The organism is Microbulbifer sp. ABF4_143, assembly GCF_056160225.1.
On record NZ_JBSWWT010000004.1, the window covers coordinates 1 to 56,960 of the forward strand.

Annotated in this window: 53 protein-coding genes (1 of these 53 running past the window's edge); 23 read left to right on the forward strand and 30 right to left on the reverse strand. The window is 62.5% G+C overall.

Annotation, left to right across the window (positions count from 1 at the left end):
- Positions 1-831: 831 nt before the first annotated feature.
- Positions 832-2,370 (reverse strand): RNA-directed DNA polymerase, encoded by a 1,539-nt coding sequence (locus ACXAF3_RS04075; protein ID WP_475111011.1) that lies wholly within the window; start codon positions 2,368-2,370, stop codon positions 832-834.
- 352 nt (positions 2,371-2,722) lie between these two features.
- Between ACXAF3_RS04075 and ACXAF3_RS04080 the strand changes: the two genes are divergently transcribed.
- Positions 2,723-3,766 carry an integron integrase gene (locus ACXAF3_RS04080; RefSeq protein ID WP_475111012.1) on the forward strand — a complete coding sequence of 348 codons (1,044 nt, stop codon included), beginning with the start codon at positions 2,723-2,725 and terminating at the stop codon, positions 3,764-3,766.
- Between the two features lie 116 nt (positions 3,767-3,882).
- Here ACXAF3_RS04080 and groL read toward each other — a convergent pair whose 3' ends face one another.
- The 3 genes from groL to ACXAF3_RS04095 form a co-directional block, all read right to left on the reverse strand.
- Positions 3,883-5,523 (reverse strand): chaperonin GroEL, encoded by a 1,641-nt coding sequence (groL, locus tag ACXAF3_RS04085; protein ID WP_475111013.1) that lies wholly within the window; start codon positions 5,521-5,523, stop codon positions 3,883-3,885.
- Between the two features lie 48 nt (positions 5,524-5,571).
- The gene (locus ACXAF3_RS04090) at positions 5,572-5,865 is read right to left on the reverse strand and encodes a co-chaperone GroES (RefSeq protein ID WP_475111014.1); all 294 of its coding nucleotides are present in this window, start codon (positions 5,863-5,865) and stop codon (positions 5,572-5,574) included.
- 211 nt (positions 5,866-6,076) lie between these two features.
- Positions 6,077-6,553 (reverse strand): FxsA family protein, encoded by a 477-nt coding sequence (locus ACXAF3_RS04095; protein ID WP_475111015.1) that lies wholly within the window; start codon positions 6,551-6,553, stop codon positions 6,077-6,079.
- A 155-nt stretch (positions 6,554-6,708) separates the two neighbouring features.
- Between ACXAF3_RS04095 and cfa the strand changes: the two genes are divergently transcribed.
- On the forward strand, positions 6,709-7,857 hold the full coding sequence (cfa, locus tag ACXAF3_RS04100; protein ID WP_475111016.1) for a cyclopropane fatty acyl phospholipid synthase: 1,149 nt from the start codon (positions 6,709-6,711) through the stop codon (positions 7,855-7,857).
- 57 nt (positions 7,858-7,914) lie between these two features.
- On the opposite strand, the gene ACXAF3_RS04105 is transcribed toward cfa, so the two are convergent.
- Together ACXAF3_RS04105 and ACXAF3_RS04110 are read right to left on the reverse strand one after the other, a co-directional pair.
- Complete coding sequence (locus tag ACXAF3_RS04105) at positions 7,915-8,676, reverse strand: SDR family oxidoreductase (RefSeq protein ID WP_475111017.1); 762 nt, start codon at positions 8,674-8,676, stop codon at positions 7,915-7,917.
- A gap of 78 nt (positions 8,677-8,754) precedes the next feature.
- Entirely contained in the window at positions 8,755-9,753 is a 999-nt protein-coding gene (locus ACXAF3_RS04110; protein ID WP_475111018.1) for a DUF481 domain-containing protein, read from the reverse strand.
- Positions 9,754-9,833: 80 nt separating this feature from the next.
- Here ACXAF3_RS04110 and ACXAF3_RS04115 point away from each other — a divergent pair, with 80 nt between their 5' ends.
- On the forward strand, positions 9,834-10,157 hold the full coding sequence (locus ACXAF3_RS04115; RefSeq protein ID WP_475111019.1) for an MGMT family protein: 324 nt from the start codon (positions 9,834-9,836) through the stop codon (positions 10,155-10,157).
- Here ACXAF3_RS04115 and ACXAF3_RS04120 read toward each other — a convergent pair.
- The 8 genes from ACXAF3_RS04120 to ACXAF3_RS04155 form a co-directional block, all read right to left on the reverse strand.
- Positions 10,154-11,506 carry an AmpG family muropeptide MFS transporter gene (locus ACXAF3_RS04120; RefSeq protein WP_475111020.1) on the reverse strand — a complete coding sequence of 451 codons (1,353 nt, stop codon included), beginning with the start codon at positions 11,504-11,506 and terminating at the stop codon, positions 10,154-10,156. The two genes, ACXAF3_RS04115 and ACXAF3_RS04120, sit on opposite strands and share 4 nt — an antisense overlap.
- A gap of 42 nt (positions 11,507-11,548) precedes the next feature.
- Positions 11,549-11,980 carry a YbhB/YbcL family Raf kinase inhibitor-like protein gene (locus ACXAF3_RS04125; protein WP_475111021.1) on the reverse strand — a complete coding sequence of 144 codons (432 nt, stop codon included), beginning with the start codon at positions 11,978-11,980 and terminating at the stop codon, positions 11,549-11,551.
- Between the two features lie 167 nt (positions 11,981-12,147).
- Positions 12,148-13,143, reverse strand: a complete 996-nt coding sequence (locus ACXAF3_RS04130) for a threonine ammonia-lyase (RefSeq protein ID WP_475111022.1) — start codon at positions 13,141-13,143, stop codon at positions 12,148-12,150.
- 108 nt (positions 13,144-13,251) lie between these two features.
- Positions 13,252-14,649 (reverse strand): aldehyde dehydrogenase family protein, encoded by a 1,398-nt coding sequence (locus tag ACXAF3_RS04135; protein WP_475111023.1) that lies wholly within the window; start codon positions 14,647-14,649, stop codon positions 13,252-13,254.
- Between the two features lie 215 nt (positions 14,650-14,864).
- Positions 14,865-15,743: a regulatory signaling modulator protein AmpE gene (ampE, locus tag ACXAF3_RS04140; protein WP_475111024.1), complete on the reverse strand. Its 879-nt coding sequence runs from the start codon at positions 15,741-15,743 to the stop codon at positions 14,865-14,867.
- 87 nt (positions 15,744-15,830) lie between these two features.
- Positions 15,831-16,394 carry a 1,6-anhydro-N-acetylmuramyl-L-alanine amidase AmpD gene (gene ampD / locus ACXAF3_RS04145; RefSeq protein ID WP_475111025.1) on the reverse strand — a complete coding sequence of 188 codons (564 nt, stop codon included), beginning with the start codon at positions 16,392-16,394 and terminating at the stop codon, positions 15,831-15,833.
- Between the two features lie 153 nt (positions 16,395-16,547).
- Positions 16,548-19,034: a DUF1631 domain-containing protein gene (locus tag ACXAF3_RS04150; RefSeq protein WP_475111026.1), complete on the reverse strand. Its 2,487-nt coding sequence runs from the start codon at positions 19,032-19,034 to the stop codon at positions 16,548-16,550.
- A 346-nt stretch (positions 19,035-19,380) separates the two neighbouring features.
- The gene (locus tag ACXAF3_RS04155) at positions 19,381-21,672 is read right to left on the reverse strand and encodes a DUF1631 domain-containing protein (protein WP_475111027.1); all 2,292 of its coding nucleotides are present in this window, start codon (positions 21,670-21,672) and stop codon (positions 19,381-19,383) included.
- Positions 21,673-22,019: 347 nt separating this feature from the next.
- Here ACXAF3_RS04155 and nadC point away from each other — a divergent pair, with 347 nt between their 5' ends.
- Positions 22,020-22,874 carry a carboxylating nicotinate-nucleotide diphosphorylase gene (gene nadC / locus ACXAF3_RS04160; RefSeq protein ID WP_475111028.1) on the forward strand — a complete coding sequence of 285 codons (855 nt, stop codon included), beginning with the start codon at positions 22,020-22,022 and terminating at the stop codon, positions 22,872-22,874.
- A gap of 151 nt (positions 22,875-23,025) precedes the next feature.
- Complete coding sequence (locus tag ACXAF3_RS04165) at positions 23,026-23,259, forward strand: hypothetical protein (RefSeq protein ID WP_475111029.1); 234 nt, start codon at positions 23,026-23,028, stop codon at positions 23,257-23,259.
- 108 nt (positions 23,260-23,367) lie between these two features.
- Here the strand turns inward: ACXAF3_RS04165 and ACXAF3_RS04170 are convergent, their stop codons facing one another.
- From ACXAF3_RS04170 to ACXAF3_RS04225, 12 genes are all read right to left on the reverse strand, one after another.
- Positions 23,368-24,738 (reverse strand): isoprenylcysteine carboxylmethyltransferase family protein, encoded by a 1,371-nt coding sequence (locus tag ACXAF3_RS04170; protein WP_475111030.1) that lies wholly within the window; start codon positions 24,736-24,738, stop codon positions 23,368-23,370.
- Between the two features lie 151 nt (positions 24,739-24,889).
- Positions 24,890-26,611 carry a glycosyl hydrolase family 18 protein gene (locus tag ACXAF3_RS04175; RefSeq protein ID WP_475111031.1) on the reverse strand — a complete coding sequence of 574 codons (1,722 nt, stop codon included), beginning with the start codon at positions 26,609-26,611 and terminating at the stop codon, positions 24,890-24,892.
- A 420-nt stretch (positions 26,612-27,031) separates the two neighbouring features.
- Positions 27,032-27,769 carry a sulfite exporter TauE/SafE family protein gene (locus ACXAF3_RS04180; RefSeq protein ID WP_475111032.1) on the reverse strand — a complete coding sequence of 246 codons (738 nt, stop codon included), beginning with the start codon at positions 27,767-27,769 and terminating at the stop codon, positions 27,032-27,034.
- The gene (gene ccoS / locus ACXAF3_RS04185) at positions 27,769-27,948 is read right to left on the reverse strand and encodes a cbb3-type cytochrome oxidase assembly protein CcoS (RefSeq protein WP_475111033.1); all 180 of its coding nucleotides are present in this window, start codon (positions 27,946-27,948) and stop codon (positions 27,769-27,771) included. Before ccoS ends, ACXAF3_RS04180 begins: the two co-directional genes overlap by 1 nt.
- Positions 27,949-27,950: 2 nt before the next feature.
- The gene (locus ACXAF3_RS04190; RefSeq protein ID WP_475111034.1) at positions 27,951-30,410 is read right to left on the reverse strand and encodes a heavy metal translocating P-type ATPase; all 2,460 of its coding nucleotides are present in this window, start codon (positions 30,408-30,410) and stop codon (positions 27,951-27,953) included.
- Positions 30,407-30,970 carry a FixH family protein gene (locus ACXAF3_RS04195; protein WP_475111035.1) on the reverse strand — a complete coding sequence of 188 codons (564 nt, stop codon included), beginning with the start codon at positions 30,968-30,970 and terminating at the stop codon, positions 30,407-30,409. The genes ACXAF3_RS04190 and ACXAF3_RS04195 overlap by 4 nt, the downstream gene beginning before the upstream one ends.
- A 43-nt stretch (positions 30,971-31,013) precedes the next feature.
- A complete protein-coding gene (ccoG, locus tag ACXAF3_RS04200; RefSeq protein ID WP_475111036.1) occupies positions 31,014-32,432 on the reverse strand; it encodes a cytochrome c oxidase accessory protein CcoG in 1,419 nt (472 codons plus the stop codon).
- Positions 32,433-32,606: 174 nt separating this feature from the next.
- Complete coding sequence (ccoP, locus tag ACXAF3_RS04205) at positions 32,607-33,515, reverse strand: cytochrome-c oxidase, cbb3-type subunit III (RefSeq protein WP_475111037.1); 909 nt, start codon at positions 33,513-33,515, stop codon at positions 32,607-32,609.
- On the reverse strand, positions 33,512-33,730 hold the full coding sequence (locus tag ACXAF3_RS04210) for a cbb3-type cytochrome oxidase subunit 3 (RefSeq protein ID WP_475111038.1): 219 nt from the start codon (positions 33,728-33,730) through the stop codon (positions 33,512-33,514). The genes ccoP and ACXAF3_RS04210 overlap by 4 nt, the downstream gene beginning before the upstream one ends.
- Positions 33,731-33,744: 14 nt before the next feature.
- Positions 33,745-34,362 carry a cytochrome-c oxidase, cbb3-type subunit II gene (gene ccoO, locus ACXAF3_RS04215; RefSeq protein WP_475111039.1) on the reverse strand — a complete coding sequence of 206 codons (618 nt, stop codon included), beginning with the start codon at positions 34,360-34,362 and terminating at the stop codon, positions 33,745-33,747.
- A gap of 11 nt (positions 34,363-34,373) precedes the next feature.
- Positions 34,374-35,828: a cytochrome-c oxidase, cbb3-type subunit I gene (gene ccoN / locus ACXAF3_RS04220; RefSeq protein ID WP_475111040.1), complete on the reverse strand. Its 1,455-nt coding sequence runs from the start codon at positions 35,826-35,828 to the stop codon at positions 34,374-34,376.
- Positions 35,829-35,973: 145 nt separating this feature from the next.
- Positions 35,974-37,194 carry an argininosuccinate synthase gene (locus tag ACXAF3_RS04225; protein WP_475111041.1) on the reverse strand — a complete coding sequence of 407 codons (1,221 nt, stop codon included), beginning with the start codon at positions 37,192-37,194 and terminating at the stop codon, positions 35,974-35,976.
- Positions 37,195-37,500: 306 nt separating this feature from the next.
- On the opposite strand from ACXAF3_RS04225, the gene pyrC reads away from it, so the two are divergent.
- The 4 genes from pyrC (at position 37,501) to ACXAF3_RS04245 (ending at position 40,779) form a co-directional block, all read left to right on the forward strand.
- The gene (pyrC, locus tag ACXAF3_RS04230; protein ID WP_475111042.1) at positions 37,501-38,532 is read left to right on the forward strand and encodes a dihydroorotase; all 1,032 of its coding nucleotides are present in this window, start codon (positions 37,501-37,503) and stop codon (positions 38,530-38,532) included.
- Positions 38,533-38,716: 184 nt separating this feature from the next.
- Positions 38,717-39,388 carry a ribonuclease T gene (gene rnt, locus ACXAF3_RS04235; protein ID WP_475111043.1) on the forward strand — a complete coding sequence of 224 codons (672 nt, stop codon included), beginning with the start codon at positions 38,717-38,719 and terminating at the stop codon, positions 39,386-39,388.
- A gap of 111 nt (positions 39,389-39,499) precedes the next feature.
- A complete protein-coding gene (locus ACXAF3_RS04240; protein ID WP_475111044.1) occupies positions 39,500-40,474 on the forward strand; it encodes an extracellular catalytic domain type 1 short-chain-length polyhydroxyalkanoate depolymerase in 975 nt (324 codons plus the stop codon).
- Between the two features lie 110 nt (positions 40,475-40,584).
- Complete coding sequence (locus ACXAF3_RS04245; RefSeq protein ID WP_475111045.1) at positions 40,585-40,779, forward strand: hypothetical protein; 195 nt, start codon at positions 40,585-40,587, stop codon at positions 40,777-40,779.
- A 172-nt stretch (positions 40,780-40,951) separates the two neighbouring features.
- On the opposite strand, the gene secF is transcribed toward ACXAF3_RS04245, so the two are convergent.
- The 4 genes from secF to queA all read right to left on the reverse strand — a co-directional run bounded on the left by secF (position 40,952) and on the right by queA (position 46,303).
- Positions 40,952-41,953, reverse strand: coding sequence for a protein translocase subunit SecF (secF, locus tag ACXAF3_RS04250; RefSeq protein WP_475111046.1), 1,002 nt, complete (start codon positions 41,951-41,953; stop codon positions 40,952-40,954).
- Positions 41,954-41,963: 10 nt separating this feature from the next.
- Positions 41,964-43,832: a protein translocase subunit SecD gene (gene secD, locus ACXAF3_RS04255; protein ID WP_475111047.1), complete on the reverse strand. Its 1,869-nt coding sequence runs from the start codon at positions 43,830-43,832 to the stop codon at positions 41,964-41,966.
- 227 nt (positions 43,833-44,059) lie between these two features.
- Positions 44,060-45,178 carry a tRNA guanosine(34) transglycosylase Tgt gene (gene tgt / locus ACXAF3_RS04260; protein WP_475111199.1) on the reverse strand — a complete coding sequence of 373 codons (1,119 nt, stop codon included), beginning with the start codon at positions 45,176-45,178 and terminating at the stop codon, positions 44,060-44,062.
- Between the two features lie 84 nt (positions 45,179-45,262).
- Positions 45,263-46,303 (reverse strand): tRNA preQ1(34) S-adenosylmethionine ribosyltransferase-isomerase QueA, encoded by a 1,041-nt coding sequence (gene queA / locus ACXAF3_RS04265; protein ID WP_475111048.1) that lies wholly within the window; start codon positions 46,301-46,303, stop codon positions 45,263-45,265.
- Between the two features lie 413 nt (positions 46,304-46,716).
- Here queA and ACXAF3_RS04270 point away from each other — a divergent pair, with 413 nt between their 5' ends.
- From ACXAF3_RS04270 to ACXAF3_RS04335, 14 genes are all read left to right on the forward strand, one after another.
- Complete coding sequence (locus ACXAF3_RS04270) at positions 46,717-49,158, forward strand: DNA-directed RNA polymerase (protein ID WP_475111049.1); 2,442 nt, start codon at positions 46,717-46,719, stop codon at positions 49,156-49,158.
- A 65-nt stretch (positions 49,159-49,223) separates the two neighbouring features.
- On the forward strand, positions 49,224-49,388 hold the full coding sequence (locus ACXAF3_RS04275; RefSeq protein WP_475111050.1) for a hypothetical protein: 165 nt from the start codon (positions 49,224-49,226) through the stop codon (positions 49,386-49,388).
- Positions 49,385-49,669 carry a hypothetical protein gene (locus tag ACXAF3_RS04280; RefSeq protein ID WP_475111051.1) on the forward strand — a complete coding sequence of 95 codons (285 nt, stop codon included), beginning with the start codon at positions 49,385-49,387 and terminating at the stop codon, positions 49,667-49,669. The genes ACXAF3_RS04275 and ACXAF3_RS04280 overlap by 4 nt, the downstream gene beginning before the upstream one ends.
- The gene (locus ACXAF3_RS04285; RefSeq protein WP_475111052.1) at positions 49,666-49,812 is read left to right on the forward strand and encodes a hypothetical protein; all 147 of its coding nucleotides are present in this window, start codon (positions 49,666-49,668) and stop codon (positions 49,810-49,812) included. Before ACXAF3_RS04280 ends, ACXAF3_RS04285 begins: the two co-directional genes overlap by 4 nt.
- Entirely contained in the window at positions 49,805-50,455 is a 651-nt protein-coding gene (locus ACXAF3_RS04290; protein WP_475111053.1) for a hypothetical protein, read from the forward strand. Before ACXAF3_RS04285 ends, ACXAF3_RS04290 begins: the two co-directional genes overlap by 8 nt.
- Positions 50,430-50,873 carry a RusA family crossover junction endodeoxyribonuclease gene (locus tag ACXAF3_RS04295; protein ID WP_475111054.1) on the forward strand — a complete coding sequence of 148 codons (444 nt, stop codon included), beginning with the start codon at positions 50,430-50,432 and terminating at the stop codon, positions 50,871-50,873. Before ACXAF3_RS04290 ends, ACXAF3_RS04295 begins: the two co-directional genes overlap by 26 nt.
- Positions 50,870-51,310 (forward strand): N-acetylmuramoyl-L-alanine amidase, encoded by a 441-nt coding sequence (locus ACXAF3_RS04300; protein WP_475111055.1) that lies wholly within the window; start codon positions 50,870-50,872, stop codon positions 51,308-51,310. The genes ACXAF3_RS04295 and ACXAF3_RS04300 overlap by 4 nt, the downstream gene beginning before the upstream one ends.
- A gap of 264 nt (positions 51,311-51,574) precedes the next feature.
- Entirely contained in the window at positions 51,575-51,781 is a 207-nt protein-coding gene (locus ACXAF3_RS04305) for a helix-turn-helix domain-containing protein (protein WP_475111056.1), read from the forward strand.
- A gap of 398 nt (positions 51,782-52,179) precedes the next feature.
- Positions 52,180-53,628 (forward strand): toprim domain-containing protein, encoded by a 1,449-nt coding sequence (locus tag ACXAF3_RS04310; protein ID WP_475111057.1) that lies wholly within the window; start codon positions 52,180-52,182, stop codon positions 53,626-53,628.
- 199 nt (positions 53,629-53,827) lie between these two features.
- Complete coding sequence (locus ACXAF3_RS04315) at positions 53,828-53,962, forward strand: hypothetical protein (protein ID WP_475111058.1); 135 nt, start codon at positions 53,828-53,830, stop codon at positions 53,960-53,962.
- Positions 53,946-54,422, forward strand: a complete 477-nt coding sequence (locus ACXAF3_RS04320; RefSeq protein ID WP_475111059.1) for a dATP/dGTP diphosphohydrolase domain-containing protein — start codon at positions 53,946-53,948, stop codon at positions 54,420-54,422. Before ACXAF3_RS04315 ends, ACXAF3_RS04320 begins: the two co-directional genes overlap by 17 nt.
- A 16-nt stretch (positions 54,423-54,438) precedes the next feature.
- Positions 54,439-54,663: a hypothetical protein gene (locus tag ACXAF3_RS04325; protein WP_475111060.1), complete on the forward strand. Its 225-nt coding sequence runs from the start codon at positions 54,439-54,441 to the stop codon at positions 54,661-54,663.
- 102 nt (positions 54,664-54,765) lie between these two features.
- Positions 54,766-56,748 (forward strand): DNA polymerase, encoded by a 1,983-nt coding sequence (locus ACXAF3_RS04330; protein ID WP_475111061.1) that lies wholly within the window; start codon positions 54,766-54,768, stop codon positions 56,746-56,748.
- A 127-nt stretch (positions 56,749-56,875) separates the two neighbouring features.
- Positions 56,876-56,960, forward strand: the start of a protein-coding gene (locus ACXAF3_RS04335) for a GIY-YIG nuclease family protein (RefSeq protein ID WP_475111062.1). The gene runs 257 nt beyond the window's last position; 85 of the gene's 342 nt are visible here — the first part of the coding sequence; its start codon is at positions 56,876-56,878; its stop codon lies off the right edge, out of view.

Below are 56,960 nucleotides of genomic sequence, written 5' to 3' on the forward strand. Positions count from 1 at the left end.
GAGCGGCATCTGCGTGGCGGGACGTTATAAGCCCGCAAACTTGTCCACACACCTTTTGGTTAAAGCCTGTCAGCACCTTTGGCTTGTCTGGCTGTCACGAGAGTTACGACAATTCACCTGAGTTGACCATACTATCCATTCCTAGCCCCTTACCGCCTTGGTGCTGGCAGAGTTGAGAGTTCCTCGCGGTTTTCTCTTCCGGGCAGTGCCCGCAGGTTACATTGTCCCGGCAGCTTCACACCCGGAGATTACTCTCCACGCATGTGCCGGTAGGAAACCGATGGCAGAACATCGGGTTACATCGTTCTGAGAAATGACCTCCTGTGATTTTTTTCAGAGTGTGTAACAGAAATTTATACGACTTCACGTCGCAAATAACGCCGCCAGCAGCGGCGGCCGTAGCGTTTTTTGCGCGAAGCGCATTGCGTAGGCCGTCCGGCGGAGGCGCGCAGCGCCGGAGCGTACTGCCTGGCCTGGTTATGATTTGGGCTTAGCTCCATCTTTCTTCCTACTCTCAACTCTGCCCTTAATAGATAAATATACTGTCTTGATCACGGCAAACAAACACGCAATAGAACCAATGAGGCACGGAAAGAACAACAGTGGAACCTTTGCGACATAGCCCATATAAGCAAATACGCCCAACAAGAAACCGACAAAAATCTCTGTAAGTAGTGACTCCCAATCGACCGACTCATTTAGCTCTACGGTTTTTGCCCCATAGTGCCTTAGACCAAGCTTCCCTATTTTTCTAGGCATAAAAAATCATAACGCCGCGCTCTGCGGCAAGTTTGGAGCGCAGCGGAAAACTTGTCCGACAGCAGCGCCTTGTTAGGTGATTTTGGGTGGATTAAATACATCGAGGTGCTCAATCATTGTTACCTTCTTGGCTATTGTTTTACAGCCTACGAAAATTTTGTGCTCTTTACAGTCTTTAAATACGTTGCCGCGATTGTTTAGAATTGATCGGGTAATTGGATCTTTGTATTTAGGCCTGGTAGACAGTAATTTGTCTAGCCCATTACTTACAAGAAAGTAACTAATCCACGATATAAGGTATTTATTCCTCTCCTCTTCTTCGGAAAGCGTGATTAGGTAATCTTCGAGATATTCTACGATAGTGTCTTGATGTATAAACCCGAAATCGCTTTTTAGCACTCCCTCTAGAATTGCTATTATTTTTGGAAACGCCTTAATTCGCAGACTTCCTAGCATGATCAACATGCTAATAACCTTCTGCAAGTTAAAGTCACCGACCTTTATTTTTAGTTTTCCGTCCTTGTCGACGATATCAGCTAGAAAGCGCTCAATAACACCAGTTCCTGTGCATTCTTTATCGATTCGGATTGTCGCTAAATACAGTTCCCGAAACTCTTTCCATGAGTATGACTTTTTCTTAATTGGGTGAACGGCATGATATTTAGACACCCACTCTCTAAACAACCCATCAGGAAGGGGGGAAATCGTCGTTTTTTCATCACTTAGCTCTAAGCTATATTCCTTTAGCGAAGCCTGAAGAAACTTGATAATTCTCTTTGAGTCAGATTCAGACTTGGTTAGTATCCGATAATCATCTTTGAACCTAACAGCTTCGCAATCCACCCCAGAGTCCCGAACCAATTTGGTAAAATTAACATCGACAGCTGAGGCAACAATCTCTGCGATCACATCTGAGACTACTGGCCCAATTGGAACTCCATTAGTACAACCATCATTGGCATTTTGAAATAAGCGATCTAAGCGGTTCCCGAGGAGCTTGTAGCTGTGCATGTTCGCGGGTTTGCGGATGAATTTCTTTCCGTGTATTGCCCAAGCAATACTGTGAGTATAGATAGATGGGTAAAAGCTTTTTATGTCGGCCTTAACTATGTATCTATATTTATAAGCTTCAGAGGCAATATCGTCATCAATCATCCCAATAAATTCATAAATGAGCCTGCCGCTTCTAAGATACCCGACTCTTCCCGGATTTCGTGAGTCTATTGGTATTGGAAATGTGTAAGAAGTAACCTGACTGTTTTTGGGAACCATCTTTTCTACAATCGTTAGCCAATTCGTAGAAATGTGGTAAGCAATATCATTGTGAATTTCAGGATGAATTAATCCAAAGTTGCGATCAGTATATTCAGTTTTTGGAAAATGAACATTCAAGCACTCAGTCCTTGGAACTTTGTACTTTTTACCTCCACCTGTAACTTTGGTGTAAACCTTTGGCTTGGCTGGTCTCTTATCAACGACAAAGCAAGGAGGAAGAACGTAACTCTCGGGGAAATAGCCTCTCTCACATAACCAGTGGTACACATCTGTTTTTTTGAGTGAACGAGCAAGCTGCTTAGTCGCTTTTCTGTGTTCTTTTATTGGATTGCTCAATTACAACTCCATTGCTTATTCTTGGCTTTCACCTAACAGTTTTATTCAAAAGCCAGTGGCTCTATATCACCCAGGCTCTTGTACACAGGCGCACAATCGCACATAGCTAAAAATCTACATTAAAATCAACAAGATAGCCGATATGACGTTTTGATCCCATGGCCAAAGCGAGCCTGTGGCTCAGTTATCTTATTGTTCATCCGGCTCCAAGTCTTAACACTATTCCCTTTGAAGTCAATTACTTAGTGTTCGATCAACTGTGAATAAAAGCCACTGGCTTCTGAACACGGCCTTGACATGGCTATCGTGGAAAAAATACTGTATATAAGTACAGTCTATGGGAGCTCCAATTATGGTTATGGATGACGTTCGCCCCAGAATACCCACCCGTCCAGTACGTTTTTTAGACAGGCTGAGGCTGCATATTCGCGAGAACGGGTTGGCATTCAGCACTGAGCGCACTTATGTTCACTGGGTACGGCGCTTTATCTTTTTCCACCAGAAACGGCACCCCCAGGAAATGGGAGCCGCAGAGGTGGAGCTCTTTCTCACGCATCTTGCCCAGCAGCGGGACTGCTCAGTAAACACACAGCGAGTTGCGCTTAACGCCCTCGTGTATCTGTATAAGCGCTTCCTCGGAATGGAGCTGGATGACATGGCTTTCTCACAGGCGAGGAAGCCCCGGCGCCTGCCTGTGGTTTATAGCGGCAGTGAAGTTTCGGCCATACTGTCCCATCTGCAGGGGGTGAGCCGGTTGCAGGTCCAACTGATGTACGGCGCCGGCTTGCGAGTTGCGGAATTACTTTCACTGCGGATCAAGGATATCGATTTCGATAGCAGCAATATCTTTGTGCGGGGAGGAAAAGGCAACAAGGATCGCACTACCATGCTGCCCCAGTCCCTGGTGCCGGACCTCAAGCGGCAGATTCAGCGGGTGCAGATTCTGCATAGTCAGGATCTGGCTGAGGGCCTGGGTGAAGTCTATCTGCCCGACGCGCTGGCAAGAAAGTATCCCAATGCGGCACGAGAAACGGCCTGGCAGTATTTGTTTCCCGCCAGCAAGGCCAGCCGCGATCCGCGTACCGGAGTCCAACGTCGCCACCATCTGCACCCGTCCGCATTGGCAAAGCAGATTCGTCGCGCCGTCCGCGCAACAGGCATTCACAAGCCCGCGCGCGCCCATGCCTTCCGCCACAGCTTTGCCACCCATCTGCTGGAGGCCGGTTATGATCTGCGCACGATTCAGGAATTATTGGGCCACACGGATATATCCATCACGGAGGTCTATACCCATGTGGTTAACCGGGGTGGCAGGGGCGTGTTGAGCCCGATGGATCGGATGCAATCACCAAAAGGTATCGCCGAGCCCGGAGTGGTTTATAGAGTGGCGCTCTAAAGAGGCATGGCCCTTAACCCGCTGCTGCGCCCCCTCTTCCGCGCCTCGGAACAAGACATACAAAAAAGCCCCGCAGTTGCGGGGCTTTTTCGTTGGTTTGGCCGGATGGGGCGGGCTTACATCATGCCGCCCATGCCACCCATACCACCCATGCCGCCCATGTCCGGTGCGGCCGGCTTGTCTTCCGGGATCTCGGAAACCATGGCTTCGGTGGTGATCATCAGGCCGGCGATGGAGGCAGCCGCCTGCAGTGCAGTGCGGGTTACCTTGGCCGGGTCGAGGATACCCATTTCCAGCATATCGCCGTACTCGCCGGTAGCGGCGTTGTAGCCGAAGTTGCCTTCGCCCTGCTTGACCTTGTCGACCACAACGGAGGCTTCTTCACCGGCGTTGTCGACGATCTGGCGCAGCGGCATTTCCATCGCGCGCAGCGCGGCGGCGATGCCGTGGTTCTGGTCTTCGTTGTCGCCGGTGACCTTGATGGCCTGGGTGGCGCGAACCAGCGCGGTGCCACCGCCGGGTACCACGCCCTCTTCCACTGCGGCGCGGGTAGCGTGCAGAGCGTCTTCAACGCGGGCCTTCTTCTCTTTCATTTCCACTTCAGTGGCGGCGCCAACCTTGATTACCGCAACACCGCCGGCCAGCTTGGCCACGCGCTCTTGCAGCTTCTCTTTGTCGTAGTCGGAAGAGGACTCCTCGATCTGGGCGCGGATCTGGTTGACGCGGGCTTCGATGTCTTTCACATCGCCGGCGCCGTCCACGATCACGGTGTTCTCCTTGGACAGGGTTACGCGCTTGGCGTTACCCAGGTGCTCCAGGGTGGTGCTTTCCAGCTCCAGGCCAACTTCTTCGGAGATCACGGTACCGCCGGTCAGGATGGCGATATCCTGCAGCATGGCCTTGCGGCGGTCGCCGAAGCCCGGTGCCTTGACGGCGGCAACCTTGACGATGCCGCGCATGCTGTTCACAACCAGGGTGGCCAGCGCTTCGCCTTCCACGTCTTCGGCGATGATCAGCAGCGGCTTGGAGGCCTTGGCCACCTGCTCCAGCAGCGGCAGCAGGTCGCGGATATTGGAGATCTTCTTGTCCACCAGCAGGATGAACGGATCTTCCAGCTCGGCGGTCATGTTCTCCTGGTTGGTGATGAAGTAGGGGGACAGGTAGCCGCGATCGAACTGCATACCTTCCACCACGTCCAGCTCGTTTTCGAGGCCGGAACCTTCCTCAACGGTGATCACGCCCTCTTTGCCCACTTTTTCCATGGCTTCAGCGATGATGGTACCGACGCTCTCGTCGCTGTTGGCGGAGATGGTGCCTACCTGGGCGATAGACTTGCTGTCGGCACAGGGAGTGGCGAGGCTGGCGATATGCTCAACGGCGGCGGCCACGGCCTTGTCGATACCGCGCTTCAGGTCCATCGGGTTGAAGCCGGCGGCAACGGACTTCAGGCCTTCGGTCACGATGGCCTGCGCCAGTACGGTGGCGGTGGTGGTACCGTCACCGGCGGTGTCGGAAGCCTTGGAGGCCACTTCCTTCACCATCTGCGCACCCATGTTCTCGAACTTGTCTTTCAGCTCGATTTCCTTGGCGACGGATACGCCGTCTTTGGTGACGGTCGGCGCACCGAAGGATTTGTCCAGCACTACGTTGCGGCCTTTCGGGCCCAGGGTGGTCTTGACGGCGTCGGCCAGAATGTTTACGCCTTTCAGCATTTTCTGGCGGGCGTCGTCACCGAATTTTACGTCTTTAGCTGCCATGGTTCTTGTTCCTCAAATTCTGTGTGCGAGTGAAGTTAGCGGCGGCGCTTAGCTTTCCAGCACGCCGTAGATGTCGCTTTCGCTCATGATGATCAGCTCTTCGCCGTCCACCTTGAGGGTGTTGCTGTCGGCGTAGCGGCCGAAAACGACAGTGTCGCCCACCTTTACAGACAGGGCGCGCAGGTCGCCGTTGTCCAGCAGCTTGCCCTCGCCCACGGCTACCACTTCGCCCTGGTTCGGCTTTTCTTTAGCAGCGCCCGGCAGCACGATGCCACCGGCTGACATGGCTTCTTCTTCCTTACGGCGCACTACGACGCGGTCGTGTAAAGGACGAATTTTCATGGATAAGCTCTCCATTGAGTCTTTTTAAGGTTTTCCAACGTGGAGGGCCCCTGCCGCACAGGCCTGGGACCACCTGCCCCGCTCTGACCGGCAGAGCCGGGGCAAAATCCTGGGACGCACCCTATCTATGGGCGCTCAGAGGGATTTCAACAGCGGCAGGTAAAAAAACTGTGAAGATAGGGGCGCGGCGGCAGCAGCGAGCGAAAATTGATCACTTTTTGTGCTTTTCGCGGTCCAGGGGCTGACCATCTTCGCGAGAGTAGTCCCCTTCGATAACGTCATTTGAGCCGTGCCGGCGGCGATGGGCGGGGCCGCCGGGCGTGAACCTGGCATTCACCACGGTCACATGGCGCAGTAGGCGGCCCAACAGCAGCTGGCGCAGCCCCGGGATCAGGCAGGCGAAGCCCAGCGCGTCGGTAAAGAAGCCCGGGGTCAGCAGCAGCGCGCCGCCCACAGCCAGAAAGATCCCCTCGACCATCTCCCGTGCCGGCAGCTCTCCGGCCTGCATCTTCTGCTGGGCGCGCATCACCGTGGAAAGCCCCTGGCGGCGCAACAGGGCCAGGCCCACCACTGCGGTGAGCAGCACCAGCCCGATGGTGGGCAGGGCGCCTATCTCCCGGCCCACGGTAATCAGCAACCACATCTCCAGGATGGGCACGACGATAAAGATCAACAGCAGCGGGCGCATGGAGTGGCTTTCCTTTCGCTTCTTCGCTTGTTGGGGCAAGCGAATCTGGGTATTTTCGATATGCTGTAGTAAATGGAGTGAGCTGGCAAATTCTTCAAGGGCGCCGCATTCAACAGGACGCGCCCGAGACACTATCCGGGCCAAGGAGGCTAACTATGGCAAGCGAGCAGCAGGACACCATGGGCGTTCCCACGGTCGGCCGCAGCCGCCATCTGCTGGACGAGATTCTCGGTGAGGCGGATATCCGTATCAACGGCGACAGACCCTGGGATATGCGCCTGCACCGGGCAGAGGCACTGGACGAGATAGTCGCCCGCAATAGCCTGGGGCTGGGCGAGACCTATATGCGCGGTGACTGGGATGTCCCGGCGCTGGACCAGTTTTTCTTCCGTATCCTGAATGCCGACCTGCCCCGCCACATCAAGCCCTGGCGCAATGCCTGGCGCATCCTGCGCAGTTACCTGATCAATCTGCAGAGCCGCCGCCGCGCCTTCGAGGTGGGCGAGCGCCACTACGATCTGGGCAACGACTTCTACCAGGCCATGCTCGACAGCCGCATGACCTACAGCTGCGGCTACTGGCGCGAGGCGCAGACACTGGACGAGGCCCAGACCGCCAAGCTGGACCTGATCTGCCGCAAGCTGGGCCTGCAACCGGGCATGCGCCTGCTGGATATCGGCTGCGGCTGGGGCAGCCTGGTGAGCTACGCGGCGGAGCACTACGGGGTAGAGTGTGTGGGCGTCACCGTATCCCGCGAGCAGAGCAACTATATCGCCGAAAAGTACCCCGATCTGCCAATCGAGGTGCATCTGCAGGACTACCGCTGCCTGGACCAGCCCTTCGACCGCATCGCCAGCGTGGGCATGTTTGAGCATGTGGGGCGCAAAAACCACCGCACTTTTATGCAGGTGGCCAAACGCTGCCTGAAGAAAGACGGCCTGCTGTTGCTGCACACCATCGGCAAGAACCAGCGCCGCTCCACCACCGACCCCTGGATCGACAAGTACATATTCCCCAACGGCGACCTGCCCTCCGCCGGCCAGATCGGCGACGCGGCGGACAACCTGCTGGTGTGCGAAGACCTGCACAACTTCGGCAGCGACTACGACAAGACGCTGCTGGCCTGGCACCAGAACTTCGAGCAGCACTGGGCCCGCTTTGCCGACCGCTACGGCAAACGCTTCTACCGCATGTGGCGCTACTACCTGCTGTCGTGCGCCGGCGCCTTCCGCGCGCGGCATATCCAGCTGTGGCAGTGGATGTTTTCGGACAGGTTGCAGGGGGGGATTCAGCGGGTGTCTTAAACTCGTATGTAGGAGCGGCCGCCGGCCGCTCCTACAGATGGATTATGTGCAGCGCGATCAGATACGCGCGCCGCCGTCGATATCCAGTACGCGGCCGGATACGAAATCGTTCTCGAGAATAAACGCCACGGTGGACGCAATCTCCTGCTGTTCGCCCAGGCGGCGCAGCGGCACCTGCTTGACCAGGCTCTCGAGGATTTCCGGGCGCATCTGCGCGACCATGTCGGTATTGATAAAGCCCGGCGCTATGGCCGCCACACGGATGCCATAGCGGGCCAGCTCCCGCGCCCAGGTCACGGTCATGGCGGCGACGCCGGCCTTGCTCGCGGAGTAGTTGGTCTGGCCCATGTTGCCGGCGCGGGACAGGCTGGAGATGTTCACGATCACCCCACCCTTGCCGCCCTCGGCCATGTGGGCCGCCGCGGCGCGGCCGCACAGGAAGACGCCGGTCAGGTTGACGTCGATCACCGACTGCCACTGGTCCAGCGACATGCGGTCGGTCACCTTGCCGTCTTTGAATTTCAGCAGCATACCGTCGCGCATAATACCGGCGTTGTTGACCAGCACCTGCAGGCCGCCGAAATCCTCGGCGATCCTGGCGAAACCGCTGTCCACCTCGTCTTCTTTGGCCACGTTGATCAGATAGCTGCGCGCCTCGGCACCGTGTTTCTCACAGGCCGCGACGCTCTGCGCCAGGTCTTCTTCGTTCAGGTCAATCAGCGCCAGGCGCGCGCCGCGCTCGGCCAGGTATTCGGCCATGGCGCGCCCCAGGCCCCGGCCGGCACCGGTGATGGCTACTATGCTGTCGGCAATTTGCATGTTGAATTCCTCGTCTGAATATTCTTTATATTTTTCTCTCCCCCGCAGGAGGGGAACATCGGGAAATGAGCGTCCAATTTACCACTGGTAACCGACCCCGACCGTCACCTTGGTGTCTTCCTTTTCCAGGTCCAGTGACGGCGTATTGTCGTACAGCCAGTGATAGGCGACCTCCATCAGCACTCCCTCCACCAGCGGCGTGCGCACACCGAACTTGGCGTTGGCCTGATAGTCGTCGCTGCGATCCAGGGACTGCAGCGTCTCCTGGTCGAAGTAGATCTCGGGCCCGAGCGAAAACTTGTAGCGGTAGTTCAGCGCCAGGCGCCCCGCCGCGTAGCGGTCGTCCTGGTCCTCACTCAGGGCGGAGTCGATAAAGTCCTCGTGCAGACTGCTGATACCGCCCTGCAGCGAGAAGGCCGTCTTCTCGGTGTCGAAGAACAGGTAACCGAGGCCGAGACCCAGGGTGGTACCCAGATCCAGGTTGCGGGCCTCTTCGCGCTCCAGCGCGCTGTTGGCGGCGGCGAACCACTTCTCGGCGAAGATCCAGCGCAGGTTGTAGCCCAGCTGGTATTTCTCCAGTCCCTCGACTTCCGCATTGCTCTGGCTCTGGTAGAGGGCGTTGATCAGGTGGTGGAAATCACCGTTGCGAATGTCCAGGTTGACGTTGGCATCCAGGTCTTCGCGTTCGCGGTTGCCGTTCTCGAAGACGCCGCCGGCGCTGACATTGCCGTGGAACACCACCGGATTGCCGACGAAGTTGACATAGGGCTCGGCGCGGTCGATGGCGGGGAAGTCCATCACCCAGCCGGAGCCCTCATCGCAGTAGAGTTCCCACTGCTCGCGGCGGTGTCCGGCCAGGGCACAGGGGCCCTCGCGCCCGGCGATCTTCAGGTCCACGTCCACATCCAGGGACACCACCTTCGACTTCTCGATCTTGATCTCGCCGAAATTCTCGGACTTCCACACCACGTGCTCCCGCTCCACGACCACCAGTTCCCCGTGCACCCTGTCGCCGTTTTCCAGGGTCAGCACGCCGGCGGCGGCATCGAGGGAGACAAGCGGGAGGAAAAACAGCAAGATAAACGTCAGTTGTCGAACAGCAGGAAACACGAATAAAGCCTTGGAGTTATCTGGAGAAATTTGTAGAGGAATTCGCTGTGGGGGAAAACGCACAACCAGAGGGCAATGATGCCATATCCAGGATTTGCCGTGTACTGGCGGCGGTGCCCCGCGGGCGGGTCATCACCTACGGCGACCTGGCGGAGATGGCCGGCTACCCCCGCGCCGCGCGGCTCGCGGGGCAGACGCTGCGCAAGCTGCCGCGGGATACCAGGCTGCCCTGGCACCGGGTCATCAACGCCCAGGGGCGCATCTCGCTGCCCGAGCCCGGCGCCCGGCGGCAGCGGGAGCGGCTGGAACGGGAGGGCATCACGCTGCTGAACGGGCGCGTGGATATGGCCAGGTACCGCTGGCGTCCCTAGCCGGTGGCCGCCTCGGATTCGCTCGTGCGGCTGTCGCGCCACCAGAGGTAGATCGCCAGCAGCACCGCCGGCGTGCCGAGCATCGCGACATAGATAAAGAACTGCGCATAGCCCTCGGCATCCACCACTATGCCGGAGAAGCCGCTGATGAATTTGCCCGGCAATGTCATCAGCGAACTGAACAGCGCGTACTGGGTGGCCGTGTAGGCCTGGTTGGTCAGGCTCGACAGGTAGGCGATAAACACCGCGTTGGAGATGCCGCCGCTGATATTGTCGGCGCTGATCACCAGTGCCAGCCAGGCCTTCTCCGGCCCCACCTGGGCCAGGTGGGCGAACAGCAGGTTGGTGGCCGCGACCATGGCCGCGCCGAGAATCAGCGGGCGCATGATGCCGTAGCGCACCACCAGCAGGCCGCCGAGGAAGGAGCCGATGATGGTGCAGAAGAAGCCGAACACCTTGCCGATTTCGGCGATATCGCTCTTGCTGAAACCGAGGTCCAGGTAGAAGGGGTTAGCCATCACCCCCATGGCGATATCACTCAGGCGATAGATGCCGATAAACAGCAGCAGCACCAGCGCAAAGCGGCCGTTGCGCTGGAAGAACTCAATAAATGGGCAGCAGACCGCGCGCACAAACCACTCTTTGAACGGGCCGTGCTCGCCGCTGCCCAGCACCCTGTCCACCCAGTCGTGCTGGAAGGGCTCGGCCTGCGCCTTCACCTTGCTGTGGTCCGGTTCCGCCACCAGCAGGGTGGTGACGACGCCCACGCCCATCAGTACCGCCATGGTGGTGTAGGACGCCGACCAACTGGCGAGCTCGGCGATATACAGAGCGCCGGCGCCGGCCACCAGCAGCGCCACCCGGTAGCCGAACACATAGTTGGCCGCCATGGCCCCCTGCAGTTCCTTGTCCACCGCCTCGATGCGGTAGGCGTCGATCACCACGTCCTGGGACGCGGAGCAGAAAGCCACCCACACCGCCAGTATCGCCACCTGGGTCAGAGCCAGCTGCGGATTGAAGCTGGCCATACCCAGCAGGCCCAGGGCCACGCCCAACTGCGACACCAGCATCCAGCTGCGGCGTTTGCCGAGCCAGCGGGTCACCCCCGGCAGGCGCAGGTAGTCGATCACCGGCGCCCACAGGACTTTGATGGAAAAGGTGATACCCACCCAGGCGAAGAAACCGATCGCGGTGCGGCTCACGCCGTAGTCCCGCAGCCAGGCGGTGAGGGTGGAGAAGACCAGCAGCAGGGGCAGGCCGGCGGAGAAGCCGAGGAAGAACATCGCCAGCACGCGGGGCTTCAGGTAAACCCGCAGCGCCTGCCCCCAGGTAAGTTTTTGTTGCTGCATGCTGATCCGATACGTCCTTGTTCTTGTGCCCGGCGCGGGCCCTTAGCGGCCGTAGACCACTTCCAGTTCCGCCACCGCCAGCTTGTTGGCATTGACGTTAAAGCCCACCTTGGCCGGTGTCGCGCTGTCGTCCAGCGGCAGCGCCTCGACCTTCAGCGCAAACAGGCGGAACTGATAGCGGTGGTCACCGTGCCCCTCCGGCGGGCAGGCGCCGCCGTAGCCGGGGCTGCCGTAGTCATTGCGGACCTGGATGGCCTCGGGAATCAGGCCGTTTTTCGGGTCCCCGGCCCCCTCCGGCAGCTCGGAGACATCCGCGGGGATATTGAACACAACCCAGTGCCACCAGCCGCTGCCGGTGGGCGCATCCGGGTCGTACACCATCAGCGCGAAGCTCTTGGTGCCCTCGGGCGCGCCGCTCCAGCTGAGCTGTGGGGAAATATTCTCACCGCCGCAGCCATTGAATACATGCGCCATCGGCATGCGCTCCCCGGGCTGAAGAGTCTTCGATGTGAGGGTGAATTCTGTGGCGGGAGGCGCGGCGCTGGACATGACGGCAATCGACCATAGTGTTGTGGCAGCCACCAGTTTAGCAGCCCACCGCCGGGCGAAGCCCGGTAGTTTTTGTCCCAGTGTCGCAATGCTCATTGAGAAATCTCCTCCTCGGTAAACAGATCGGCAATCCGGTTCAGATCCATATTACCGCCGGTCAGCACGACGGCGACATTCTTATTGCGAAAGCGCGCTCTGTGCTCCAGCACCGCCGCCAGCCCCACCGCAGCGGAAGGCTCCACAAGCTGTTTGGTGCGCGTCCACAACAGGCGCATGGCGCCGACGATAGCATGTTCGGATACTGTGACGATATCGCGCACCGTGCGCCGGATCACCGCGTAGTTGCGGCGCCCCAGCACCGTGCGCAAGCCGTCGGCAATGGTCTCGGGCGCCTGCGGTGTGGTGATATGCACACCGCCGCGCAGGGAGCGTTGGGCGTCGTCGGCGCCGGCGGGCTCTGCGCCGATCACAACGACGTCCGGCGCCAGCGCCGCCATCGCGAGACCGATACCGGCGAGAAGTCCGCCACCGCCGACGGGCGCGACCAGCACATCCGGAGTAACCCCCTGCTCGCGGCACTGCTGCACTATCTCCAGCGCCACCGTGCCCTGCCCGGCGATGATGCGGCGGTCGTCGAACGGCGGCACCACGTGGGCACCGCTCTGTTCCACCACCTTGCGCAGCGCCGATTCGCGCTCCTGTTGCGAGGGACCGCAGAGCACTATCTCCGCGCCGTAACCGGCCACCGCGGCGCGCTTTGCCAGCGGGGCGGTTTCCGGCATGACCACGGTGCAGGCCAGACCGCACCGCGTCGCGGCCCAGGCCAGCGCGGCGCCGTGGTTGCCGGAGGAATGCGTCGCCACCGTGCGGGTGCCCGGCGGCAGCTGCGCCAGCGCGTTGCTGGCGCCGCGCGCCTTGAAGGCGCCGACCTTCTGCAGGTGCTCGCACTTGAACCAGAGCCTGGCGCCGCTGAGCTCGTCCAACTGGCGACTGCTGATCAGCGGCGTGCGGTGGATTAGAGCGGAGATATTCTGCGCGGCGGTGAAGACGTCAGCGCTGGTGGGGAGATCATTGTGGTCGCTTGGCATAGGTTTCCGGGACGGGTTGAATGATTTTTTTTTTGCGGAAGCGCCCCAGGCCGCGCATGGAGCCCGCGCCTCGAGCCCGGGTAGCGTGTTCCCCGAGTCCCGGATACTCTAGCGCAACAGCCGCAGCAATTTGAACTTCCACGCATTGAACGGCGCATAGCGCATATCCAGGTCGAGGAAATTCCCGCGCTTCATCACCGCCTTGAAATGGCTGAAGGTGCGGAAGCCGTGCTCCCCGTGATAGGCGCCCATGCCGCTCGCGCCGACGCCACCGAACGGCAGATTGCAGTTGGCCATAAACATCATGCAGTCGTTGACGCAGGCGTTACCCGAGCTGCAGCGGGTGAGAATGCGGTCGGCCGCGGCATTGTCCTGAGTGAAGACGTAGAGTGCCAGCGGCTTCTCGCGTTTGTTGACGAATTCCTCCGCCTCGGCGAAATCGCCCAGCTCTATGACCGGGAGCACGGGACCGAAAATCTCCTCCTGCATCACCGCTGCCTCCACGCCCACCTTGCGCAGCAGGGTGGGCGCCACATAGCGTTCGTCCAGATCCACCTGCCCGCCGAACACCACCTCGCCGTCGGCGAGGTAATTCGCCAGGCGCTCGGTGTGGCGGCGGTTGATGATGCGGCCGTAGTCCGGCGACTGGCGCGGCTCTTCACCGAACATCCCGCGCACGGCTTTTTCGATTGCCGGGACCAGTCGATCGGCGGTGGCGCCGGTGCACAGCAGGTAGTCCGGCGCGATACAGGTTTGGCCGGCGTTGGTGAACTTGCCCCAGGCGATACGCCGCGCGGCGACCTCGATATTTGCGTCGTCGGCGACGATACAGGGGCTCTTGCCCCCGAGCTCCAGGGTGACCGGCGTCAAATGCCTGGCGGCGGCGGACATCACAATCTTGCCCACCCGGCCGCCGCCGGTGTAGAGAATGTGATCCCAGCGCTGTTCCAACAGCGCGCTGGTTTCCGGCACCGCCCCCTCGACACAGGCGATGGCGTCGTTGTCCAGATAACGCGGCAGCAGTTCGGCCACCAGCGCGGAGGTGGCCGGCGCCAGCTCCGAGGGCTTCACGACGGCGCAGTTGCCCGCGGCGATGGCCGGCACCAGCGGGGACAGCAGCAGCTGCAGGGGATAATTCCAGGCGCCGATGATCAGCACCACGCCCAGGGGCTCCGGCAGCAGATAGCTCTTGCCGGGCTGGGCCACGAGCGGTGTGGACACACGCCGCGGCCTGCTCCACTTCTTCAGGCGCTTCAGCGCCTGGTCTATGTCCCCGTATAGTCCGGAGACCTCGGTCATATAACCCTCTTGCGGCGCCTTGTGCAGATCCCGCTGCAGAGCCTGCAGCAAGCGGACCTCGTTTTCCGCCAGCATTCTGCGCAACTGGCGCAGCTGCTGGCGCCGCCAGCCGAGATCCGCTGTGGTGCCGCTGCGGAAATAGGTGCGCAGGCCAGCCACCAGTGCGGCGGCGTTCAGATTATTGCCAGAGCCGAGATTTGCTCCCATCTGAGGATCCAACGCAGACGCTTCCAACCCAGTTACCTCCCTCGGGCGTTTCCCACCAGAATGATCTTGTCGCGCACCGCCGCAAGCGGGCCCTTGCTGGCGCAATATCTTGGGAACTCCCGGCGCAAGTCAAGAAATGGGTTGAAGCAGTATTCCAATTTTGGCGCCAGTTCACGAATAGCGTGGCGCGCGGTTGGCGATCCGCGGCCGGCCGACTACAAGTCGAACAGCACCGCCAGCGCCAGCGCGGTGATCCACAGCAGCAGCACCCGCGACAGCAGCGCCTGCAGCCCCTCGAGCTGGGCCCCGCAGACCCGCTGACCCTCGGCCACTTCGAAGCCAGCGCTGCACTCGCTGGCATCGATACCGCCGAGGGCCCCCTCGAGATAGGCCTCCAACACTTCGGCAGTATCCCGCTCGCGGCAGGTCAGGCAGCGGCGCCAGGCGCGATAACAGCCGGCGAAGTTGCCCACAATCGCAAAACTGAACCCCATGACCCGCACCGGCAGCCACTCGAGCAGCCAGAGCCAGCGCTCCGCGGTGGCACTGCCCTGCTGGCCCCGCACCCGCTCGGCGTAGAGCGCGCTCAGGCGAAACAGCAACGCACCGGGGATACCCAGCAATACGAACCAGAAGAGCACCGCAAACAGGCGCTCGAAGGCGCAGTAGGCGGCGCCGCGAAACACCTGCTCGTGCAGCTGCTCGCCGCCCGCCGGCTCCTCGTGCAGCTCGCGCAGCAGTGGTGCCGCGGCCCGGCGCGCCGCGGGCAGGTCCCCCTGATACCAGTGGCGCAGGTAGTTGGACACCATCTCGTTGAAGTTGCCCCGCCCCAGGCAATACAGCAGCAGCGGCACGCCGAGCAGCAGTGTGCCCAGCCCCCCCAAAAGCGCCTCCGCCAGCACCATCAGGGTCGCCGCGAGCAGCGCCGGCGGCAGAATCGCGGCCCCCAGCATCAGCCCCGCGTCCCTCTGCAGCCGCTCGACACCGGCCAGGCGGCCGCACCACCACTGGAACCAGCCGTCCCGGTGGAGGGGGGCACCGGAGCCCCAGAACTGCACCAGCGCCAGGGCCAGCAACACGATTAACAGTGCCATAGTGATTCTCGAACAAAAGGTTTGACCGGCAAGAATAACGCCACAGGCGCGGAGAAAAAACCGCAGCGAGTGGCGGCGCGGCGGCCGCTAGCCACCCGCCACTTGGTCCAGTTCGCGGAAATAGCGTGGCCAGTCGAAGCCCGGACCGGGATCCAGCTTGCGTCCCGGAGCGATATCCGAGTGGCCGGTGATTCTGTCCCGGTCGATGGCGGGATAGGCGGCCATGATGGCCGCGGTGACTTCCGCCAGCGAGCGGTACTGGGCATCGGTATAGGTATCCGTATCCAGCCCCTCCAGCTCGATGCCGATGGAGAAGTCATTGCAGTTGCAGCGCCCCTCGAACTCGGACTGGCCGGCGTGCCAGGCGCGCCGGTCGAGGGGCACATACTGGGTGACGCGGCCGTCGCGGTCGATCAGTATGTGCGCGGACACCTGCAGCGCGGCGATCTCGGAGAAATAGGGGTGGGCGTCGATATCCAGCTGCCCGAGGAAGAAGGCATCGATATAGGGGCCGCCGTACTGACCCGGCGGCAGGCTGATACTGTGGATCACCAGCAGGTCGACCGCGCAGCCTGGCGGCCGGCTGTTGCAGTGGGGGCTCGGGACCTGGCGCGCTCCGGACAACCAGCCGGCATCCAGTTGGTATTTCACTCGGTGATCTCCGCTTTCGCCCGGGCGAGATCCCGGGCACCGGTAAAACACCATTCTATGGAAGCGTCGATCGATATGCCAATCCGCCGGCGGAGCGGAAAATCCACTCGGAATCGAAGGGGGAGACTCTGGCGGCGATCTTGTCAGAAGCGCTCAATCGAGCGTTTCTTTCTCGCGCTCGTGCACACTCTCGGCCACGCTGACCGCAATTTTGGTTTCGCCGATCGCGCCGACGACATACTCCAGCGCACGCTCGAACAGCGGCCCCTTGTCCAGCGGTGCGATCACCTCGTCGCGCAGCGCGTGGGCCAGCTCCAGACGGGAATAGACGGCGACCTTGGCACCGGCGCGGTTGACGAACATAAACTGGTCCAGGTCCTTGATAATCGCCGCCAGGCGGCAGCGCACCGGTGGCTTGTCCGCAGACTGCAGCTGGAACCAGCTGTATTTCAGGTGATAGGTCTGCCGCCAGTACTCGTCGCCATCGGTCAGCGGCGGCAGGTCCTTTTGCTCTTTCGCCGGGGCCGTCTCGGCCACCTGCTGCAGCTCTTCGACCGCCGGCAGATCCGTTACCGGGTCGGGCAGCGCCGGGCTCTCCGCGCCGGAACTGGAAAACGCTCCGATCCCATCGCCGGTTTCCAGTGGATCCTTATCCGCCCCGGCGGCCTCCGGCACCTCGGGAATCGCCATCACGCTGTCGGCCTCGCGGCGCAGCTCCTGCACCAGCCGCTCGCGCGTGCGGTGCTCGCGCTCGGACTCCACCCGCTCACCGAATGCCTGGCGCTCGCGGTACAGGGTATCCAGCCCCTGCATCAGGCGCTGGCGGTCACCGGCGCCAAGCGACAGCGACCTGGCGCCCTCGCTCAGGCGTTTGCGCAGGCCGGGCAGCAACTGCCGCATCTTGAAGCGGCTCTCCGGCATAGGGGCGACCACGCTCCACACCAGATCCCGTGCGGTCAGCACATCGCGACGCCAGGCGGCGCTGTCTGTGCCCTCCTTCAGGCAGGTGCGGAACAGGACGCTGCGCCACACCCGGCTGAGCCATTCGTGGACCACCTTCGGCAACCTCCGCTCGGCGGTCAGTGCGTCGAGCACCGCCGCCACCTGCGCTTTCGCCGCCTCGACCCGCGCACTGCCCTGGATCTCGTCCACGGTGCGTCGCTCCATGATCTCGGCGCGGCGCCGCTCCCGGGCGACAAATGCCTCGAAGGCGTGCAGCAGGCGCTCGAACAACTGCTCGTCGCTGTCGAATTCCCGCAACACCTGCTCGACGACGCGACAGATTTCCCGGTAGAAGGGATCGCTCTCGTAACGCGCCCCCGGCTGCCAGCCGATGGCCGCATCGGCCAGCGCGTTGAACAGCCTGCGCGCCGGATGCCCGCCCTTGCTGAAGAACGTCTTGTCGGCAATCGCCAGCTTCAGCAGCGGCAACTGCAACCGGATCAGCTGCACCTTGATCGGTTCGGCCAGGTTGCGGTCTTCCAGCATAAAGGAAAACAGCAGGTCCACCATGCGGATGACTTCGGTATCCAACTCGTTCAGCGACGCGCCCCGCTTCGCTTCGACCAGCCGCTGTTGCAGCAGACTGCCGACGTCCAACACCTGCCCGAGCGCTCCGCCCTGTAGCGGCACCGCCTGCAAGGCACCCAGGTGCTGGAGCAGGTCGGGCGTGGCCAGGGGGGCAGCACCGGATGTCGCCGGCAGCAGGCCGTAGCCACCGCTGGCGCCGTCGATATTCGTACCGCCGGCAGTACCGGCGCCCGCGGCAAACGAATCCCGCCCCGGTACGCCAGCCGGGGCGACGGGCGTACCGGGGCCGGCAAAGGCCGCGGCCGCAGGCGCGAATCCCGGAGCCACGGGCGCATCGGGGGCGGGCTCAGCCTCGCCCCGGGCACCGGCGCAGCCGGTGCTGGCGCGGGGATTTTGTCTGCGCTGCAGCAGAGGATCCTTCAGGTCCGGCAGGACCCCCTTGTCGATCAGCAACTGGTTACAGACCTGGTACAGATTATCCAGCTTGGCCGCGAGCAGCTGCTCGAACTTTTTCAGCACCGTGAGGCGGGCGCGCAGGTGAATATCGACGGGGCCCAGGGCCTGCTCGAAGGCGCGGCACAGGACTCCCGGCGCCAGCGGCATATTTTCGTCGTAGATTTTTGCCGGCAACAGGGTGTTGAGGCGCAGCGCCAGTTCGGCGATGGGGCTGGCACAGTCGCGCTTTACCGCGGCGACGATGGACTTCAGTGCCACCTGCTGCTCCAGGTCGTCGTTCTGTACCAGGCTCAACCCCTGCTCCGCCGGCAACTCTGCCGCCGTATCCACTGCTGCGGGCGCGTCGAGATCCACGAAGCCCTGCCGAACGGTATCGACGAAGCGATCCGCCAGCCGGCTGCGCTGCAGCCGCAACACGCGCAGGGCGTGGAAGAGGCCATCCTGCTCCTCCTGGCCGTGTACCCTCTCCGCGGTGGCGAACAGGGTGTCGTCCACACCGGCAAACACCTCTTTCATGCGCGCAAACAGCCAGCTGCTGGCGGCGTCGCGCACGCTGGCTGCAGCCGGGGGAAGTGTGTGATTATCCGATCCCGGACGCGGGTTGGGATGACTGTTGGAAAGTGCAACAACGCGGGGGAAGTCTTTAGTGTCCATTTCAGCCTCAATACGCCATAGCGGCGTCGAGATGCTCTAAATTTCCGGCGGTCTGCCCTGACCACTGCGGATCCAGCTCAACTCTCTACAGAATCAAAAAGAAAAAAGAGAAATCAGGCGCCCGCCCCGAAACGGCCAAAACAGGAGATAGATCACACTTATTCTGAGATTTTTGCGCCAAAAAAGACTATCGGAGAAATGGAAGAGGCACGCAAGCGCTCAAACGACAGTTACACGCCGATTTAATCGAAATATTTCCGGGAGATACAGCTCGGTCAGATAAGACAGCTAAAAAGAGAGGGGCGACAGTAGAAAAGGAGCGGGCGCGGCCGGGCCGCACCCGGCGCTACTGCTGTTCGCTGCGCTTCTTGCGCACATTGCCAATAACAGACTGCAACGCGCGCTCAAACAACATGCCGTCATCCAGCGGCAGCAACTGGGCTCCGCGCAACGCGTGCGCCAGCTCCAGGCGGGCGAACTCTGCCACCTTGGCGCCGTTGCGGTTGACGAAGATAAACTGGTCGATGTCGCGGATCACCGCCGCCAGGCGGCAGCGGAACTGCTCTTCCTCGGAGCGCTTGAGCTCGAACCAACTGCCCTGCGCCAGGCGGAAGGTCATCTGCCAGTGGGGATCGCTCTCGGGCAGCGGCGCCAATCCCTCCTGCTCAGGTTCCGCCGCGGTCACCTCCGCCTGGGCCGCCACCTGTTCCAGCTCCTCCATTTGCGGCACGGCGACTTCCTGCGCGGCGGCTTCCTGTACCGCAGCTTCCTCCACCTCCGGCGGTGCTTCCGGAGCCGGTTCGGCGGCGGCCGCCTCGCGCATTTCCCGCTCGACCCGTTCCTTGGCCAGACGCTCCCGCTCCTCGGTGAGTCGCTTCGCCAGCGCAAAGCGCTCCTGGTACACCTGCTTCAGACCGGCAAAGAGGCTGCGCGCCTCGAAGGGGTTCAGCGACACCGCCTCTACACCTTCGCGCAACCGTTCCTGCAGCGCCGGCAACAGGCCCAGCAGTTGCTGGCGGCTATCGGGCATCGGCGCCTGCACGCTCCAGACCAGATCCCGCGCGGTGCGCACATCGCGGCGCCAGGCCTCGCTCTCGGTGCCCTCCTTGACACAGGTGAGGAACAGGACATTGCTCCAGACCTTATCCAGCCACTGCCGCACCACTTCCGGCAGCTCGCGCTCCGCGACCAGCGCATCCATAACCGCGGCCACACGCGCGCGCGCCGCCTGGGTCTTGGCGCGGCCGTCGGCCTCGTCCACCACGCGGCGCTCGAGCATTTCCGCGCGCTTGCGCTCGCGGGCAATAAACCGGCGGAAGGACTCCAGCAACACCGAGAAGAGATTGACGTCCTGATCGAATTCGCTCAGCACCCGCTCGACCACCTGGCTGACCTCGCGGTACAGGGGGTCCGACTCGTAGTCTTCCCCGGCCTGCCAGCCAGTGGCCGCGTTGGCGAGTTCATTCAGCAGTTTGCGCGCCGGGTGCCCGCCCTTGCCGAAGAAGGACTTGTCGGCGATGGCCACCTTCAAAAACGGCAGCTGCAACCGCCCCAGTTGGGACTTGATCGGATCGGCGAGATTGCGGTCTTCGAGAATGAAGGAGAACAGCATCTCCACCAGTTTGATGATGTCGCTGTCGACTTTGGCCAGGGAGGCGGCCTGGTTGGCCTGCACCAGGCGCTGCTGCAACAGCTCGCCCACGTTCAGCAGCTGGACTTCATCGGCACCCTGGTACTGGGCGCTACTCTGCAGCTCACCGAGGTACGCGAGCAGGTCTCCCGAAGCCATCGGCGCCAGGCCGGCGCTCGCCGGCAGCAGCCCGGGAGTCCAGTTGCCGGGGGGCGCATGGCCACCGGCGACAGCGCCGGCCATGGCGGCCGGGCCACCGGCCTGCGGCTGCCCGGCGGTGCCGGGGCGCGGGGCGCTTCGCTGGCGGGCGATACGCCGCTGTTCGCGCAGCGACGGCAGCACCCCCTGCTCGATAAGCAGCTGGTTGCAGGCGTCGTAGAAATCCTTCAGCTGCAGCATGACCACCTGTTCGAATTTCTTCAGCAGGGTCAGCCGCGCGCGGATGTGGATATCCAGCGGGCGCACCGCGTCCACGAAGGCGTCGCAGATGGCGTCCGGTCCGAGGGGGTTGTTCTTCTCGTAGATCTTGACGGAATAGAGGGTGTCCAGACGCATGCAGAGCTCGGCGATGGCCTCGGCGTACTCGCGCTTGGCATTGGCGACCATGGTGTCGGCGGCGACCAACTGCTCCAGATCGTCGTTGTGCACCAGCGACAGGTTGTCCGGGGCGAAGACCTGCTCCTCCTCCGGCGCCTTTGCGCGAACCTGGAAGGCCTCGTCGATATTGCCCGCAAAGCGCTCGCTGATACTGCGCCGTTCGACCCGCAGCAGGCGCAGCGCCTGGAACAGGCCATCCTGCTCCTCCTGCCCATGCGCCCTCTCGGCCATGGAAAAGAGCGAATCATCCACCTTGGCAAACAGCTGCTTGGTCTGTGCCAGCAGCAGGTCGCGCGCCTTGTCCCGCAGTGCGACTACCGCCGCCGCCAGCGGCACCGGTTTGCGGGCGGAGAAGTCCAGCCGGTCGGCGCCTTTCTCCGCCAGGGAAACCACGTTATTGGACTCTTTCATATCCAGGCCGACCTCTGGGCACCACTACGGCACCCTGCGCTAACTGATAGTGACTGAAGTGCGCCGGCTGGGCCAGGCCAGCGGGCGCGGTGCAACCGTATGACTGTTTTGCTCGCCCGCTCAATGGATAAGATGCGGGTCTTTTTTGTCGGAAAACCCGATTCTACAGGCGATTTGGGGTGGCGAATCAAGCGCCGCGCACGCATTTGAGACATCCGTCACAGCTGTATCGACGCCGGACTGATAGCTGGCTCCGCTCGCCCCGAGTTTAATGACAGCGCTGGCGAAAACAATCCATCTCGCGGCGCTTTTGGTAAACTGCGCCCCCCCACAGCAGAGGTTCCCCCATGCAGCCGCAAGACACCGCCATCCCCAACCTGCTTCCCGATATACAGCGCGCCGTTCGCGCGGCGCTGGCGGAGGATATCGGCAGTGGGGATATCACCGCCGAGCTGATCCCGGCCGATCGCGACGCCAGTGCCAGGGTGATCACCCGCGAGGAGTGCACCGTCTGCGGCCGCGCCTGGGTGGAGGAGGTGTTCCGCCAGCTGGACCCGGAGCTGCGGCTAACCTGGCACTGCGAGGATGGCGACCGGGTGGCCGCCGATACGGTGCTGTTCGAGCTCGAGGGCAATGCCCGCGCCATACTGACCGGCGAGCGCACGGCGCTGAACTTTCTGCAGACGCTGTCCGGCACCGCCACCACCGCGGCGCAATATGCCGCCAGGGCGGCCGGCACCGGAGTCAAGATACTGGACACCCGCAAGACGATCCCCGGCCTGCGCAGCGCGCAGAAGTACGCGGTGCTCTGCGGTGGCTGCCACAACCACCGTATCGGCCTCTACGACGCCTTCCTGATCAAGGAAAACCATATCGCCGCCGCCGGCGGCATCGACAGGGCCATAGCCCAGGCGAGAACCATCAAACCGGAGGCGCTGGTGGAGGTGGAAGTGGAAAACCTCGAAGAGCTGAAGCAGGCCCTCGACAGCGGCGCCGATGTGATCATGCTCGACGAGTTCAGCGACGAGGACACCCGGACCGCGCTGTCCATGGCCAAGGGCAGAGCCAAGATAGAGATATCCGGCAGCGTCGACAGCGAGCGCCTGCAACAACTGGCCACCCTGGACGTGGACTACATCTCCTCCGGCAGCCTGACCAAGCACCTGCGCGCCATAGACCTATCCCTGCGCATCGATCTCTGACCCCTCCCCCGTCCCGATACCCGGAGCGCCTTCCGCGTATCGGGAAGGCTGCCAGCGCTCGTTTCGCCTAAGGTTAAACAGGTATGAAGTGGAAGCCTTTACATCCACTTGGCGCCATTCGGAACCAGGCCTCTCAACGGAGACAGAGACGATGAATCGCTGTGAAACCTGCGGCAACGACTACGACAAGACGATGGAAATCAAAATGGGCGGCACGACCCACACCTTCGACAGTTTCGAGTGTGCCATCCAGGCCCTGGCGCCCAGGTGCGACCAGTGCAACTGCCGCATCCTCGGCCACGGCACCGAGGCCGACGGCAAATACTACTGCTGCGCCCACTGTGCAGCCCGCGCCGGGCACTCGGAGATGGTCGACCGGCTGTAGCCGCCCGATTCAGAGAAGTGCAAGCGCCGCTGTTGTATACGAAGCGGAAAACGGGCCCTGCGGAAGGCTCGGCGCGGCCCCGGCCGCGCGGAGACTCGGTATCGCCCGCTATTCTGCCACCAGCCCGGATACCGCCGGGCGCGCCCGGTCCCGTGGCTCCGGCTGGCCGCCGTAATTGAACAGACATCCGGGTTTGAAACGCAGCAGCGGGAAGAGGCGGCCGACAAATGCAAACAGGCCGCGCTGCTCGATATAGCGCGCATAGGCGACATAGTCCGGGTCCCAGGACAGGTGCCGCTCCTCGGTGCGCGCGCGCATAAAATAAATGAAGTTCACCATCAACAGCAGCAGCGAGTGCCGCAGCGCCTCGTCTGCGGTGGAACTGACCATAAAGGGCATGGAGATCATCCACCAGGACAGGTTCTTGCTGATATAGGCCGGGTGCTTGGTATAGCGGTAGGGGCCGTTGGTGAGGATGCCGCGGTGGGTCAGGTTGGAGAAGCGGATGCCGAAGGGCACACTGGCCCACACGTAGATCGCGATCAACAGCAGGATCGCACTGCCCCAGAGCCCGTAGGCCCAGGGTGTATCCCAAAACCAGTAGCCCCAGGCCGGGCCCTCATCGTATTTGAGGTAGGTGCCGGAAAATGTGCTCCAGAAAGGCTGGTAGCCGATCAGCGCCACACCCCAGCCGAGAAAACTCGGCTCCGCCGTGCGGATATGGGCGTCGAACAGGCGCAGGGTGCACACATAGCCGACGGTCACAAACAGCAAATCGATGTAGTAGAGAAAGTTGAAGGTGAAATCGAACACCGCCTGAAAGCTTCCCGGCAGGCGGGAGAAGTCGAAATTCAGCAGTGTGGTCAGATTGTTGCCCAGGTAGACAAACATCAGCGGCAGGAAGAACAGCTTTACCAGCCAGCCCAGTAGCAGTTGACCGATGGCGCGACCATCGATGCCGGCGCGCCTGCCGAGCAGCCAGCTGCCCAGGTGCCAATAGCCGTCTTTCGGCTTACGCATATGGCCGTCGAGCCAGTAAAAATAGGGCACCGCCAGCAGCAGCCACCAGGGCAGCACCGCCTTCACCACCGCAAAATAATTGTCGTAGAAGGATCCGTGATATTCGGGAAACAGCCAGTAGACGCAGGCCACCAGGCCCACACTGGCGTAAAAGCCCAGCAGCTTCACCGCCGTGCGCCGACCGCCGCCCCGCTTGCGCGGCTGGGAAAAATCCAGCCCGGCGGACGCATTGCGATAGGGTTTCAGGAACAGCCACTCCAGCACGATGATCGGCAGCGCCAGTGCCACACAGACCACCACCAGGCCGAGGGTGCGCGACGGCAACTGCTGCCCGTACTCGCGCAGCCACACCACCGCCAGCAGGGAAATCGCCAGTGCGGTCAGGTTGATCGCGACACTGGTCGGCGCTTTCGGGCAGGCGACGGTTTCCGCCGCCGCGGGCTTTTTATTGTGTTTCATGTTGCGGCCAGTTGATCAGTAGCGGCTTGGATCGGGCCCACGCTTGTAGGAGCCTGCTCACGGGCGAATGGGACACCCGGAAGCTTCGGGGAGATTCGCCTGCAAGCGGGCTCCTACAGGGTACTTCCGGGCTCCCGAGTTTCAAGCAAAGTTACTGATTACTGTGCATGGCTTCAATCAATTCGCCATTGGCTGTGTCCCCGGAAAGCTCCCAGAAGAAGGAACCGCCCAGGTTCTGGTCGGCGATATACTGCATCTTGCCGGCGATGGTGGAAGGCGTGTCGTAGCTCCACCAGTTGTTGCCGCAGTGGGCATAGGCGGTGCCGGCCACGGTGCCGTTTGCCGGGCAGCTGTTTTTCAGCACCTTGTAGTCCTCGATACCGGCCTCGTAGGTGCCCTGGGCCGCGCCGGAGGCGGAGCCGCCGGGGGCGGACTGGGAAACACCGGTCCAGCCGCGGCCGTAAAAGCCGATCCCCAGATTCAGCTTGCTCGCCGGAATGCCCTTGTTTTTCAGCGCCTGGATGGCGTTGTCGGCATAGAAACCGGCGATCGGGATACCGGAGTAGCTGGTCAGTGGCGCGTGCGGGGCCGTGGGCCCGTTTTTCTCCCAGGCACCAAAGAAGTCATAGGTCATCACGTTGTAGAAATCGACATACTGGGCCGCGCCGGCGTAGTCCGCGGCATCGATCTTGCCACCGGGATTGCCGTCCGCGGTGATCGCCGCGGTGACCAGCTTGTCGCCGAAGCGCGCGCGCATCGCCGCCATCATGTCGGTGAAGGCGGAGTAGCCGCTGTTGTCACAGCTCAGGCCGCAGGCGTTGGGGTACTCCCAATCCAGGTCTATACCGTCGAAGACATCGGCCCAGCGCGGGTCGTAGACCAGGTCGTAGCAGGAGTCGGCAAAGGCCTGGGGGTTCTGCACCGCCTGGCCGAAACCGCCGGACCAGGTCCAGCCACCGAAGGACCAGAGCACCTTGATATGCGGGTACATCTGCTTCAGCTTGCGCAACTGGTTGAAGGAACCGCGCAGGGCGCCGGCATCCCAGGTATCGGCGACGCCGTCGACACTCTCGGCGGCACTGTAGAAGCGGTCGTAGTCGGCATAGGAGTCGCCGATGGTACAGCGGCCGTTCTGCACATTGCCGAAGGCGTAGTAGATATGGGTCAGCTTCTCCGCGGAACCGCTGGTCGCGATATTCTTCACATGGTAGTTGCGCCCGTAGACACCCCAGTTCACGAAGTAACCGCCGAGGCGCTCGCCGCCGGAGCTGGAGCCGCCACTGGAACTGGAGCCGGAACTGCCCGAAGAGGAGGAGCTGCCACCGGAGGAGCTCGAACCGGAGCTGGAGCCACCGCCGCTGCACTGGTCTATCAGCTTCCAGACACCGTGCTCGCCGGACTGAGCCGGGTCCTCGCCCTGGGTCCACCACTTGGCCTCGTACTCACTGCCCTGGTGCTGTACGCGGTCACCGCCCACATAGACCTCGGACGCGGACCACAGCGGCAGTGTGCCGCAGTCGCCGCCGCCGCTGCTGGCCCCCCCGGAGGTGGAGCCGCCGGAACTGCCGGAAGAGCCGCTCGAGGAACTGCCGGAAGAGGAACCGCTGCCGCCGTCACAGGCCCCCAGATCCTCCCAGGCTTCGGGCCAGGCCCAGCCGGCGCTGCCGCCCGGCTCGTAGGCCCCACCCTGGCTGCACCAGCCGCCGACCTTGCAGCGGTAGGCCACACCGTCATTCTGCACGATATCGCCGCTGCTGTAGGCGGCGCCGTCCACATAGACCTGCACACCGCCGCAGTCGTAAGCGTACAGCTGCCCTGCCAGCAGGCCGAGCAGCGCCGCGGCCGCCAGCCGTAAAGATGTCGTTATTTTCATGCTTGTCACCGTTATTTTTTGCGTTGAGTCCGAAACGGGCCAACGGCGAACGAGCCGAAAACACCTACGCCAGCTACTGCGCCGCGACCCCACAACCGCTGTACCCCTTCGATACCGCCCCAGCGAGCCGTGTCGATACGAAAGTACAAATCGTTGCGCTGGCGGCGACGCCCCGCTGTGCGCGGGGAACTGCGCGGCGCCCTACTGCATCTCGCGCAGACAGCGCTGTCACTAAAAAATGATAACGCTGTCATTTGTACGAAGCAGAAGATAACCGCGATTGTCTTTTCGCGCCAGGCGGCGGGCGCCAATTTGTGCCGATAATCGCACAGAAAATGAGAGAAAATTGCGCCTTTTGCGGCAAAAGAGCGAAACTGACACGACAATTTTCCAATAGGAGAGAGTCGCGCCGACTGTCGATCAGTGGTGGTGTCCGTGTCCCTGGCTCTCGGCCGCGGGCGGATCCATCTGATGATCCCCGTGATTCCCGTGACCAGCGTGATCGCCGTGTCCCAGCGCGCCCCAGATGGTCCAGAGCCCGAACAGCAGCAGCGCGCCGGCAAACAGCAGGCGCACCGCCGGCCTCTGCACGAAGCCGCGCACCCGCGCCGCCGCTGCGCCGGTGGCCAACATCGCCGGTACCGTACCCAGCCCGAACGCCAGCATCGCCAGCGCCGCACGCAGGCCGCTGCCCTGGGCCAGAGCGAAGGCCAGCGCGCTGTACACCAGGCCGCAGGGCAGCCAGCCCCACAGGGAACCGAGCGCCAGCGCCTGGGGGGCCGTGCGCACCGGCAGCAATTTCGCCGACAGCGGCTGCAGGTAGCGCCACAGATAGGCACCGCCCCGCTCCAGCCAGACGAGGCCGCGCCAGATACCGCCGACATAGAGCGCCATCGCAACCAGCATCACACCCGCCGCAAAGCGCAGCGGCGTCAATGCCGGCAGGGCCGCCGCTCCCAGGGCGCCGGCAATGGCCCCCATCAGCGCGTAGCTGCCCAGGCGGCCGGCGGAATAGCAGGTCAGCAGCCCCCAGGCGGTCTGCCGCCCCGGCACCGCCATACCCAGAGCGCCGGCGATACCACCGCACATACCGATACAGTGGCTGCTGCCGAGAAAACCGATGGCCAGCGCCGCGGCCAGGAAGCCCCAGTCCCCCATCAGTCTCTCCCGCCCTCTTCGGCCTCGGAACTCCCGGGCTCGTCATCGTCGAACAGGATACGCCGCCCCTCGGTTTCCAGGTCGTCGTACTGGCCGTTGTTCACCGCCCAGAAAAACAGTTTCACCGCGCCACCGATAAAAAGGATCGCGATCGGGATCAGAAAATAGAGGCTGTCCAAGGTTAACTCCAACTCTCCGAACTCGCGCAAGCCTGCCCCGCCGACGCTTGCTCGCGCGCTGGCCCCTCCACACCGCCGCGGGAAAGGCGCAGTGCATTCAGTACCACAATCAGCGAGCTGGCCGACATGCCGATCGCCGCGGCCCAGGGCGGCACCAGCCCGCACGCCGCCAGCGGCAGCGCCAGCGCATTGTACCCCAGGGCCCAGGTCAGATTCTGGCGCACTATGCGCCGGCACTGGCGCGCCAGGGCGATGGCTTTTGGCAGCACCGTCAGGTCGCCGTTCAGCAGTATCGCGTCGGCCCGGGACTGGGCCAGATCGGCGGCGGACATCATCGCCACAGACGCGTCGGCGCCGGAGAGCACCGGAACGTCATTCAGGCCGTCGCCGACCATCAGCACCCGCTCGCCGCGGCGCTGCAACTGCTGCAGCTGCGCCAGCTTGTCCTCCGGCGAGGCACCGGCGCGGAAGTTGGCTATGCCGGCCGCGTCGGCGAGGCGCGCCACCTCGGCGGACTGGTCGCCGCTCAGCAGCGCGACCTGCAGGCCGCTTTGGTGGAGCTGCGCCACCGCGGACTTCGCCGAAGCGCGCAGCCGGTCGCCCAGCGCAATCCAGGCGAGAGGCCCGGCCGTGTCCGCCAGTAGCAGCCACTGCCCCTCTCCGGCGGGCGCTGTCACGGCGGTCCGCGCGGCGAAGTCGGCCCGCCCCAGGCGGTAGCGCTCGCCGTCGATGACGCCCTCCAGGCCGCGACCGGTGTGCACTTTCAGTTCGCCGGCACTGAGATTGCCCCGCCAGGCGCGGAACGCCTTTGACAGCGGGTGGTTGCTGTGGGCTTCCAGCGCCGCCGCCACATCCTTCACCCGCTGTTCATCCCAGCCGTCGCGCAGCAGTTCGATATGCACAATTCGCGGCTCACCGCGTGTCAGGGTGCCGGTCTTGTCGAACACGACGCGGCTGATACGCGGCAGTGTCTCCAGCAGGTTGCCGCCCGCCACCAGCAGCCCCAGCTGCTGCAGGCGCAGCGTCGCGGACGCCAGTGCGGCGGGGGTGGCCAGCGACAGCGCGCAGGGGCAGGTCACCACCAGGACCGACAGCGCGACCCAGAAGGCGCGCTCCGAGTCTATCTGCCACCAGACGGCGAAGGCGCCCAGCGCCGCCGCCAGCACCAGGCCCACGAACCAGCCGGCGACCCGGTCCGCCAGCGCCACCTGGCGCGGCTTGTCCAGTTGCGCCCGCTCCACCAGCCGCTCGATGGCGGACAGCCGCGTGGACTGGCCGGCGGCGGTGACGCGCACCTTCAGGGTCGAGTCGCCATTGACGCTGCCGGCGTAAACCCGGCTGCCGGCGGTCTTCTGCTGCAGGGCCGATTCGCCGCTGAGCAGGGATTCGTCCACGCCGCTCTCCCCGTCGATAACCTCGCCGTCGGCGGCGATGGTATCCCCCGGGCGCAGCAGGATGCAGTCGCCCGGCGTCAGCGCCGCCACCGGCACACTCTCTATCCGGTCGCCGTGGATCCTCGCCGCCGTCAGCGGCAACAGCTGTGCCAACCCGCCGCTGGCGAGCCCGGCGCGGTGGCGCGCGCGCATCTCCACGGTGCGGCCGAGCAGCAGGAAGAAGGTGAACATGGAGATGGATTCGAAATAGACCTCGCCGGTCTCGAACACGGTGGCGTAGAAGCTGGCGGCGTAGGCCAGCCCTATGGCCAGGGACACGGGCACATCCATGCTGAGGCTGCGGGCGCGCAGGCTGCGCCGGGCGGCGGCGAAGAAGGGACGCGCGGCGTAGAAGACCACCGGTGTCGCGACCAGCAGCGAAACCCAGCGCAGATAGCGCTCGAATGCCGCGTCGATGCCGGTGTCGGCGCCGAAATAGAGTGCAACCGCGAACATCATCACCTGCATAGTGCCGAGGCCCGCAACGCCGAGGCGGCGCAGCGCGGCGCGGTGCTCGCGCTGGATCATGTCTTCGCTGTTGGCGGCGGTGGCCGGCGCCGGGCGGTAGCCGATACGTTCCAGTTCGGCAAACAGCCGGCTGGGCTGCAGGACGGCCGGGTCGAAACAGATCTGCGCGCGCTGGGTGCTGGCGTTGACCGAAACCTTGTGTACGCCGTCGAGCCGCCCCAGGTGTTTTTCGATCAGCCACACGCAGGCGGCGCAGCTGATGCCGCCGATCAGCAGTCCGGCGACTTTCAGTTCGCCGTTCCAGTCGCGCACATACTGCCGCTGGACCTCGGGCAGGTCGTAGGCCGCCCAGCGCTCGCCCTGAATCTCGCGGGATTCCGGGCGCTCGCTGCTGCTGTCGCGGTAGCGGTAAAAATGCTCCAGTCCGCCGGAGACGATGGCCCCCGCCACCGCCTCGCAGCCGGGGCAGCACATGGCCCGCTCGGCGCCGTCAATCAGCACCGAGTGGTTGCTGCCGGCGGGCACCGGCAGGCCGCAGTGGAAGCAGGGGGTCGCAGTCATCGGGGGGGATTGAGCGGCGCAGCCTCGCCCAGGTCGAAATTGATTTCACCCTTCAGGCGCCACTCCGCTTTCTGGTGCTGCTGCGGGTTCAGTTCCGGCATCAGGCGCAGGTACCAGCGGTGCTGCAGCGCGCCCGGCACAGTGCCGGTGTAGCGGCCGGCGGACACCCGCTCCAGCAGTATGTGGCGATCCAGATCCGCCTCCACCGGGTGGCTCAGGGTCAGCAGCAGTCGCTGGGGGTACTCCAACTCGCCGGTCAGCTCCAGGGTCAGGCGGTTGTTTTGACGCTCGGGGCCGTTGTGCGGGCGCTCAGGGCTGCCTTCCGCGCGCTCGAACTGCACCATGGCCGCCAGCCCCAGGGCCCGCGCGCGCTTGTCCTGGTCGGCGGTGAAGTGGTACATGCGGCTGTCTTTGTAGTAGGTGTCGCTGACGGTGTCGTCGGCGTGGCGCACCGCGATCGAAACCATCACGAAGCTGACCAGCACCGTCAGGATCAGCGGCGCCAGGATTACCCAGACCCAGAATTCGCGGTACCAGGGTTTTGACGTGTTTGCGTTCATCTCTCCACCAAATACTTGCAGGCTGTGTCCGGAATCCCGGCGATTACTGTTTCGGGCCGATAAACACCGTCCGGTGCCTGTCCATCAGCTCCGGCCGGTCCACCGCCTGTACGACGATATCAATATCGTGCTTGGTGGTCTTCAGCTGCGCCCGGGGCACACTGACGCGGATCGGCACCGAGTAGATCTCCCCGGCCTGGAGGTAGATTTCCCTCGGCATGCGCACCGAGTAGTCGTAACCGGCCACGCCCTCGACGCGGATGGAGAACTCGTGCGCGGCCTGGTCCATATTGTTGATCTTGATCGTGTAGACGTTCTGGATCAGCCCCTGGGACTCCCGGTACAGGCGCGCGCCGCGATCGCGCAATACTTCCGCCTCGATCGGGCTGCGGGTGAGCAGCTGGTAGGAGAAGAGACCGACCATCGCCATCAGTACCAGCGCATAGCCGAACAGGCGCGGGCGCAGGTAGTTGGTCTTGCCGGTTTCCAGTTCGTCCTCGGAGGTGAAGCGGATCAGACCGCGCGGGTAGCCCATCTTGTCCATGACGCTGTTGCAGGCGTCGACGCACAGGCCGCAGTTGATGCACTCGTACTGCATACCGTCGCGGATATCGATATCCACCGGGCATACCTGCACGCACCAGTAGCAGTCGATACAGTCGCCGAGCCCCTCGGCACGGTAGTCGATGCCTTTCTTGCGCGGTCCGCGGGTCTCGCCGCGGCGGGCGTCGTAATACACCGCCAGCGTATCCTGGTCGTACATCACCGACTGGAAACGCGCGTAGGGGCACATGTACTTGCACACCTGTTCGCGCAGGAAGCCGGCGTTCATATAGGTGGCGAAGGTAAAGAAGGCCACCCAGAAGGCGCCCTGCGGGTGGGCATTGAAGGTCGCCAGATCCACGACCAGGTCGCGTATGCCGTAGAAGTACCCGACGAAGGCCAGCGCGGTGGCGAGGGAGATAAACAGCCAGATCGCGTGAGTGCCGCCCTTGCGCAACACCTTTTCGACACTCCAGGGCGCCGCGTCCAGTTTCATGCGCTTGTTGCGGTCGCCCTCGCACACCCGCTCGGCCCAGATAAACATCATGGTCCAGACCGTCTGCGGACAGGTAAAGCCGCACCAGACGCGCCCGAGCCAGGTGGTCACCGCAAACAGGGCGAAGGCGGCGATGATCAGCAGAAAGCCGAGCAGGAAGCCGTCCTGGGGACCGAAGGTGCTCCACAGGATGTGGAACTGGCGCGCGGGGAGATCGAAGTGCACCGCCTGGCGCCCCTCGATGGTCAGCCAGGGGATGAAGAAGAAAGCCAGCAGCAGCGGCAGGCCGGTGTATTTGCGGATACGGGTGTAGACGCCGCGAATGTGGCGAATATAGATTTTGTCTTCCGATTCGTAGAGCATGCGATAGCGCACTTCGCCATCGCCGTCCTGCTCCTCGCGGGTGGGAATCAAATCAGTCACGGGAAAACCTCACTTTACCAGGGCGCACGCTGCGCGCGGGTAGATTAGTCTGGCCAGTCTATGAGGCTTTTCTTCTTCGTCCCTGCAGCGCCCGGATCCCGCGCGGCCCGACCCGGGCCGCGCGAATTGTCCGGCGATACGAATCGCCGGGTCAACAGCAATCGCTCGTGCCGATTACTGTTCTACGTCCTGCTGACGGGACAGACTGTAGACATAGGCCGCCACAAGGCGGATCTTGTCTTCACGCAGCTTGTCCTTCTGCGCCGGCATCAGGTTCTTGCGGCCACCGCGGATGGTGTGCTGTATCTGCTCGCGGCTGCCGCCGTAGAGCCAGATGTTGTCGGTCAGGTTGGGGGCGCCGAGGGCCTGGTTGCCCTTGCCGTCCATACCGTGACAGGCCATGCACACGGTGCCGAAAACCTTCTGGCCTTCGACGGCCATCTCCGCGTTGTGCTCCAGGCCGTTCAGGGCCAGCACATATTCGGTGACATTCTTCACGCCGTCCTCGCCAATGACCGGCCCCTGGGGCGGCATCTGCCCCTCGCGGCCCTCGCGGATGGTCTCGAGGATTTTTTCCGGCGTGCCGCCGTAGAGCCAGTCGCCGTCGGTCAGGTTCGGGAAGCCGAAGTTGCCGCCGCCGTCCGCACCGTGGCACACCGCGCAGTTGTTGGCAAAGATACGCGCACCCATTTTCAGCGCCTCGCGGCTTTCCGCGATCTGTTCGATGGGCATCTCCACATACTTGCCGAAGGTCTCGTCAAACTTCTCCTGCGCCTTGGCCTGCTGGGCTTCCAACTGACCGACGGACGTCCAGCCGACGATACCCTTGAAATTGCCCATACCCGGGTACACCACCAGGTAGATCGCAGTCCACACCAGTGTTGCCACAAACAGCATGAACCACCATTTGGGCAGCGGGTTGTCGTATTCTTCGATACCGTCGTAGACGTGACCCGTCGTGGCGTTCTCCGGGTCCGCCTGGTCGTCCACCGCCACCTTGCGGTTGGCGAACAGCACCCAGGTGATCAGTGCCAGATTGGCTAGGGTGAGCACAATAACCCACACACTCCAGAATGTACTCATTGCTTGTCCTGCCCCTGTTTTTGTTCCGTTCCGGACTCATCCCCGGAATTGTCTTTATCCTCGCGAGCGGCTGCGTCTTCCTCGTCAGCGAACGGCAGCCTGGCGTCCTCCTCGAAGCGCTTCTTGCGCTTGGGCGAGAAGGCCCACCAGCAGATGGCCAGGAATGCCAGGGCGCCGAGGACAACTGCGATCTGTCGCAAAATATTGATATCCACGCTTGAACTACCCCTTAGCGCTTCTGCTGCACCAGGGTGCCGAGCTGCTGCAGGTAGGCCACCAGCGCGTCAATTTCCTTGACCTTGCCGCCGACGAACGGTTTGGATGCGTTGGCGATATCCTCATCGGTGTAAGGCACGCCCACCGCGCGCAGGGCTTTCATCTTTCTCGCCGTGTGCTCGCCTGTGACCACATTGTCAAACAGCCACGGATAGGCCGGCATGATGGACTCCGGCACCACGCTGCGCGGGTTGTACAGGTGCGCGCGCTGCCACTCATCGGAGTAGCGCCCGCCGACGCGGGCCAGGTCCGGGCCGGTGCGCTTGGAGCCCCACAGGAAGGGGTGCTCGTAGACATATTCCTGCGCCATCGAGTAGTGGCCGTAGCGCTCCACCTCGGCGCGCAGCGGGCGGATCATCTGCGTGTGGCAGACGTGGCAGCCCTCGCGGATATAGATGTCGCGCCCCTCCAGTTCGATCGGGCCCAGCGGCTTGAGCCCGGCGATGGGCTCGTTGTTGGCCTTGGTGAAGAACTGCGGAACTATCTCCACCAGCGCGCCAAAGCTGATCGCGATCACGATGAAGACGATCATCAGACCGATGTTCTTTTCTACGATGTCATGGTTTTTCACGATCTGACCTCCTAAGCCGCCGCTGCCGACTTGACCATATTGTCACTGTGGGCTTCGTTTTCCTTCTCGGTAATGGTGCGGTAGACGTTGTAGGCCATCAGCAACATACCCAGCAGGAACAGGGAGCCGCCCAACCAGCGCACCACATAGCCCGGGTGGCTGGCGATCACGCTCTCTACAAAGCTGTAAGTCAGGGTGCCGTCGGCGTTGAAGGCGCGCCACATCAGGCCCTGGGTGATGCCGTTGACCCACATCGCGGCGATGTACAGCACGGTGCCGACGGTGGCCAGCCAGAAGTGCGCATTGATCAGCTTCACGCTGTACATCTCTTTGCGCTTCCACAGTACCGGCACCAGGTGATACAGAGCGCCGATGGAAATCATCGCCACCCAGCCCAGCGCGCCGGAATGCACATGGCCCACGGTCCAGTCGGTGTTGTGGGACAGGGCGTTGACCGTCTTGATGGACATCATCGGCCCCTCGAAGGTGGACATGCCGTAGAAGGACAGAGACACCACCAGGAAGCGCAGAGTCGGGTCGGTGCGCAGTTTGTGCCAGGCGCCGGACAGGGTCATGATGCCGTTGATCATGCCGCCCCAGGAGGGCGCCAGCAGGATCACGGACATCACCATGGCCAGGCTCTGGGTCCAGTCAGGCAGCGCCGAGTAGTGCAGGTGGTGGCCGCCGGCCCAGACGTAGATGGAGATCAACGCCCAGAAGTGCACGATGGACAGCTGGTAGGAATACACCGGGCGCCCGGCCTGCTTGGGCACGAAGTAGTACATGATGCCGAGGAAGGCCGCGGTCAGGAAGAAGCCCACCGCGTTGTGGCCGTACCACCACTGGATCATCGCGTCCTTGGTGCCGGAGAAAATCGAGTAGGACTTGAAGGGGCCTACCGGGATTTCCAGGTTGTTGACGATATGCAGTACGGCAATGGTGATGATGTAAGCGCCGAAGAACCAGTTGGCCACATAGATATGCGAGGTTCTGCGCTTGGCGATGGTACCGAAGAACACCAGCGCATAGGCGATCCACACCAGCGCAATCAGAATATCGATCGGCCACTCCAGCTCCGCATACTCCTTGGTGGAGGTGTAGCCCAGCGGCAGGGTGATGGCCGCGGCCACAATGACCACCTGCCAGCCCCAGAAGGTAAACGGCACCAGCCAACCGCCCCAGAGCGGCGTCTGACAGGTGCGCTGCACGACATAGTAGGAGGTGGCAAACAACACGCTGCCGCCGAAGGCGAAGATTACCGCGTTGGTGTGCAGCGGGCGCAGGCGGCCGAAATGGGAAAACGGCTGCCAGAAGTCGTTCAGTTCCGGCCAGGCCAGCTGTGCCGCGATCAGCACACCCATACCCATGCCAAAAATACCCCAGACCACAGACGCTATGGTGAACTGGCGCACGATGTTGTAGTCATAGTCCGGCACAGGGCCGGTCTTTGCCACCGTTGTCGTCATGTCGTTACTTCCGTTGCTTTTTAAAATTCGTTGCTCAAAAACGCACGGAAGCCGAAATAAACATTTCGGCTCTGTGCCCTTCACGATAGCCGTCGCAAGCTGCGGGGCGACGATTTAAGCGCACCGTTCGCCGGCGGCGCTTGATCTACATCAATTTTCTGCCCTTGCCCGCCGCGATGCGCAGGCGCAGGGCGTTCAGCTTGATAAAGCCCTCGGCGTCCTTCTGGTCGTAGGCGCCCGCATCCTCCTCGAAGGTGGCGATGCGCTCGTCGAACAGGCTGTCGGCGGAGCGGCGGCCCACGGCGCTGACACTGCCCTTGTACAGTTTCAGCCGCACTTCGCCGTTGACCACCTGCTGGGACTCGTCGATGGCCGCCTGCAGCATGCTCCGCTCCGGGGACCACCAGTAACCGTTGTAAATCAGTTTCGCGTAGCGCGGCATCAGTTCGTCTTTCATATGTGCCACTTCGCGGTCCAGCGTGATGGACTCTATGGCGCGGTGCGCCTTCAGCAGGATGGTGCCACCGGGAGTTTCGTAGCAGCCGCGGGACTTCATGCCCACATAGCGGTTCTCGACGATATCCAGGCGGCCGATACCGTTGGCACCGCCGAGCTTGTTCAGTTTCTCCAGCAGCGCAGCCGGGCTCAGGCGCTCGCCGTCGATGGCCACCGGATCGCCCTTTTCATACGTCAGGGTGATATAGGTGGGCTGGTCCGGCGCCGCCTCGGGGCTGACGCTCCAGCGCCACATATCCTCCTCGGCCTCCGCCCAGGGGTCCTCGAGGATGCCGCCCTCGTAGGAGATATGCAGCAGGTTGGCGTCCATCGAGTAGGGGGACTTCTTCTTGCCGGAGGAGAAGTCCACCGGAATCTTGTGCTGCGCGCAGTACTGCATCAGCTTCTCGCGGGATGTCAGGTCCCACTCGCGCCAGGGCGCGATCACCTGAATGCCCGGCTTCAGCGCGTAGGCGCCCAGCTCAAAGCGCACCTGGTCGTTGCCCTTGCCGGTGGCGCCGTGGGAGATGGCATCGGCGCCGGTCTCGTTGGCGATCTCGATCAGGCGCTTGGCGATCAGCGGGCGGGCGATGGAGGTGCCAAGCAGGTACTCGCCCTCGTAGATGGTGTTGGCGCGGAACATCGGGAAGACGAAATCGCGCACGAACTCTTCGCGCAGATCGTCGATATAGATTTCCTTGACGCCGAGCGCCTCCGCCTTGGCGCGCGCGGGCTCCACCTCCTCACCCTGGCCGATATCGGCGGTAAAGGTCACCACCTCGCAGCCGTAGGTTTCCTGCAGCCAGCGCACGATCACCGAGGTATCCAGGCCGCCGGAATACGCCAGCACCACCTTTTTGATTTCGCTCATAGCCATACTCGCTTCCCTTAATTGCTGCCCGGGGTACTCCACCACTGCAAAGGCACCGCGGCGCGATACGCCGCGGTGCGGGGATTCAGTGTCGGTCTGGGAGGATTATTCTTGGAGATGTGCCCAGGATCGGCAGCTGCGCCGCCTTATTCGGGGCGCGATTGTAGCGCCTCGGGGCGCGCAGGACTAGCGGCAAGCAGTTTTCAGCCATCCTGATCACTTTGTATACAGCTGGCGCATCGCATTTTCAGCGCGCTTCCGGTAGCATGCGCGCCACCACTAGCCACCGGCCACAGACCAACACCGATGACGGAGCAAATCACTCTTCGCGCCCCCGACGACTGGCACATCCACCTGCGCGACGGCGCCGCCCTCGAGCGCACCGTCGGCGACGCAGCGCGCCAGTTCCGCCGCGCCATCGTCATGCCCAACCTGGTGCCGCCGGTCGTCGACGCCGCCGGCCTCGACGCCTACCGCGCGCGCATCCGCGCCCGGATCCCCGCCGGCAACCCCTTCGAGCCGCTGATGGTGATCTACCTCACCGACAGAACCAACGCCGAGGTCATCCGCCAGGCCCACGCGGCCGGCGCCATCGCCGCCAAGCTCTACCCGGCCGGCGCCACCACCAACTCGGATTCCGGCGTCACCGATATCGCCAATATCTACCCGGCGCTGGAGGCCATGCAGGACTGCGGCATGAAACTGCTGCTGCACGGCGAGGTGACTGCGCCGGACATCGATATCTTTGACCGCGAGCAGGTGTTTATCGAGAAGACCCTGTCGCACCTGGTGGAGGACTTCCCGACCCTGAAGATAGTGCTCGAGCACATCACCACCGCCCACGCGGCCGAGTTCGTGCAGAATGCCCGCGACGGCGTCGGCGCCACCATCACCGCGCACCACCTGCTGTACAACCGCAACCATATGCTGGTGGGCGGTATACGCCCGCACTACTACTGCCTGCCGATCCTGAAGCGCGGCTACCACCAGTCCGCGCTGATCGAGGCCGCCACCAGCGGCAACCCGAAGTTCTTCCTCGGCACCGACTCGGCCCCCCACAGCCAGGGCCGGAAGGAGACCGCCTGCGGCTGCGCCGGCTGCTACACCGCCTTCGCCGCGATAGAGCTCTACGCCGAGGCCTTCGACCGCGCCGGCAAGCTGGACAAGCTCGAGGGCTTCGCCAGCGAGTTCGGCCCCGACTTCTACGGCCTGCCGCGCAACGAGGGCAGCATCACCCTGGTGAAGCAGCCCTGGGCGCTGCCGGAGCGCCTGGATATGGGCGGCGAGCCGCTGATCCCGCTGGCCGCCGGGGAGACACTGAACTGGAAGCTGGCTTAACCAAGACGCGGAATAGAATAGAAAAATTCGACGCGGAGGCCCTGGCCCCGGGGGCTTTTTGCGGGACCGCCGGAGGCATAAATGCCGACGCCGAGCGTACAGGCATGTATTCACAGCGTGTCCCGCGAAAAGCCCCCGGCATCGGCGCCTTCGCACCTGAGACACGACTAAAGAAGGAAAAAGAGTGACCCCCGCGGAAGAACCCACAGGACCGAAAAGCCCCCTCGCCCAGCGATTCCGCGGTTTTCTGCCCGTGGTCGTGGACCTGGAGAGCGGCGGCTTCAACGCGCGCACCGACGCACTGCTGGAGATCTCCGCGGTCATCCTGGATATGGATGACGAGGGCAGGCTGTTCCCGCAGGAGACCCACAGTTTCCACCTGGAGCCCTTCGAGGGCGCCAATGTGGAGCAATCGGCGCTGGACTTTATCGGCATCGATCTGGAATCGCCGGAGCGCGACGCGCTGCCCGAGGAAATCGCCCTACCGGAGCTGTTCCGCAAGATCCGCACCGCGGTAAAAAAACACAGCTGCACCCGCGCCATAGTGGTAGCCCACAACGCCCACTTCGACCTCGGCTTTATCAACGCCGCGGTGGAGCGCTGCGGCATCAAGCGCAACCCCTTCCACCCCTTCTCCTGCTTCGACACCGCCAGCCTCGCAGGGCTGGCCTACGGGCAGACGGTACTGGCCAAGGCCTGCCAGGTGGCCGGCATCCCGTTCGACAACAGCAGTGCCCACTCCGCCGAATACGATGCGGAGAAAACCGCAGAGCTCTTCTGCGGCATCGTCAACAAGTGGAAGGACCTGGGGGGCTGGCCACTGCCGGAAGCGCCCGACTCCCCGGCGCAGACCTGAGTGACGCCGGCCGCGCAAGCCGCGGCACCGGCTACAACCAAGGTCGCATTCCCAGCGCAATCACCACCTCCTAGGCTGTCGGGTCCGCCAATAAAAACAACGGTGTATGCAATGACGACCCCAAAAACCGGACGCGGGCTTCTCCGCCGCCTGCTGGTCGCCGCGGCCGCGCTGTGCGCGGCGGCAACCGGCCACGCCGGCAGCTGGCAGAAAAATGTCGCTATCGGCGGCTTCGACAAGGTGCATATCTACACCCCCGAAAGCCGCTCACCGATCGGCCACGGCAGGGCGCTGCTGATACTGCTGCACGGCTGCGTACAGCCGATCGACAACTACCTGAATGCCAACCTCGAGGACGCTGCCGACGCGTTCGGCATGGTGGTGGCCCTGCCGGAAGCGATGCACAAGGCCGGCTACGGCTGCTGGTCCTACTGGACCGGCAGCAGGTCGCGCTCATCCGGCGACTACAAGAACCTGATAGCGCTGGCCCGGGCCATGTCCGGTGACGGCGCCCGCGACATAGACCCGGACCAGGTGTATATCGCCGGCCTCTCCTCCGGCGCCAGCTTTGCCAACACCGCCGCCTGTCTGGCCCCGGACGTGTTCGCCGGTGTGGGGGTCAGCGCCGGGCCCAGTATCGGCACCAGCGCCCACGGTGCCCTCGGCCCCTGCGAACAGGCCGATGTGCAGGCGCGCTGCAACGGCTACGCCGGCGACTACGCCAGCCACTTCGAAACCCAGATTGCGTCCATCGCCCACGGCGACGCGGACACAGCGGTCAACCAGTGCTACAACGCGCAGAACGCGGAAGGCATGGCCCGTGTCTACGGCGTCGAGCGACTGCCCGGCAGCAACACCATCGCCGAGGGCGGCCGCACCGCCGAGGAAATCCTGTGGCGGGACGGCCGCGTTTCCATGCTGTGGCTGCACGGCGTGGATCACGCCTGGTCCGGCGGCGACGGTGCAAGCGGGGGTCACATCAGCGCCGCCGGCATCAACTATACGCGCTACCTGGGGCAATACTTTCTCGACAACAACCGGCGTGCGGAGCGCAAGCGCGCGAGCGCGGCGAAGCATGCGCGGTAGCGGCGGGCCTGCGCCCGGCGCCCGCCTCGAGGCCCCCAATAAACGATCGGGTGATTTTTTGTGCAGATTGCTGTAGAATGCCCGGTTCACGTACAAAACCGGAAATTATTGTGGCCAAAAAAGCTTCTACCGCTACCAAACGCAAGCAGCCCAGCGCCGTAGAAACCCGCGAGAGCATCGAGGCACAGGTGCAGGCTTTTCTCGCCAAAGGCGGCGAAATTCAGCAGGTACCGAAGGGTGTAAGCGGGCAGACCAACACCTCCGGGCCCAAGCACATCACGCTGGGCAAAAAGCCCCGCGCCTGATTTTCCCCATATCCAATGTAGGAGCGGCCCATGGCCGCGATCGGTCTCTGCCAGTAGCGCAGATTAATCGCGGCCATGGGCCGCTCCTACAGTGATCCCGGGCTACCCCGCCTTAGCGGATCCCCCCCGCACGCGGGAGTGAGCGTGCGGAGCCGGAGCTCCGCGCGCCCGGCTAGGGCATCTCCTCGAGCTCCGCCCCCTCCTTCACCGGCGGCATCAGGTCTTCTTTGGTAATGCCCAGCGCCATCAGCACATTCGCAGCCACGTATACGGAAGAATAGGTACCCACGACGACGCCGACGATCAACGCCAGCGAGAAGTTGTGGATCAGTTCGCCACCGAAGAACTGCAGCGCCCAGAGCACCAGCAGGGTCGTGAATGAGGTCATGAAAGTACGGCCCAGGGTCTGACTGATGGAGATATTGATGATCTCCTCGGAGCTCGCCTTGCGCACCTTGCGGAAGTTCTCGCGGATACGGTCCGCCACCACGATGGTATCGTTCAGCGAGTAGCCGATCACCGCCAACACCGCCGCCAGCACCGTCAGATCGAAATCCAGCTGCATCAGCGCGAAGAAACCCAGCACGATGATCACATCGTGGGCCAGAGCCGCCACAGCGCCGATTGAGAATTTGTACTGGAAGCGCAGGGCCACATAGGCCATCACAACCACCAGCGCGAACAGCATGCCGAGGCCGCCGTCGTCGCGCAGCTCCTCGCCGATCTGCGGGCCGACCACTTCCACACGGCGCAGATCCACATCGCCACTGCTGTTCTGGCTCAGCAGCGCAACCACCTGGTCTCCGATCGACTGGGTGGCCTTCTGGTCGCGGGCGCTGATCTGGGTCTGCGCCTCCGCAACCGCCGGCGGCAGCTTGATCAGCAGCTCGTGGTCTGAACCGAAGTTCACTACCGTCGCGCCCTCGTAGCCGGCGGCTTCCAGCTGGCTGCGCACGTCTTCGATACGCGGCGCCTGCTCGTAACCCACTTCGATCTGGGTGCCGCCGGTAAAGTCGAGGCCGAACTTGAGGCCGTTCATTACCAGCGCGGCGATGGATGCCACCACCAGTGCGATGGACACAGCCGCGGCCAGTTTGCGCCAGCGCATGAAGTCGTACACGCGCTTGCCCATGTATTCGGTGATCTTGCCGTTTTCTACTTTGGTCTCGCTCATTGCCAACCCCTTAAATCCAGAGTTTTTGTACACGGCGACCGCCGTAGAACAGGTTAATCAGCGCGCGGGTGCCCATGATGGCGCTGAACATGGACGTCAGAATGCCGATCGACAGCGTCACGGCGAAGCCCTGCACCGGGCCCGAGCCGATCGCGTACAGGATCACCGCGACGATCAGCGTGGTGATGTTGGCATCGACGATGGTGCTGTAGGCGTTGTCGAAGCCGGCACTGATAGCCGACTGCGGCGGCATGCCGTTCCTGAGCTCCTCCCGTATGCGCGAGAAGATCAACACATTGGCGTCCACCGCCATACCCACGGTCAACACGATACCGGCGATACCGGGCAGCGTCAGAGTGGCGCCGAGAATCGACATCACCGCCACCAGCAGCACCAGGTTCACCGCCAGCGCGATATTCGCGGCCAGGCCGAACACGCGGTAAAACAGCAGCATACAGATCAGCACGGCGATCAAACCGATCTGCACCGACTTGACGCCCACCTGGATATTGTCCGCCCCCAGGGACGGGCCTATGACCCGCTCCTCGACGAAATACATCGGCGCAGCCAGCGCGCCGGCGCGCAGCAGCAGCGCCAGTTCCTGGGCCTCCGCCGGACTGTCCAGGCCGGTGATGCGGAACTGGCGGCCGAGCGCGCTCTGCACCGTGGCCAGACTGATAATCTTCTTGTCGTCGGTGCGCTTCTGCACAACGATCTCGTTGCCCTGCTCGTCCACCTGGGTTTCCGGCACGAAGCGGCTCTCGATAAACAGGGTGCCCATGCGGCGGCCGACGTTTTTCCAGGTGGCGCGGTGCATCAGTTCGCCGCCGCGGGAATCCAGGGTGATATTCACCTGCGGGAAGCCGCTCTCGTCGTAGCCGACGCGGGCGTCGGTGACCCGGTCGCCCTTGATGATGACCTTGCGCTCCAGCCAGGCGCCACCGTACATCTGGCGCTGCTGCTCGTTGCGGTACTCGAAGTACTCCTTGTTGGTCACCAGGGTGTCCGGGCGCGCCTCCATGCGGTATTCGAGGTTCGCGGTCTTGCCGATGATGCGCTTGGCCTCGGCGGTGTCCTGCACACCGGGAAGCTCCACGACGATGCGGTTGCGCCCCTGGCGCTGCACTATCGGCTCGGCCACGCCCAGCTCGTTGACGCGGTTGCGCAACGTGGTCAGGTTCTGGGTAACCGCGTAGTCCTCCAGCTGCTTGATCTCCTGCTCGGACAGGGTCGCGCGTACCTCGAGATTGTCGCCGCTGCCGCCTTCGGTCAGCTGCAACTGCGGAAATTCCTTGCGCAGCGTGGAAACGGCCAGCCGGCGCAGATCCTCGCTGCGGAAGCGGGCGACGATTTCGCGGTCGTCCACCAGGTCCACGCTGCGGTAGCGGGCCTTGGCCGCGCGCAGCTTGGCCTTCACATCCTGCGCGTAGCCCTCCATGTTCGTCTTGACGATGGTGTTGGTGTCCACTTCCATCAGGAAGTGCACGCCGCCGGCCAGATCCAGGCCCAGTTTCATCGGGCTGGCGCCCAGATTGCTGAGCCACTCCGGCGTGGTGGAGGCCAGGTTCAGGGCCACCACATAGTCGCTGTGGCCGAGCGCCTCCTGAATCGCGCGCTTGGCGGGCAGCTGATCCTCGATGGCGTTGAGACGCAGCAGTATGGACTTGTCGCCCACTTCGCCGCCGAAGTACTCGATGCCGGCCTCATCCAGCGCCTTCTGCGCCCGCTCCAGCACACTTTCCCCAACGCTCATGGCACTGGACTGGCCGGAAATCTGCACGGCGGGATCCGGCTTGTAGAGGTTGGGCGCGGCGTAGATCAGGCCGAGGGCCACAACCGCGAGAATCAGGAGATACTTCCAGAAGGGGTAGCGATTCATGCTGCTCTCATTGTTCTAATGCGGCCTTTGGGGCCGGTAAATCTTGGCAATGTGGTCGGATATGCGGGCGCCACCTTCGGATTGCAAGGCGTTCGAACCCCCGAGTGGGGGCCGATTATACGGGGATAGGGTTGGGGTACAAACCGCCGGGAGCGCCGAGCCCCGGCTCGGCTTGCGGGCACAGGGTTGGCTCCAGCCGCTCCAGGTATTCGCGGCGCCCTTGCCCCCTACCCGCCCAGCGGCGGCACTTCGCGCCCGAGGCGGCGGTAGAAATCGGCCACGAAGGACTCCAGTTCGCCGGCGGCGATCGCATCCCGCAGCCCCTGCATCAGCCGCTGGTAGTGGCGCAGGTTGTGGATGGTGTTCAGCTGGGCGCCGAGTATCTCGCCGCAGCGGTCCAGGTGGTGCAGATAGGCGCGGGAGAAATTCTCGCAGGTATAACAGTCGCAACCCTCTTCCAAAGGCCCGGTGTCGTGGCGGTGTTTGGCATTGCGGATCTTGACCACCCCCCCGGCGGTGAACAGGTGGCCGTTGCGCGCGTTGCGGGTCGGCATCACGCAGTCGAACATATCCACGCCGCGGCGCACCGCCTCGACAATATCCTCCGGCTTGCCCACCCCCATCAGGTAGCGGGGTCTGTCCGCCGGCATCTTGTGTGCCAGGTGGTCCAGCACCTTGATCATCTCCTCCTTTGGCTCGCCTACGGACAGGCCGCCGATGGCGTAGCCGTCGAAGCCGATCTCGGTCAGGCCGCGCAGGGAGATATCGCGCAGTTCCGGGTACATCCCCCCCTGCACTATGCCGAACAGCGCCGCCGGACTGTCGCCGTGGGCTTTCTTGGAGCGTTCCGCCCAGCGCAGGGACAGCTCCATCGACACCCGCGCCTCGGTGGGCGTGGCCGGATAGGGGGTGCACTCGTCGAAGATCATGACGATATCCGAGCCCAGCGCCCGCTGTACGCGCATCGACGCCTCCGGATCCATAAACACCGGACTGCCGTCCACCGGCGACTTGAAGGAGACCCCCTCCTCGGTGATCTTGCGCATCTTGCCCAGACTGAACACCTGGAAGCCGCCGGAATCCGTCAAAATCGGCCCGGACCACTGCATAAAGTCGTGCAGGTCGCCGTGCGCCTCTATCACCTCGGTGCCCGGGCGCAGCATCAGGTGGAAGGTGTTGCCGAGGATGATCTGCGCCCCGATCGCCTCGATATCCCGCGGCAGCATGCCCTTGACGGTGCCGTAGGTGCCCACCGGCATAAACGCCGGCGTCTCCACCACGCCGCGGGGAAAGCGCAGACGCCCGCGGCGGGCTTTGCCGTCGGTGGTATCCAACTCAAACTGCATAAAGCACTGGCGGCTCAATGGAAACTCCTGAATCTTCTGCGAAACCGGCGGGGTTGGACGAACACAAGGTTCGCCCCTACAAATTCACCAGCCGCTAACATCGGGATTGCGGCTGATCAGCATCGCATCCCCGTAACTGAAAAAGCGGTACCTCTCTTTCACCGCCTCACGGTAGGCGTTCATCGTCTGCTCGTAGCCGGCGAAAGCGCTGACCAGCATCAGCAGCGTCGACTCCGGCAGGTGGAAGTTGGTGATCAACCGGTCCACGACGTGGAACTTATAGCCCGGGTAGATAAAGATGTCCGTCTCTCCGACCGCCGGCTGCAACTCGCCGCCGGCCGCCGCGCTTTCCAGTGCCCGCACGCTGGTGGTTCCGACGGCGATCACCCGGCCGCCGCGGGCGCGGCAGTCCGCCACCGCCCGGCACACGGATTCGGGCACATTCATCACCTCGCTGTGCATCTTGTGCTCGAAGACATTGTCCACCCGCACCGGCTGGAAGGTCCCGGCGCCCACATGCAGGGTCACGAAGGCGGTCTCCACCCCCTTGCGGCGCAGCGTATCCAGCATCTCCTCGTCGAAGTGCAGTCCCGCCGTCGGCGCCGCCACGGCGCCGGCCTCGCGGCTGTAGACCGTCTGGTAGCGCTCCCGGTCCTCCTCGTCGTCGGGCCTATCGATATAGGGCGGCAGCGGCATATGGCCGAGGCGCTCCAGCACCGCCAGCGCGCCCTCCTCCGGAAACCGCAGTTCGAACAGCGCCTCGTGGCGCGCGCTCATCTCGAGAACCGTGTCGTCCTCAAGCAGTATCTCGGTGCCCGGCTTCGGGGACTTGCTGGCGCGGATATGAGCCAGCGCGCGGCGCTCGTCCAGCACCCGTTCGATCAGAATCTCCAGCTTGCCGCCGCTGGCCTTGCGCCCGAACAGCCGCGCCGGAATCACCCGGGTGTCGTTGAACACCAGCAGGTCGCCGGCGTCCACCAGATCGGCCAGCTCGGCGAAGCGGCGGTGCTCGAGGGCACCGCTGGGGCCGTCGAGGCACAGCAGGCGGCTGCCGCGGCGCTCTTTCGCCGGCGCGCGGGCGATCAGTTCATCGGGCAGATCGAAGTAGAAATCCTGGCGGCGCATGGCTTCAGTCTAGGTGGTCAACAATCGGGCGCGAAGAGTAACGGAAAGCCGCGCCGCCGCCAAATCCGGTTGACCGCCATCCGGCCATCGCTATAATCGACCCCCTCGCCGGGGCCCCGAACCGCAGTGCCCCGAGCCGCTGCCAGAGTGGTGAAATTGGTAGACACAGGGGATTCAAAATCCGATAGAACCCCTTAAAAATCAATGACTTACGCCGGCCATGTGTCGGCGTTTTTCATCCTAAATAGTCCCACCTTGTCACACTTCCCGAGTCGTCAGGCTTTCTGAGGGCTTCCTCGCGCCCGGAAAAACCACCCCCGGGGAATAACCGGCACCTCTCCCTGAAAGCCTGAAACACCCACTGAAAGTTCAACTGAAAGTTCACCTGTTAGTTACCGCGAAGAGGAACTCAAATGAAATCTGAGACCCTGTATCAGCGTCAGTGCGAGCGCGAAGCAAACCAAGTCACCTACGGCATCGAGCGTTACCGGAAAGCAGTCGACGTTAAGAACGCGACCGACATGACCCCGGGCCGTGTGTTGCTCAAGCGCGCAGTTGAGCCACTGGCTAACGCCATCAAAGAGATGGTCGAAAAGGTGGAGTCTGGAAAGGCTGGCCGTGGTCGTCCTGCACGCTCCGCTCGCTACCTCCAGGCCATCCAGCCGGAGCCTGCCGCATACATTGCTGCGCGTGCGTGCATCGACGGTGCCGCATCCACCGGCCGTGTACCGCGCATTGCGATGACCATCGCCAAGCTGATCGAAGAGCAGTATATGTTCGATGAGCTGCGGGCAACTGAACGCAACCTCGCGAATGCAATGGAGCGTAAAGCCCGCAAGTGGTCCACCGAACATCACCGCCGCGCCATCATGCGTCTGGGTGTTCAGGTCGCTGACGTGAAGGGCCTCGACTGGAGCGATCACGACAAGTTGGCGCTGGGCATGAAGTTGATCGAGCTGTTCATTGAGTCAACCGGGCTCGCTCGTCAGGTGATGGTGCGTGAAGGCCACAACCGGACCTGCTACCGCCTACACCCCACTCAGCAGACCTCTGAGTGGCTGCAGCGGATGCACGAGCGCTGCGAGCTGCTTGAGCCACGCTTCACGCCGATGATTCATCCGCCCCGCCCGTGGACCTCCCCGATCTCCGGCGGATACCTGACCCGCGAATGCCGTGTGGATTTCATCGGCGGTATCTCTGCGGAGATGCGTGACGATGTTTTCTCGATCGACATGGAGCAGGTCTACAGCGCAGTGAATGCTGTGCAGGCTACTCCTTGGCGTATCAACCGCGCTGTTTATGATGTGCTGATGAAATGCTGGAAAGCCGGCGACACGATTGCTGGGCTGCCGCCGCAGGACGGCGAGCCGGTGCCCGACCGCCCCGCCGACATACCGAAAGACCTGCCCAGCAGCCAGATGCCTCCCGAAATGCGCGAGCGTTTCGATGCGTGGCGCCGTGAAGCTGCTCAGGTGCATGAACGCAACGCTGCGCTGATTTCCAAGCGCTTGTCCATCACCTCTAAGATCAGCATGGCATCCGAATTGGTGGACGAGGAGGCTATCTACTTCCCGCACAACGTCGACTTCCGGGGTCGCATTTACAGCATCGTCCCCGAGCTGTCTCCCCAGGCTGACGACTTGGGTAAAGCGTTGCTTCAGTTCGCCGAAGGTAAACCGCTGGGCGAGAACGGCGCGTACTGGCTGCATGTTCACATCGCCAACTGCTTTGGCGTCGACAAGTGCAGCTTCGACGAGCGCGTGCAGTGGGTGCAGGAGCACCGCGAGCAACTGCTGGACTCTGCGCTCAATCCGCTCGACGGCGACCGTTTCTGGCTGACCGCTGACAAGAAATCCACTTGGTGTGCCCTGGCAGCGTGTTTCGAGTACGCCGGCTGGTGCATCGAGGGGAACGACTACGTCTCGCACCTGCCGATTGCGATGGATGGCAGCTGCTCCGGCATTCAGCACTTCAGTGCAATGCTGAGGGACGCCGAAGGTGGAGCTGCGGTGAATCTGACTCCTGCTGAAAAGCCGGCCGACATCTACACAGCTGTCGCTGAGCGGGTCGAAGAAATGCTGCTGCAGCGGAAGGAGCAGCTGGCTATAAGCTGGCGCGGCAAGGTGATCCGCAAGATCGTCAAGCGTCCGTGCATGACATTCGCGTACTCAGTAACTAGCCGGGGGATGCGCGACCAGATACTGGACGAGATGAAGAAGCAGGCTGAAGGTGGCCAGTACCTCCCCGGCTGGGAGAACTACGAGGCTGCTTCCTACCTGGCTCCGATCGTTGAGGACGCGATCCGTGCGACCGTGAAGCGTGCTGCTGCAGCTATGGACTGGCTGAAAGTTGCGGTGAAGAAAGTTGTCGAGCAGGACCAGCCGGTGAACTGGATCACCCCTGATGGCTTCCCGGTGCAGCACCGCTATGTGAAGACCAATGGCAAGAAGTTCGACGTGTGGTTTGGCGGCGTGCGTATGCGTGTTCAGCTGCGGGTCGACACCACCAAGCAAGACCTGCGCAAGCACCAGTCTGCGATCGCGCCAAACTATGTTCACAGCATGGATGCCACCCACCTACGCATGGTGGTCAACCGTCTGGTGCGTGAAGGCATCACCAAGCACTTCGCCATGATTCACGACTCGTTCGGCACCCATGCCTGCGACGTGGATGACCTTCACACTGCGATCCGCGAGGAGTTCATCAAGCTGTACTCCGTCGACCGGCTCGCAGAATTCCGCGAGCAGATGCTGGAGGCTCTACCCGAGGAGGAACACGGCGAGGTTCCCGCTTCACCGATGGCCGGGTCGCTCGACCTGGACGCCGTCCTTCTGTCTGACTTTTTCTTTGCCTAATTAGTTGACATACCGGAACGATTGACAATCCGACTTCATTGTCCGCTTGTCGAGAGGATACTCATATGAATCACTACCTGATCAACGGCTACCGCATCGCTGCCCCGCACATCGCCGCCGCCCGCCAGATCGCTAGTCAGTTGCGTCGCGAAGGCGTCCGCCCGGGCGGTCAACTGATTAACCGGCACCCCTCGCAGAAACCTAACGCCCACTGTGAGGTAACTCAATGACCAACACGCAAGCCCTTCGCGATCGGCTTGCCTTCGGTGCGGACCCGGAGCGCCTGCGTCGTGCGGCGTTCCGTGTTCTCGACCGGACGCAGGACGACCCCGCTGTACAGATCAGAGGCATCGCCCTGGCCCTGGCTGCCATCGTCAAAGCCACCGGCCTCGATATGCGCCAGCTGATCGTGACCTCCGAACAGATGATCAACGACATCGACTCCCCGTTTGCCGCCCAGATGAAGGCGATCGAGGAGTACGCCAAGCACGAAATAGGGAGGCTCAAGTGAACGAGTACCTCATTGAGGTCGCCCGCATCGAGTGGGCGGACCAAGGCTGCATCGCGACCGACACCGCGATCGCACTGAACAACGCCGGCATTGACCCGGACGCACTGACCGAACAGTTTGAACAGGAGGCCATTGATGGCTAAGAGAACCTACCCGCGTTACACCACTCCGCGTGGTGTTTTCATTTATCCGCACCTCGTTGAGCCGGACACCAAGTTCGTGAAGGATGGCGGCGAGTATCACACCAAGTTCGCCCTACCGGCTGACAGCGAAGAGACCCAGGCATTTATCAATCGCCTGGAGGAAGTGCGCCAGCAGTACATCGATGAGAACCCCGACGACATCAAGCCTGCCCAGCTCAAGAAGATGAAGCTGGCCGACTTCTACGAAGAGGAGGTCGACGACGAGGGCAACGAGACCGGCCGCCTGATCTTCAAGTTCAAGCTGAAGGCCCGCGTCAAGACCGAGAAGAAGGAGTGGACCCAGAAGCCGCGCCTCTTCGACGCCGCCGCCAACCCGATCGAGGAAGAGATCAGCATCTGGACTGGCTCCGAAGGCAAGTGCAACCTCGAGCTTTTCCCCTACTTCATGGTGTCCAGCAAGGAGTGCGGCGTGAGCCTGCGCGTGAAGGGGGTCCAGATTCTGAAGCTGGTGTCCGGTGGTGGCGAGTCTGCCGAGGACATGGGCTTCGGCGCTGAAGACGGCTACACCAACGAGTCCAGCGGTGCCGCCAACGGCTTCGAGCCGGAGGAAGGCGACGATGGCGAGGACGAAGAAGAGTTCTGAGCCGGTAATTGCACGACCAACCGCGAGGGCGATCTCCGAAAAAGGGGTCGCCCTTTCTGTATTCGTGCCTCCGGTTCCCGCCTCCCGTCCCAGAGTATCCCGCTGGGGCACCTACTACACCAAGACCTATAAGAACTGGATGGCCGCTGTGGAGAAGGCGATACCACCGGCCGAGTCCGCGCTCGCAGGCAACCTCCACGCAGAGGTAGAGCTGGTCTGCCATCGCCCCCAGACAACCAAACGCCTCAACCCTCGAGGTGACATTGACAATTACCTCAAAGCGATCTTCGACGCTGTAACCAAAGCGGGCTACTGGCGGGACGACGATCAAGTCGTTTCCGTGTCCGCCGTTAAACGATTCGCTGTGGAAGGAGAAGAGCCTCACACCTACATCAGTATCGAGAAGTATCAACCTTGAGCTGGAAGACGTTGCGCTCCGTGGATTATATCGTGATCCACTGCGCCGCCACGAGAGCCGACCAGGACATCGGCAAGCGGGACATTGAATCGTGGCACCGCAAGCGTGGTTGGCTGGCTATCGGCTACCACTTCGTGATCCGCCGCGACGGAACCATTGAGGAGGGTCGACCTGTCGACCGCCCCGGCGCCCATGCACGCGGCTACAACCACATCAGTCTCGGCATCTGTCTCGCAGGCGGGCTCGCCGACGACGGCAAGACTCCCGAAGACAACTTCACTGCAGAACAGAAAGCCGCCCTCCACGGGCTGGTAATGCAGCTGAAAGAAAAACATCCCGATGCGGAAGTGCTCGGCCACCGCGATCTCCCCGGCGTCGCCAAGGCGTGCCCGTCTTTTGATGTGCGCGCATGGTGGGCCAATCCCGATCAGGAATAACCGGCACCCCTCGCAGAAACCTGAACCGTCCCGCCTCCCGGTCAATGGAGGCGGCATCGGAAAGCCCACTGTGATTAGCGGTGGGAGGCTGGCCGATGCCCACCAATGCGTGGCCCAGACAGTGGGCTTTCCGATGCGGGAGGGCTGGATGCGTAGGGTTCGATTCCCTAACTGCGGCCTGGAGTGGCCGGGGGTAGCTCCCCAACACGGTTCGATTCCGTGACCTCCCTTCAAACAACCAACAAGCCTATGAGGAGAGAGGCCATGAACCAGAATGAGCGCGTACTTCGCCATCTGAAACAGGGCAAGTCAATTACCCCACTCGAAGCCATCGGTCTGTATGGCGTTTATCGACTGGCCGCTCGCGTGAAAGAGCTGCGCGATCTCGGCCACAACATCATCACCACCCGCAAGCAGGACGGCACTGGCCGCCCTTATGCGAGCTACCGACTGGAGGCCGTCAATGCGTGAATCCGAGTTCCGCTATTTCATCCGCCGGATGGAGAACCAGCACCCATGCACCGTGATGGGGCTGGCGTTCCGCGAAGCTGGCGCGGTGTCGTGCCTCGCCGCAATGCGTGAGCGCCGCCATCTGGCCGGACTGGTCCGCACCGTCAGTTCAGCCTGCGAGCGCGGGCTGGGGCTGGCGAAACCGGGTTGGAAAGTAATACGCGGAGGCAAGCGTGGGAAACGTAGTCGGAAGGGAGCCGTGCCCAGAGTGCAGAGCGCACGGCGGTGACACAGCTGGCGATAACCTCGCTAGATATGACGACGGCGGAGCTTACTGCTTCGCCTGCGGTTATGACGAAAGGGGAGCGAAAAGCTCCCCTTCTTCGTCTTCGGGCAAGGATAAAGGTGGCGGTGGAAAGATGCTCACAGAGCTGGAATACCGACCGCTGCTGAAACGTGGCATCAATGAGGAAACATGCCGCCACTTTGGCTACGCCATCGGTAGATACAAAGGCAAGACCGTGCATGTCGCCCAGTACCAGAATGGCGAGGCACGCGCGCAGAAGTTGCGGTTCGCCAACAAGGACTTCCTATTCCTTGGCGATACAAAAAAGGTGGGCCTGTACGGCCAACACCTGTGGCGCGATGGTGGCAAGCAGCTGTGCATCACTGAAGGCGAGATCGATGCCCTCTCGCTGAGCCAGCTGCAGAACAACAAGTGGCCGGTTGTTTCCGTACCCAACGGAGCGCAGGGCGCGGCAAAGACCATCGGACAAGAGATCGAATGGATCGAAAAGTTCGACAAGGTCATCTTCATGTTTGACATGGACGAGCCGGGCCAGAAGGCTGCACGCGAATGTGCCGCCCTGCTCTCCCCGGGCAAGGCGTTTATCGCCCGGCTGCCGATGAAAGATGCGAATGAGTGTCTACTCGCCGGCAAAGGCAAAGAGCTGCTCGACGCCATGTGGAGCGCCAAGGAGTTCCGCCCAGACGGGCTGGTATCCATCGACGAGATCATGGAACTGGCCCAGAAGCCTGTGGAGTGGGGCCTGCCCTGGTGCTTCGAGTCCCTAACCAAAGCCACTTACGGCCGCCGCGACGGCGAGGTGTACGGCTTCGGCGCTGGTACCGGTGTGGGCAAGACTGATGTGTTCACCCAGCAGATCGCGTTCGACATCCTGGAGCTGATGCAACACGTCGGCGTGATCTATCTGGAGCAGCCCTGCGTCGAGACCGCAAAGCGGATCGCCGGCAAACTTGATGGCCGACGCTACCACGTCCCTGATGCGGACCACACGCCGGAGCAACTGCGCGAGTCGCTTCAGAAGCTGCGCGGCAAAGTCACGTTCTATGACAACTTTGGCCGCACCGACTGGGATGTGGTGGCCGGGAAGATTCGTTACATGGTCCGAGGGCTGGGCATCAAGCTGATCTACCTGGATCACCTCACCGCCCTGGCCGACCCGGCCAACGAGCGCGAGAGCCTAGAAGTGATCATGGAAGAGATGGCCATGCTCGCGAAAGAGCTGGGCTGCATCATCCACTACATCTCGCACCTGACGACCCCCGAGGGTAAACCGCACGAGGAAGGCGGGCGGGTGACGATCCGACACTTCAAAGGGGCGCGGGCCATTGGCTTCTGGTCGTACTTCATGTTCGGCCTGGAGCGGAACCAGCAAGACCCTGATGAGGAGCGCCGTAAGATCACCACCTTCCGCATCCTCAAGGACCGCTACACGGGTCAGTCGACCGGCCTAACGTTTGGCCTCAAGTACGACAGCGACACCGGCATATTGTCCGAGTGCCTGCTGCCTTCCAAAGACGACGGCGATTCCGGCTTCAAGCCGGAGGAAGACGCCGAGTATTAACCGAGGAGAGAAAAATGTTTAGCCCGAAGCGCTGGCTTCTGGGCCTGATCGTTGCTGCCTCACTGGCAGCGGCGGCTGCCCAACCTGCCCCACCGCCCCCGCCGCCGATGTACGTCCCGGGGAAGGTTCAGAAGTGCAACCGCCTATCGCAGAAAGGCCGCCGCAAGCGTGCCAAATGGAACTGAGAGAGGAGGCTCCTATGAACACCTATATGATTGTCCCGGAAGCCGAGCTTCTACGTCTGAAGAAGGTCGAGCTGCTGTTTACTCTGCTGGTTCTGGATGCCGATGCTGAGCGCCGGGAGGAGGAAGCTGAGAGTGAGCTTACCCACTGATCCGAAGACCCGTAAGGGTATGCCCATATTCAGCGGGTTGATCAATTACTTCCCGCACGCCTGCGCCGCCGTTGCCGAGTTGAGCCGTATCGGTAACGACCAGCACAACCCCGGCCAGCCCATGCACTGGGCCAAGGAGAAATCCACCGACCACCCGGACGCACTGCTGCGCCACCTCACCGACATGGCGATCGATGAAACCCATCGTGACCCGGACGGCTGCCTCGCCGCTGTGAAAGCTGCATGGCGAGCGCTGGCCAATCTGGAAAGCATGTACGATCGCGGCGTCGACATTTTCTACCAGAAACCACAGGAAGAGGTGCCCCTCCAAGACTTCCTAATCAGCGTTGACGAAGCCAGCATAAATGGTCAGAAAATCAGTCTGGATGACGCAACTGAGGAGGACTGGAATGCACTCAGCCGCCAACGCGGTTTTGGCATGTCCGGCGGGCTGGAATAGAACGAGGAGAACCCCGATGAAATTCAAGAACCCCTTCAAGCGCAAGCTGACGGTCGACGGCGTACTGGCCAGCTTCAACAAATCCCTGAACAAGCTCGAGCAGGTCCGCGACGAGATGATCGCGGAGCAGGATCGTCAAGCGAAAGTGATCGCCGTTGCTGAGAAGCGAAAGCAGGAAGCCGCTGCCGAGCAGGAGCGTGCTGTACGCGCTCACTCCAAGCTGGCCCAACTGGTGAGCTAACGGCCCCTCTAAGCAACTCCCTGTAAGTCCTCTCTCATTCCCGCCTCTCCGGCTCGAGTTCCACTCGGGTCGCGATGCGGGCTTTTTCGTTTTGGAGCAGGAATGTTCGTATTCGATATTGAGTCGGACGGCTTGCTTGACACGATCAGCAAGGTCCACTGCATCAACGCCATCGACCGGGCAACAGGTCGCGAATACCGCTTCACCGACCACCAGTACTACCAAGACCTCGACGGTACCTATACCGACATTCCTTGTCCGCGTGACGGCACCGTGCGCGATGGTCTGCAGTTACTGATGCAGTGTCCGGTGACGGCGGGCCACAACATCATCGGGTACGACAAACCCGCTCTGCAGATTGTGTATCCAGGCTTCCGTAAAACCGAAGGGCAGCGCTACTTCGACTCGAAGGTTGCCTCCAAGCTGCTCTACCCGAACCTGAAAGACAAGGACTTCGCGGCAATGCGCAAAGGCAAACTGCCGCAGGATTTCAAAGTGGGCTCCCATTCTCTCTACCAGTGGGGCCAGCGGCTCGGCGGCGAAGTCAAGTCTGATTTCAAGCCAGGTAACTACATCAACCCGCACACAGGCACTCCCCACACCTGGGCAACCATACCGTTCACTCAGGACATGGACGAATACTGTATGCAGGACGTGCGGGCCAACGTCCACCTGATCGAGCATTTTGAGCGGCGCATCGAAGATGGCCTCACCTCGTGGGAAGCCGTCTGGATGGAGATGCGCGTACACGAGATTATCGCGTGGCAGGAGCGCGTGGGCGTGCCCTTCGATTGCGACGCTGCCCAATCCCTGGCTCGCGACCTGTACACCCGCCAGTACGAACTCGAGCAGGAGTGCAAAAAGGCATTCCCTCCCTTCTATGTTCGTAATGGCAAAGACGTGACACCGAAACGGACCATCCGCTACAAGGACAAACTCAAAGGCGATCTGACCGAGGGCGCCCCCTACACCAAAATCAAACTGGTGGAGTTCAACCCCGGCAGCCGCTCGCACATCGCCCGAAACCTCACCCAGAAATATGGCTGGGAGCCGACTGAGTTCACCGACACTGGTCTGCCGAAGATTGACGAAGACGTTTTGTCCTCACTGCCATTTGCCGAGGCCAAGCTGATCGGTGAATTCATGATGGTGCAGAAGCGCCTGTCGCAGCTGGCCGAGGGCAAGGAAGCCTGGATTAAGAAGGAGAAAGGCGGACGAGTTTACGGGCGCGTTGATCCGCTCGGCGCGGTAACCGGGCGCATGACTCACTTCGGGCCAAACCTGGCCCAGGTTCCGGCGAACGACGCGCCGTATGGGAAGCGCTGCCGCCAGTTGTTCACCGCCGAAGAGGGCCGTGCGCTGGTCGGCTGCGACGCGGATGCGCTGGAGCTGCGGGTTCTCGCGCATTTCCTTGCCCGGTTCGACGGCGGGGCCTACATCAAGACGGTCCTCGAGGGGCGCAAGGAAGACGGCACCGATATGCACTCCCGCAACCAGGACGCGATCGGTTTGCAGAAGCGCGATACCGCGAAGACTTGGTTCTACGCCTTCATCTACGGGGCCGGCAACTACAAGCTCGGCACTATCGTAATGAGCGAGTGGGACGAGGAGAAGCTGCTGCGTTTCTACGCCAAGTTCCCGCCCGGGAAGAAGCGCCAGTCGAAGATCGTCGCGATCGGTAAGAAGTCTCGCGACAAACTCCTGTCCGGCCTGCCCGCTTTCGGCAAGCTCGTTGAGGCAGTTCAGAAGTCTGCCAAACGCGGCTGGCTGAAGGGTCTCGACGGCCGTCGCGTTCCTATCCGCGCGATGCACTCCGCACTCAACACCCTCTGTCAATCCGCAGGCGCCCTTGTCATGAAGCAAGCCCTGATCTTCATGTTCGACGAGTTCGCGCGGCGCGACCTCGATGTCGTGCCGCTGCTCAATGTTCACGACGAAGTTCAACTCTCATGCCCGAAGGAGGACGCCGATGAAGTCGGTAAGATCGCCGCGTCCTCCATTGCGAGGGCAGGCGAGTACTTCAATTTCCGATGCCCCCTCGCTGGGGATTACGACGTCGGGCAGAACTGGTCCGAAACGCACTAAGTATTACAAGGACACTCCCCAGGCGCTTCATCGCCGCAACGGCATCCGCCGCCTGCAGGAGATGATGGTGGGAGGGCGGGCAGCCGTCGCTGCTCTCTCACCAGAGGCCCGCGCCCGCTATCGGGAGATGGCTCGCCGTCTTTACGACGCCGGCCAGACCGCTGGAACCGTCGAGCGGTTCATTGAGCGGAACCGCGAAGGCTTCGTCTATG

What these genes read in the sequence shown, in the direction of transcription:
- ACXAF3_RS04080 (WP_475111012.1), top strand. Translation starts at nt 2,723, where the DNA reads ATGGTTATGGATGACGTTCGCCCCAGAATACCCACCCGTCCAGTACGT.
- groL (WP_475111013.1), bottom strand. Translation starts at nt 5,523, where the DNA reads ATGGCAGCTAAAGACGTAAAATTCGGTGACGACGCCCGCCAGAAAATG.
- ACXAF3_RS04090 (WP_475111014.1), bottom strand. Translation starts at nt 5,865, where the DNA reads ATGAAAATTCGTCCTTTACACGACCGCGTCGTAGTGCGCCGTAAGGAA.
- ACXAF3_RS04095 (WP_475111015.1), bottom strand. Translation starts at nt 6,553, where the DNA reads ATGCGCCCGCTGCTGTTGATCTTTATCGTCGTGCCCATCCTGGAGATG.
- cfa (WP_475111016.1), top strand. Translation starts at nt 6,709, where the DNA reads ATGGCAAGCGAGCAGCAGGACACCATGGGCGTTCCCACGGTCGGCCGC.
- ACXAF3_RS04105 (WP_475111017.1), bottom strand. Translation starts at nt 8,676, where the DNA reads ATGCAAATTGCCGACAGCATAGTAGCCATCACCGGTGCCGGCCGGGGC.
- ACXAF3_RS04120 (WP_475111020.1), bottom strand. Translation starts at nt 11,506, where the DNA reads ATGCAGCAACAAAAACTTACCTGGGGGCAGGCGCTGCGGGTTTACCTG.
- ACXAF3_RS04125 (WP_475111021.1), bottom strand. Translation starts at nt 11,980, where the DNA reads ATGGCGCATGTATTCAATGGCTGCGGCGGTGAGAATATTTCCCCACAG.
- ACXAF3_RS04130 (WP_475111022.1), bottom strand. Translation starts at nt 13,143, where the DNA reads ATGCCAAGCGACCACAATGATCTCCCCACCAGCGCTGACGTCTTCACC.
- ACXAF3_RS04135 (WP_475111023.1), bottom strand. Translation starts at nt 14,649, where the DNA reads ATGGGAGCAAATCTCGGCTCTGGCAATAATCTGAACGCCGCCGCACTG.
- ampE (WP_475111024.1), bottom strand. Translation starts at nt 15,743, where the DNA reads ATGGCACTGTTAATCGTGTTGCTGGCCCTGGCGCTGGTGCAGTTCTGG.
- ACXAF3_RS04150 (WP_475111026.1), bottom strand. Translation starts at nt 19,034, where the DNA reads ATGGACACTAAAGACTTCCCCCGCGTTGTTGCACTTTCCAACAGTCAT.
- ACXAF3_RS04155 (WP_475111027.1), bottom strand. Translation starts at nt 21,672, where the DNA reads ATGAAAGAGTCCAATAACGTGGTTTCCCTGGCGGAGAAAGGCGCCGAC.
- nadC (WP_475111028.1), top strand. Translation starts at nt 22,020, where the DNA reads ATGCAGCCGCAAGACACCGCCATCCCCAACCTGCTTCCCGATATACAG.
- ACXAF3_RS04165 (WP_475111029.1), top strand. Translation starts at nt 23,026, where the DNA reads ATGAATCGCTGTGAAACCTGCGGCAACGACTACGACAAGACGATGGAA.
- ACXAF3_RS04170 (WP_475111030.1), bottom strand. Translation starts at nt 24,738, where the DNA reads ATGAAACACAATAAAAAGCCCGCGGCGGCGGAAACCGTCGCCTGCCCG.
- ACXAF3_RS04175 (WP_475111031.1), bottom strand. Translation starts at nt 26,611, where the DNA reads ATGAAAATAACGACATCTTTACGGCTGGCGGCCGCGGCGCTGCTCGGC.
- ACXAF3_RS04180 (WP_475111032.1), bottom strand. Translation starts at nt 27,769, where the DNA reads ATGGGGGACTGGGGCTTCCTGGCCGCGGCGCTGGCCATCGGTTTTCTC.
- ACXAF3_RS04190 (WP_475111034.1), bottom strand. Translation starts at nt 30,410, where the DNA reads ATGACTGCGACCCCCTGCTTCCACTGCGGCCTGCCGGTGCCCGCCGGC.
- ACXAF3_RS04195 (WP_475111035.1), bottom strand. Translation starts at nt 30,970, where the DNA reads ATGAACGCAAACACGTCAAAACCCTGGTACCGCGAATTCTGGGTCTGG.
- ccoP (WP_475111037.1), bottom strand. Translation starts at nt 33,515, where the DNA reads ATGAGTACATTCTGGAGTGTGTGGGTTATTGTGCTCACCCTAGCCAAT.
- ccoN (WP_475111040.1), bottom strand. Translation starts at nt 35,828, where the DNA reads ATGACGACAACGGTGGCAAAGACCGGCCCTGTGCCGGACTATGACTAC.
- ACXAF3_RS04225 (WP_475111041.1), bottom strand. Translation starts at nt 37,194, where the DNA reads ATGAGCGAAATCAAAAAGGTGGTGCTGGCGTATTCCGGCGGCCTGGAT.
- pyrC (WP_475111042.1), top strand. Translation starts at nt 37,501, where the DNA reads ATGACGGAGCAAATCACTCTTCGCGCCCCCGACGACTGGCACATCCAC.
- ACXAF3_RS04240 (WP_475111044.1), top strand. Translation starts at nt 39,500, where the DNA reads ATGACGACCCCAAAAACCGGACGCGGGCTTCTCCGCCGCCTGCTGGTC.
- secF (WP_475111046.1), bottom strand. Translation starts at nt 41,953, where the DNA reads ATGAGCGAGACCAAAGTAGAAAACGGCAAGATCACCGAATACATGGGC.
- secD (WP_475111047.1), bottom strand. Translation starts at nt 43,832, where the DNA reads ATGAATCGCTACCCCTTCTGGAAGTATCTCCTGATTCTCGCGGTTGTG.
- tgt (WP_475111199.1), bottom strand. Translation starts at nt 45,178, where the DNA reads ATGCAGTTTGAGTTGGATACCACCGACGGCAAAGCCCGCCGCGGGCGT.
- queA (WP_475111048.1), bottom strand. Translation starts at nt 46,303, where the DNA reads ATGCGCCGCCAGGATTTCTACTTCGATCTGCCCGATGAACTGATCGCC.
- ACXAF3_RS04270 (WP_475111049.1), top strand. Translation starts at nt 46,717, where the DNA reads ATGAAATCTGAGACCCTGTATCAGCGTCAGTGCGAGCGCGAAGCAAAC.
- ACXAF3_RS04275 (WP_475111050.1), top strand. Translation starts at nt 49,224, where the DNA reads ATGAATCACTACCTGATCAACGGCTACCGCATCGCTGCCCCGCACATC.
- ACXAF3_RS04280 (WP_475111051.1), top strand. Translation starts at nt 49,385, where the DNA reads ATGACCAACACGCAAGCCCTTCGCGATCGGCTTGCCTTCGGTGCGGAC.
- ACXAF3_RS04290 (WP_475111053.1), top strand. Translation starts at nt 49,805, where the DNA reads ATGGCTAAGAGAACCTACCCGCGTTACACCACTCCGCGTGGTGTTTTC.
- ACXAF3_RS04295 (WP_475111054.1), top strand. Translation starts at nt 50,430, where the DNA reads ATGGCGAGGACGAAGAAGAGTTCTGAGCCGGTAATTGCACGACCAACC.
- ACXAF3_RS04305 (WP_475111056.1), top strand. Translation starts at nt 51,575, where the DNA reads ATGAACCAGAATGAGCGCGTACTTCGCCATCTGAAACAGGGCAAGTCA.
- ACXAF3_RS04310 (WP_475111057.1), top strand. Translation starts at nt 52,180, where the DNA reads ATGCTCACAGAGCTGGAATACCGACCGCTGCTGAAACGTGGCATCAAT.
- ACXAF3_RS04315 (WP_475111058.1), top strand. Translation starts at nt 53,828, where the DNA reads ATGAACACCTATATGATTGTCCCGGAAGCCGAGCTTCTACGTCTGAAG.
- ACXAF3_RS04325 (WP_475111060.1), top strand. Translation starts at nt 54,439, where the DNA reads ATGAAATTCAAGAACCCCTTCAAGCGCAAGCTGACGGTCGACGGCGTA.
- ACXAF3_RS04330 (WP_475111061.1), top strand. Translation starts at nt 54,766, where the DNA reads ATGTTCGTATTCGATATTGAGTCGGACGGCTTGCTTGACACGATCAGC.